Origin of the sequence: Vibrio sp. 1F253 (assembly GCF_041439295.1) — a bacterium.
Lineage (GTDB): Bacteria > Pseudomonadota > Gammaproteobacteria > Enterobacterales > Vibrionaceae > Vibrio > Vibrio tasmaniensis_A.
The window spans coordinates 1-57,671 of record NZ_JBGONU010000025.1; the positions used below are offsets into that span (position 1 = coordinate 1).

Sequence of the window (57,671 nt, forward strand, 5' to 3'; positions counted from 1 at the left end):
TTGAAAAGCGAAATGTCGCTTAGCTAAGTGTCCAGTCTGACTGGAGCAGATCAATGGGATGTGTGCCAGTGGCAATGGTCACGTTAGGCGCAATCATCACGTTGTCGCCGATGAATATGTCTGTGTCGTCGACCAGAGTTAGATTGAAGTTCACGTATACGTTGTTGCCTAGGTGCGTGTGACGCCCCCAGTTCGCATGTAATGGTGGTTCAATGTAGCAGCCCTCACCGACTTCGGCGAATAGCTGCTTCATGATTTGTTGTCGTTTATCGGGCGAGTGTGATTAAAATCGTATAGCACTTCTAAGCATTGAGTTTGCTCAGCAACCAAATCCACGTCGTCACAGTAGTAAACGTCTTGGCTGTGCATTTTAGCCTTTATATCCATGTTTGAACCTATTTGATCATTGCCTTACGTCGGCATAAATAAAGAAACAGATGGATAATTTGAAGTTTTCACTGGCCTTAATGCAAGTTGGATGAATTAACGCGGCCTAATGTTTTCAGCCACACGCCACAGCACACCACTTGGGTCAGTGATACAAAACTCAAGCATTCCCCATGGCTGTTCAACAACCTCGGAAACGGTAACTTCAAATTCCGACACTACATTAGAGTTTTGGATGTGTTGATACCAACTTTTTACGTCTTCAACCAGCAAGTGCATCATGTAATTGTGACAGTGCGCAGGTTCATAAAAGTTTTGCAGAAGGAAGGCACAACTGCCGTGTCGTAGATAGGCGATATCGTGAAACTCAGACATCACTTCGAAGCCGATTGACTGGTAAAAACGTTTAGATAAATCGAAGTCTCTCGCGGGTACAAAAGACTTAATTTCTGAGACTTTTAGGTTTTCCATCCTATATCCTTATAGTATTGATGTTCTGGTGCTGACACGCTTAACGCTTTAAGTGGTTACGGCGTTTATTCAGAGCTCTTATTCAGAGTCTTGCTGAAATGAGTCAACTTCGGCTTTAGTTAGATAACGCCACTGGCCTGCTTCAACATCCAAACGAACGTCACCAACCTGTTCACGGTGTAGGCCAACAACTCGATTCCCGACCGCAGCAAACATTCGTTTTACTTGATGAAACTTGCCTTCTGTAATGGTCAACAGCACTTCTTTACTGGTAATCACCTCGAGCTCTGCCGGACGCGTCGGTTTTTGTTCGCCCTGCAATTGAATGCCCGCTTTGAACTTATCAGCGACATCGTCTTTGATATCGCGTGACAATGTCACGCGATAGACTTTCTTACATGACTTGGTTGGCAACGTGATGTTGAATGACCAGCGCCCATCATCGGTAATCAAGACTAAGCCTGTAGTGTCGGCATCTAAGCGCCCTGCTATGTGCAGCTCTGATGCTTTGTCTATCTCGATGTAGTTAAACAATGAAGGATAAACTTCATCGATATTAGAGCAGATAGTACCCGCAGGCTTGTGCATTAAGAGGTATCGAAATTCACGCAACTTAAGCGGCGTGCCATTTAACAAGATGGTGTTGCTTTCATGAACCTGAGTCGATTCATCGGTGACTGTTTCACAGTTTACGTTCACCTCGCCATTATGGATGCGTTCAATCGCTTCAGGCTTGGTTAGGTCAGTGCTTTTACATAGATATTTATCAAGACGCATTAATCGTCAGCACCACATTTTGCGCATGGCTTATAAGTACGTTCGCCTTGAGCAATCACCACATAGTCTCGAACGCAATTATCACATAGCGCCAGCTTTGGGTAAGCCTCTTTTTGTTTCTTTGCGTTAATGTTGCCTTCGGTGGTATATACGGTTCTCATTTTGATGCCTTTGCTTGAATAACGTGAGAGACGCAAATTGTATCACTGTTTACATCTTTGGTTGGAGTGGTGGTGCATAGATAAGTTGATTTTAAGTGCCGCTATTCCATGTTCCCACCCCGTAACGGCTTAACCATGAACAACAAAGTCAACGTGCCACGCCTATCAGTGGTAAAATGATAAAAGCTCACCAACCGATGAAGTCGATAATGAAAGATTGTAATCAATGCGGAAAATGCTGTATCAAATACGGAGATGGCGACCTTGCCGCGACTCAAGAAGAGATCGATTTGTGGGAGCTGTTCAACCCAGACATCTTTGAATATGTTCGAGGAAGCGAGATTTGGTTTGACCCTGAATCTGGCGAACGTTTAACTCGCTGCCCTTTTCTGGAACTGGTTCCGACGAAAGACACCAAGGCTCAAGCCAAGTACACATGTAGCATTTACTTAGACCGTCCAGAAGATTGCAGACACTACCCAAGCCTAATCAATGAGATGGTACGAGATGAGTGTGAAATGATTGAGGTGGTGGATTTACAAGACACGAAGAAAGCTCAAAGGAAACTCGACTTGTTGATGAAAGACAGCCGCCCTTCAAGCTATTCGTAAACGATGATCTTTTGAAGATCAATCTTCAGCATTAGCTGATAGCCGCTAAAACCTTAAGCCAAATACTGGTTCGCTTCTGCGCAACCAGTGCTGCCAATGAACATACCGCTCTGTCGTTGCCATCAACAAACTTAAGTTCTTCGATTTCGGCATCTGGAGACAGTTCACCCGTATAATCAGCAAGATAGCAAGTCAATTTCACTGATACGCCTTCCGCTTTGCCATCAGCTTGGCCTGAAAACGTCTCGACGTATTTGATGGAATCAGGCACTAAATCAACTGAGATCTCTTCTTTGATTTCGCGAACCAGTGCTTGCTCATCACTTTCGCCAGCTTCACGCTTACCACCCGGTAGATAGAACAGTTCTTTGCCTTTTGATCTCACCATCAACAGCTTGCCGTCTTTGATGAATATCCAAGCCAGCTTATCAATTACCTTATGCATGTCGTTAGACCTTATTTCTGTTTTAGTTCTCGTTATTACTGAATCTAGCCACACCATTAGTCGCGACCAAACACAGCCTGGGTATGTTACACGCTGCAATGAATATACTCTATTGAATCGAATAGGAAATATCATCGCCAAACCGAAAAATGACAGCGTTCGAGACAATGCTCGTCAACTGTCATTGGCAATGTTTACTGATTGTTCGTTAGCTGTTCGCGAATATTATCAATCGACCAACCACTTAAGCGCAGAGTCGTGGTCTTCGAATGACTTAATCTCACCAGACACAAACCAACTCCCTACTTTTGAAGCGAATTCTTGCCAGCTTTTATCACCATAAATCGCAATTTTGTCTATCTTCGAATTGAGCTCTAATCCCAGTTTGAAATCATCCCAAGCAGCACGTAACTCCCAACCCGTTAAGGTAGAGATATCGACCAGCATCTTGAGTTTAGATGAATCGAGTTCTTCTAGCGTGGTATTCAGAATTGGCATCATTGCTTGATAGTCATCGTGTGTGAGTTTGCCTTTCGCTTTAAACACAACGATGGTTTCACCGCTAACACGTTCAATTCCAACCGATATTCCGTGACGTTCGATACTCATAGCCTAGCCCTCATAGTGGAAACTAGACTTAGCTTAGAGGATTAGACAGCAAAGAGATGAGACGTTGGCGTCAAAACGGACAAGCATCCGAACGAGTTTTAGTTACTGACATTTTAACGGCGCTTAATCGCAACGACCGAGTAAGTGTGCCAATGCTTCACCCTACCCAGCGACGTGAGTGCTTGTTCGTCTCGCTCATGGAATCGTACTATCTCAAAGTCGTTGAATAAGCTGAGTACTTTGGCTTTCGTTAACGGCGTTGTTGGGGTTCGATAGCCATGTGCCCAACTGTCATCGACGCCCATGAAATCACCTGCAAATACGCCACCTACTTCAAGACAGTTTTCAATATTGTGCCAAACCCCGTCAAAACGCGTTGGGTCAGCAAAAAACAGACTCGAATTGGCAATCACTACGCCAGATTTCGGGTAATCATAGTGTTCAAATCCACTTTCAGATATCTCGACCAAAGATTTGCGACCAAAACGATCCCGACATAGTGCAATCGAATCAGGATTAACGTCGAAGCCATACACTTGATACGCTTGCTGTTCTAAAAAGGCGATGTCACTACCTGTTCCACAACCACAATCAATCGCAACATTTAAGCCTGACTCATTCAGTTTAATTGCGTACTCAGTTCTCTTTAAATGAGGTTTGCTTAGTGCCTTTTGGTAATACTGACGCCAGATCTCAGAGTGATCATCCATGGTACTTCTCCAACAGTTCGCTTAGGGATTGAACTTGCATGACATTCGGATGCCCTGACTTAAGATCAGCGCCCTCCGTGTTCAACCACACCGCTTTCAAACCCGCTTCAAGTGCTGGGTAAATGTCTTTGTCTAAGGTGTCACCCACCATGGTGATATCTTGTGGTGCTACACCGAGTTTGGAAATGATGGCAGGATAAAAGTCCGAATCGAACTTAGAAAAGCCAATGCTCGCCTTACAAAAGTAACCCAATATATATTGAGAAAGGCCAACACGCTCAAAGGCTCGAATGATGTCGTCTTTACTGGAATCACCAGCGTTGGTGGCAACATAAACTTGTTGAGTTTTCGATAGATCAGCAAGTAATGCGCGAGCACCACTCACTTCTTGTACGGTTTCCCAGTCACACATCTTCCCTTGTGCGTCTGGGAAATCGACCATCAGCGTATTGCCCCAGTCGAATAAGACTATTTCTGTTAATTCGATTAGCTTTGTCATCTTGCCTCCTGCATTAGTCATCGCACCTTTATAGGCCATCTCTTTGATAGGACAGAATGTTGTCGAAAGCGATATCGAAGTAGAGTTCGTAGCTATTTTGTTCAACATAGCCCAAATGCGGTGTCGCAGTGACATTTGCTAAGGACAATAGCGGTTCGATGTCTGTAGTTACTGGCTCACAATCGAACACATCAATAGCGGCTGTTTTGGTCGGTATCTCACGTAGTTCATGATAGAGAGCCATCGGTTCGACTAACTCGGCACGGCTGATGTTCACAAACAGTGAGTTCGGCTTCATCAAGCTAAGGTCGCGTGCCGTAACACATCCTCTGGTGACATCATTCAAACGCAAATGCAAAGAAAGCACATCAACTTCTCGAAAGAAGTCTTGTTTAGTTGTTGCTGCTTCTAATCCATCCGCTTGTGCTTGATCACGTGAAGCTTGGCTGCCCCACACTACGACAGACATCCCAAATACTTGGGCATATTGTGCAATGCATTTTCCGATTTTTCCGTAACCCCAAATACCAAGCTTCAAGCCCTTCAAAGTTCGACCTAACCCTAACGAGCCTGAATCTTGCCACTGGTTTTGCTTAAGGTTTGACGCGTAAGTAGGAATGTGGCGCGATGCAGCCATAATCAACGCCCAGCATAATTCAGAGGGTGCGACTGGCGAGCCTCGGCCTTCTAACACGGTAACACCAAATCGTTCGCACATTTGCGGGTCGATATGGTTACTTACTTTGCCCGTCTGGCTAATCAGCTTGAGGTTTGGGAGCTGCGATAACAAAGATTCGGTGATCTCGGTTCTTTCACGAATGAGCACAATGGCTTCAAACGAGACTAACTTAATGGCGAGCTCTTGCTCTGAATAAGTCTGGGTAAATACCGTGACATCGTGTTGTTCGAGTTTGTTGAAGCAATCGAGGTCTTTAACGACGTTCTGGTAGTCATCCAATATCGCTATTTTCACATCACTCTCCTTGTGAATGTTAATCTTCTGGCGTTAGTCAAAAGTAGCCTAAGTGCCATGCCTAACGAATCAACACATCACTCGCTGGGACTTCACTATTGATGAACCACTTTGAAACGCTCAAGTACCAACATCATGTCTTCACTTGGGTTTATATTGAGTTCTTCACATTCGCGAGAGAAGAAGTTCCAGTGAGCTTCTCGCCACCATTCGAGTGTTTTATCGCCCTCGCCTTCTGCAGCAGCAAACTCCGCCGTCACTTCGTTGTATTTGCACAATGACACCGAGGTAATCTCTACAATGCAGACTGGTTTGCCATCCCAATCAGTGACGACCTGCAAATGGCCCACGACAGGCATCGTTTCTCCTTCATGGCTGTACCAATATTCAAGGCTACAAGATGCTTGCTTCTCACCTTTGAGTATCAACTGTGCGCAGAGGTTGGCGTTGTATTCGTCGGCGCAGTAATAGTCAGCACTAAAGGAGGTGTATTGCGAGGCAACGTCTGTTGGTAATGTGTTGAGGTATCTCTCGAGATAAGCTTTGCTTCGTTCTTCCATGATTTTTCCAAATTCAATATAAGCTTCAGCCGATAACTACTTATAGATTAAGCATCTGACTGCATTGGGAGTAACCTATCAAGTCGCGTTATTGCTGTAAACCGAGTGAATATCAAAATGTGGGCTGAGAAAGAAGAATATGCATGGGAATGTTTGTGAATAGATACCAACTAAAACAGAAGCAGGATATACCTGCCTCTGTTGTTTATTAGTATGACGTTGTCCAGTTAATGAACTATTGAAGCCACTCAAGATCCACATTGCAAGACGATTACACGCTCAGTTTTCGCCCACTATCCATACCCACCAGCATTCTTTCGAAGTCACAACACATAACCAATCGTGATGTTAAATCTATTGTTCAGTTTATTTATCCAACATCGATGTTTACGTATCGTACAACCTCAAGCAATGCAGCAGCCCTACAGCGTTAAGTTCGTTAGGCCAGCGACTAGTGGGATTGGTTAGCCACACATTGCCTTTACGAAATTAAATAACGATAGGAAATATCATGAACAAATCACTTATCGCACTCGTTCTTACTGCTGTTTTAGCAGGTTGTTCATCTGGCGGTGGTTCTGAACCGGCACAACCTCAATTTGATGGTGATTACGGTTTCGAAAATATTGACCCAGGTTTTGGAAACGGCGACTCTGATAGTGATGTCGACAATGGGTTTGATAATATCGACCCTGGATACGGCAAAGACGATTCAAAAAATATTGCTGATATCATTGAACAAGCTGATCTAGGCTTCGTCTACATCCCAGATATCGGTGATGTACCATTTTTTAATAAAGACACAGATGAAGCTCATATAAGCGCCGTAAAACAACGTTCTGATGATAACGAAACGCTATACAGCATCTACGTGGATGATAAGCGTGTTGGTGAAATCATCATTCGTGATAACTATGTCAAAGTTAACTCTGGAGACAAGATGATCTCAGGTGAGCAGAAGTCTTATCTTGATACTGAACATACCTTTTGGACTATTCGAGGTACGAACGGCAATGTAGTTGGTGACTTTAAGCGTCTCGACGATGGTGTTTGGGTGTTCCGTGAAGAAATGAACCGTGAAACATTTGTGGTTAAGTATCACGACGGTCAGTGGAACTTCATCCCTGTCGCAGACATTAAAAACAAGGTTAAAGACAACTTGCCGTCGCAAGCACAAGCCACCAAAGTGCGAGCAAAAATGCAGGTTAATAAGCTACGTACTTTGAAGTAATACTTATCACCAATCCCATATCAAAAAGGCATCCTCAAATCCAAGAGGATGCCGATCAAGCATCAACCAAGAATACATAACTAAAAAGCTCAAGGAAGATCCGGACTAGGTTACGAATTTACTGGCATTCAGTACTTTGAATTCGCCGATATTTTGTATACATAAGCGAGAGATCCAATGACCATCAAAAAGTTCCCCCTTCTGACATTAGCCGCTGTCTTGCTGTTCACTATGTCTAACGCACAAGCCAATGAACAAAACCAAGAAGAAACTGCGATAACATTTGGCCTATCAGCTGAACGAGGGTGGAGAGATTGGTCTGCTTCTTACATCAAATATCGTGGTCCGGGAAGCATCGGTTATGGCATCGAGTTTACTCGCTCGGCTTATAACGAAGATGAAGAATCATACGAATACAAACAACGCGACAACGAATATCAGTTTCACGCCCCTATTGGTATCACCGAAAACTTGTACATCACCCCAGGTTACGGGATCAAGCGTACCCACACGGACGTCACTTTAGATAGCCGCGAGTTCTCTGATAGCTCAACCAAACAAGTCGGTGGCTTAGATGCAACCTATATTATGGACAGTGGCTTTGTTGTAACCGCAGGTTTTGATAAAGCAGAAGGTGAAGACGTCGAGTTTTCGATTGGTGCAGGTATCGCATGGTAAAGTCGACTTAAGGTATCATACGCAAACAAAAAGGACCTAGATTTCTCTAGACCCTTCTATATAAACAGCGTTTTGTACTCGACATTATCGAGTTACACGAAGTGATTAATCTTCGATGTAGAAAGCTTCTACTGTGCCTTTAAGAGTAATAAGCATTGGCTGGCCAAAACGGTCTAGCGCTTTAGGAGAAGGGATCTTAACCCAACCTTCGCTGATGCAGTATTCTTCAACATCAGTACGCTCTTTACCATTTAGACGAATGCCGATTGGGTATTCGAAACACTCAGCCACGTGGTGTGGGCTGCGTGGGTTACCTGCAAGATGATCTGGTAAAGCTGGTCTTGAATTAGTATCGCTCATGTTCATTACCTGTATGTACGTAAATAAAAAAAGTGCGTCATTCTAGTCAATATAGGCTTGGTGCTCAACAACTGGTGCAATAAATCGTAGAGATCGTTTTAATCAACAGCGAGTTGTTTGATTTAAAGGCGATATAGGCATGAGTTTCAACGAAAATTTAACAGAGTTATGCATTGTTAATAAGAAGAAAAATGATGAACTTAATAAAAGCACCCAGCCCACAAGCTGAGTGCTTATTGGTAAGTCTTACCAGTCGTACGTTACACTTGCAATGACGTTACGACGATCACCGTAGAAACAATAGTAATCACACGTCGCAACGTACTCTTTGTCTGCTAAGTTTTTCGCTGCAACTTGGAACTTATAGTCTTCAATACGATAGCTCAATGTTGCGTCAAACAATGTGTAAGAAGACACTTTGTTCGTCTCAGTGTTGTCGGCGTAAGAATCACCAACATAACGAGCACCTGCACCAATAGTTAAGCCATCTAATGGACCATTTAGGAAACGATAGTTTGCCCAAGCAGAAGCCAGTTGCTCAGCAATTTGTGACGGCGTATTTCCTACATTGCTGCTTGTAGCATCTTCTGTTATTTCTGAATCGATGAATGAAACGTTACCAATCAAAGTTAATGCTTCAGTCACGTTTGCAACGGCTTCTAATTCAAGGCCCCGGTTACGAACTTCACCAATTTGCGTTAGCTGACCGGCAACCTGACGCGCTAAGTTTTCTTTCGATACTTCAAACGCAGCAATGTTGAAGTAACCGTCAAAACTACGCGGTTGATATTTCAAACCCACTTCATATTGCTCGCCACGTTCCGGTTTCGCAGGATTACCATTTTGGTCAAGCTGAATAATGGGGTTAAACGACTGAGCATAGCTCGCATAAGGTGTAAAACCACTATCCATCAAGTAAGCAACACCGAAGTTGGTTGTCCACTCTTCGCTATCGACCTTAGTTTTGGCGCCAGTAGTCGTGTTATGTGTCTTGTTTTGGGAATCGTCGTAACGAACACCGATTTGTACTGCCCACTTATCCGCAATCATCATTTGGTCTTGTAAATAGAGGCCTAATTGATTATTTTTCGTTTTAGTGGTTTGACGATCTGATTCATCAAGTGGCGCAAACGTTGTTGGATTCAACAAAGCTACATTTGTGCTATATGAAGGATTGAACACGTTAAAAATAGGGCTAGGAATATTTCCCACACCGGGTACAGGTAGAAGACGGTTTCCGTCACCAATAATTGGATCAGCCGCGTAATCTTTACTATCAATATCGATGCTTTGGTAATCAATACCAGTCAACAAGGTGTGTTCTACCGAACCCGTTGTAAATTTATGGATCAAACGATTATCGATATTAAACGCATCGGATGTCCCCTCTTCCGTCGATGCTTGTCGGATAATAGAAGAACGGGTTGGATCGTAAGGTGCTAGAGCTGTGTCACCAATATACCGCGAGTAATACATTTGACGTAGGTTTATGTCCATTTGGCTGTAACGAACGTTTTGCATGAAATAAGTACGATCATTAAAGTGATGTTCAAATTCATAACCTATCGAGATTTGTTCACGCTCAAACGCCTCCCAATCTGTATTTCCCAATGCCCGGCTATCACTGATTTTTCCATTTGGATTTGACGTTAGCGTCCCTTCCATCGGTAAGAATTGTAGGTATGGGTCAGAGTCATCCTTTTGGTAACTAGTTAGCACCGTAATTTTAGTATCGTCTGTAAATTTGTAAGCCAGAGAAGGAGCGATAAAAATGCGTTCAGCTTCTACACCATCGACACGGCTACCATTTTTACGACCAAGCGCTTGCAGGCGAAACGCCATTTTATCGTTAACTTCAGAGTTCACATCTAAGCTAATTTGCTTTCGATCATCAGTACCGTATTCGATAGCAAACTTACCCGAGCCACCATCAAACTGTGGACGCTTACTGATTACGTTAATAACACCACCCGGAGGAGTTTGGCCGTATAGCGCTGATCCTGGACCACGCAAGATTTCTACTCGCTCCAAGCCAAACGGGTCGATTTGCCAACTGTAAAAACCAGATGAATACAAACGCGTTCCGTCTTGATACAAGCCACTGTTAGCTTGCTTAAAGCCTCGGATAACAAACCAATCTTGCTTGTTGTCTTCACCGAAGTAGTTCGCTTGAATACTTGGCGTGTACTGTAATGCATCGGCAATACTGATCGATGCTCGATCGTCCATCTGTTCGCGAGTCACAATCGAAATTGCACGTGGTGTCTCACCTATCGCAACATCTGTTTTTGTTGCTGTTCGACTGCTTAATCCTACGTAACTAAAATCAGGACCTACTGAGCTGTCTTCAAGTTGCTGTCCAATAACAACAACGGTTTCATCCTCTTTTGCCTGAACCAATCCTGACGATATAACTAAAGCGACCGCAAGTGCTGTTGGGGTGCGCATAAAGTGCCGATTCATATATTTCTCCTTCAATACGGCTATGAACCAATTGCAAAAAAGAACAAATGATTTTTACTTTTAAATCATTTGTTCTTGAACCTAACTAGGCTCTTAAAAACTCAAGCGACAACACTTTCTAGTGCTTGGTGCGCTTGAGCCAAATTCCCTTTACTCAACTCAATAAGATTGCCGGTATCCATTTTTAGAATACGTTCAACTTCTTCGTTGAAATAACCAACTAGTTATTATTGTGATTATCATTATTACTAAAAGAGTAAAATAATCCCGTATAAACCCAACGCAGCAACCTGATTACTATGTTTTACTCTTGAGCCTATTCTCTAGAAACTCATTCGGCTAATACTCGTTAATGAGCTATTGCTAATGGCTGTAAGTAACTAAGCTATAGCTTTCTCAAACCCCACATCAGATACATGCCACCGATAATCGAAGCCACCAAGCCTGCCGGGATCTCTTGCGGGTACAGCCACTGTCTACCAAGCCAATCAGAGAACAACATCAGTGCCATACCAATTAACGAAGAACAGATCAGGTGCTCTTTCGCACGGCTATAACCAAACAGTCTCGCCATATGTGGAGCCATCAAACCAATAAAGCTTAATGGACCCACCACCAGTGTTGCGCTCACGGTTAAACATGCCACCAGTACCAACAATAGAATTCGAGATCTTGATACATTGATACCAAGAGATTGCGCACTCGCCTGCCCTAATGGCAACACATCCAACCATCGCGTACAGAGAAAGCCTAACGAGATAAATACAACCGAAGATATCAGTAACGGAATGAGTGTTGCTTCGGTGACGTAATACGTTGAACCAGCCAACCAAGCCAGAACTTGATAACTTCGAGGGTCGCCACCTGCCAATACAAAACTCTGCACCGCGTTCATCAGTGCCGTTATCGCAACGCCTGTTAGTAGTACTCTTTCCGGTTGGAAGCCCGACTTTTGGTTAAGCACAACAATGATGCCCAAAGTACAGACCGCGCCAATAAAGCCACCGACATAAAGCCCAACCACGCTGCTTCCAAAGCCCGCAAAGATTGCGATAATCAAACCTAATGCCGTACCAGAACTGATACCAATCACTTCTGGGCTGGCCATTGGGTTGCCACTCAAACGCTGAACGATCGTACCAGCGACTGCCAACATGCTGCCCGCTAATGCCGCTGCCGTTAACCTAGGCAAACGCCATTCGAGCATTGCCCAGTCTTGAGTTTGAAATAACCAACGCCAACCTTCAGTTTGTACAGAGAACAAACTAAACACGACCAGCGACATCGCAATAAACAAGCTGGCCAATACCACTGAATGCTTGTTTAAGCGAGAAGCTACTTCCTTATTACGCGTTAATACAGTTTGTGTTTGTGACTGACTTTTCATTGATAACTTAGGCAGCAACCACAACAACAGTGGAGCACCTAACGCAGCCGTTGCAGCCCTGTCGGGACAAACATAGACATAATGCCCGGCAACTGTTGAATAAGCAGATCGGTAAGGCTTAACAACAAGCCACCTAACAGCATAGATACCAATAACTTAGGCACTAAACGGTGCACACCCATCAAGCGTGCTAACGCTGGTGCGGCTAAACCGACAAAACCGATAACACCCACAGCACTCACGACCCAAGCCGTTAGCAACACCGCTAAACCGAGACAAGCGACTCTCAATTCCGGTAACGAAACACCTAAACTCTTAGCGCCCTGCTCTGATAATTGGAGCAAACTCAATGGTTTTACGAACAGAAACGCCATGAGAGTCGCAATCACTAAGCGTGTAGCCAAGTACTGAACATCTTCCCATCCGGTTTGAACCAATGAACCAGAACCCCAAATCATTAAGCCACTCAGTTTGTCTTGGTTCATCATTAACAAGACTGTACTCACAGCGCCAAAATAGAGGTTCACGACCAAGCCAGACACAATCACGACGGTTGGAGACAAAGCACGTCGCCATGACAACGTAAACACCAAACCAATCGTAGTTACGCCACCAACAAGCGCCACTAGCGAATAAGACCACTCTAATAACCATGGTGCGTAAAGCGTCGCTAGCATCAGAGCAAAGCTTGAGCCACTCGCGACACCTAACGTAGACGGTGAAGCCAAAGGGTTTCTGAGCACCTGTTGCATCAAGACACCCGCCACTGCCAACGCTGCGCCAGATAACAACGTCGTGAATAACCTCGGCCACCAAGCCAAATGCAGTTTCACTGAATCAGGTGAAATGAAATCAGCGGCCCACAAGCTAGAAAGTCGGCTCAATCCGAACTGAGAGACAAATAGGTGTTGGCCTATTAACACCAGTGTAGAAACCAATAAAAGAGTCATAACACCTAACGAGAGAACTCTCATAGCACGTCTCCTTGGTTCAATTCAGAGACAATGAAGCGCGCAAAGCGTGTTGCAGAAGGTATCGCACCGAAGCTCCACACCGCTGGAACTTGTAACGCGGGGTAGCCCGACTCTTTCACAATGTATTGCCAAAACTGATTTACTTTAAGGCTCTCTTTAGTTCCTGCTGGCATTGGCGAAATAATCACGATTTGTCCTTTAACGCCAATAAGTTGATCGACACCAACCAAACTGTAACCCCAAGCGTTGGTTTGCTCTTTCCATGCTGATTCAAGGCCAATCTTGTTTACTGAGGCTTTGTATAGGCTGTTATCCCCAAAGACGCGAACGTGATTAGTGTCCATGAATTGCACCATCAACATTGCAGGAGCACTGTTGGGTAGCAGAGATCCTAAACGATCCATTTCAGTGTTCGCTTTCTGAATCAAAACTTCAGCTTGAGGTTGTTTCTCAGAGACTTCTGCTAGCTTTCGAGTAACCGTTTCTAGCGCTGACCAATCAACATCACCACTTCGGTACAAACCAATGGTCGTAACAGGGGCAATTTTGCTAAGTTGAGTCTCCAACGTTGAAAACATTGGAGAGAGTAATATCTTGTCGGGTTTGAGCTCATGAATACGTTCAAGGTTTGGTTGCGTTCGTAAGCCAACATCCGCAACAGTTGGGGGAATTTGAGGAGACTTTACCCACGAGTTGTAATCGGGTATTTGCGCGACAGCAATAGGTGTAACGCCCAACGCCAAAAGCGTTTCAGTGTGAGTCCAATCGATGGAAACTAATCGAGGTCGATCGCCATCATTCAACCCAGATGTATCTTGATTGGCTACCGCAAGTGGAGAAAATACCAGTACGCTCGATATGACGACTATTGAAATAAGATTACGAGTGACGTGCGAGCGATGTAATATTGATTGGAAAGACTGTTTAAGCATCATGCTGGCTCCAAATCACCAGGCATCGCGACTGGGTAACCCGCAGAGTGTTGAGTAATGTGCATAGGCACACCATAGATATCTTTCAAGGTCGATTCTTTGAACACCTCATCAACCTCACCTTCGACTAATAGCTCGCCACTATGTAAGGCAATAATGTGGTCGCAGAAACGTGCAGCCATATTGATGTCGTGTATCACAATGATCACGCCAATTTCCAATGTTTCACTCAGGCGCTTAATCAATGTCAGCATTTCAATCTGATGACCAATATCGAGCGCTGCTAAAGGCTCATCCAGCAAAAGGTATTTGGTGCGTTGAGCCAACAGCATCGCAAGCCACACACGCTGGCGTTCACCACCCGATAAAGTATCCACCAAACGATCAGCGTATTGCGTTGTGTCGGTAAGTTGCATCGCCTCTTCAACGTATTGCTTATCTTTACTTGAAAGTCGACCTAATAGGCCGTGCCAAGGGTAGCGACCAAAACTCACCAGGTCTTTGCCGGATAAACTGTCGGTTGCAGGTAAATGTTGAGGTAAGTAAGAAATTTGTTGTGCGAAGTCCTTATCAGACCATTTAGCGACTGGTTTATCTTTCAGGAAAATATCGCCTGAAGTGGCGTGCTGTTGCTTCGCTAGCAACTTTAATAAGGTCGATTTCCCTGAGCCGTTATGCCCAACCAAAGCGTAGATTTTTCCTTGTTCAAACGACACATCAAATGTCTTGAGCAATTGCTTATCCCCTACGCTAAAACCGAGTCCCTTTGCTTCGAGCATATCTTCAACCTTAAAACACATCATTCACTAAAGAATTAATGAAATACGAACATATTCATAAAATCATTAACAGACACGCTTTTATACACTTGCAAAAACGCTAACGCAAACGATTTTCATTTAGATTAAACTGAATGTCGTACCAATTTATCCCTATATTTTAAAGAGTTAGAAGATTAATTTAGAGAAGGCAATCTGACGTTGATTCAAGATCTTGTCGCAACGAAGTTTAAGCATTTATGAAAATGCGCTCATAAATAGATAGATGAGAAAGGCAGAGAGTTTCGTGTCTGTTAGGCTGTTTCCGAATATTCAGCCTAAAACGAAACGCTCATGACGTGATGATTGGGTTCGGTTTCAATCTCGACGATTGACCAACCAAGAGAAAGGTACAAAGGCGCAATATTGGTGTAGGCGTACAAGTTAGACGTTGAATCCTTCGAGGATTGAGATTGATAGTAAACTGGCATTTGTTCAACAGCTCGATTAATCAATTCACTTGCAATACCTTGGCCACGCCATTGAGCATCAACATAAACAGCATTAATCCAAACCACATCTCTTACTTGATGAGGTTCCTGAAAATGGGAATATGCCAAGCCACCAATGACCGCATTATCGCGAAGCACTATTATTACTGGAGGGAGTTGTACGCAGTCTTTATAGGTATCTTTAAACTTAAAATCCGACCATTCACTTTGAAACAAGCGCTCTAATTCACTCCAATATGGCGAACTTTCATCGCAATTTCTAAAGATTACTTTCTGCATGTTTCCGTCCTTTGAAAGGGAGTAATTTGGCCATCCTAGCCTTGGTTTATATCAGTGTAGGTAAAGTTACTCTTCTTCGTCGTAATGGTCTGCAGGGTCTTGATTGACCTCTTCGCCACACCCTAAGCATACGGCTTGCAAATCTGTTGGCATGACAATAATCAAACCACAAGGCGGGCATAAATCGCCTTGTTGAAACATCCTGCTATTCCTTCTACTTCATGGCTATTGCTTAGGGTACTTTTGCTTACTCGCTTCTAACCAGTCATGGATGACTTGGCGAGCCGACTCCGATGGCGGTGCATTTCGTTTCCCACAAATCTGGTCAATCTCAAACGGAAAGGCTTTGCTTGGAACACGACGTAGGCCAATGGTTAAGCGTTGAGGCTTGAGCATTCGAAACACCACATAGCGATCACTCATGATTCGATTGTGATAGACGCCAATACAATGTTTTTGTTCCACGCCCTCTTGTTCAAGGTCGTAGTAATCAGTAAGCGGATGAATATTGTCATTACCGAGTAAAGGAACTGGATAAGGGATGTCCATGTCCATAGGCCGATTTCCTTCTAGACGGCGTAACTGACGCTGTTCTGTCCACCTATCATGCAGTTGCTCAAACATAGCAAAGGAATTTTGACTGGTGATGGCGCGTAATGGATCGTCCATCTCCAAATCTTGACCCAGTAAAATCGCGTCTTGGAACATGGCCATCTTTGAAGGCGCATTGAGCCTTCCCTCTTCAACCATAGCAATACCTAATCGGCTGCCGGTTAAAAATGGATGAACCTGATCCAAACGCAGCGCTGTATAGCCTACTTTTGAGTAATGCTTAAACTTAAGGACTCGTCTTTGCAGCGGTTCGAGAATTCGAACAATGTGGTCAAGCTCGTCTCCAACGTTATAGTTAAGCTCTAGCTTATCGATAAATTTAAGGGTCGCTTTACTGCTGTCTAAGCCCAATTTGGCTAAGATTTTCTTTTGTCCTAGGCGACTCAGTTCCAATGCTTTCTTGTTATCGACACTGTATTTCATGCAGATTAACGCCAAGATAACCGGTCTTAACTCAAGCAGTTGTGCCGCTTCATAAGTGTTCGCAGCCAACCACAACATCTGGTATTGATACTCTGGGAAATCATCGGTGATCTCACGATAACGAGCTGGCAATGAATCTAACCAACGACCATTCACATCAAACTGCTCAACGAGGTTGAGGCTTAAACCAATACCACCATCGAGCGGTCGTCTACCATCTTCAAATACGTGAAAACCGACAAGTTTTTGAGACCAATCGCGGATCTCAATATCGTAGTCAAAGCCTAATGTTCGAGTTGGGATGGTGAGTAATGCTGTCATTAATACCTCTTGGTTATTGACGAGTTGGACTATCGAGCTTATCTAATAGCAAAAAGCGTAAAGATCGAACTCACTTCACTATAACAACCTTTTGTAAATTTCTTATCAATCAAAGCGATATAAATACGATAGTGCTTAGAAGAACATTGAATGATGATTTTATGCAATATGAAATCTCTTCGATATCATTTGTGCTAACAAAAACTATGCTTGTTATATAACTGATAACACGAGGCTTTAATTATGGAATACCGACATATTCTGGTCGCTGTTGAAATGTCCGACGACACTAAGATTCTGATTGATCGAGCGACCTTCTTCGCAAACAAACTAGAGGCTGGCATTTCGTTTGTTTATATCGACGGCACGCATGGAGAGATTTACCCTGAACTCGTTGATATTCAGGGAAATGAAGGCGATCTACCCATCAATGAAGATTCCGTTAAACATTTGAAAGAGTTTGAGGCCTACGCTAAACACCCAATCAAGCACATATTCGTGGGAACGGGAGATTTGAATGATAAGCTCAAAAATACCATCGAGGTAAATGGCGTTGACCTACTGCTATGTGGTCATCACCATGATTTTTGGCATAAAATTATTTCCCATTCGAAACAGATCATCGACACATCTCCAGTGGACATTCTAATCGTTCCAATGGATTAGATACTACCGTTCGAACTTTAAAACTTCCTGCATTGCCAGCCTCTATCGGTATTATTGGTTGGCTTACATCCCCTCTTATTTACCCCAATCCAACTGTCACCCACTTGCTAATTTCATTTGTGATCTTGTCGGCTTATCAACTCGTAAGCGTCTAATAATTAAAAAATTACGAGTGTAAGTAATGAAAAAGATTGGTCTCTATCTTTTTACAAACGACTTAAGAATCAACGACAATCAATTGCTCCATTGCGCTGCGCAGAGCGTCGATAAACTCATTTTTGTGATTGTCGAACCCACTTTGGTTCGTTTCTCTGCTGATTTCGCGAAAGAACAAAGTTATGGCGCGCATCGCCAGACCTTTGTTTCACAATCGATAACTCACCTAGAATCGAATTTAGTTAAGTTTGGTCAGCAACTTGTCGTGATTCACAGTAATCATTTAGAACCAGACGCAGCCGAGCAAACACTCAGCCAAATCATTGCTACACAACACGTCACCCATTTTTTCACCAATGCACATTGCGGTTACGATGAGCGACGATTGATTGATTCAGTTCACCGTCGTCACCCTGACTTAATAACATGCTTGCCACATCACTCCACCTTGTTTGACTCACATGAGCTGCCGTTTGAATTATCAAAAGTCCCGAGCTCGTTTACCAAATTTAGAAAGCTAGTCGAACACTTGGACGTTAATAGCGGTGAGACGGTTATTTCACGTTTACCGCAAGCAGTGACACTTGCAGCAACACCAGTATTGGCAATCCCACTATTCAGTTCAGTAAATTCAGAAAGAGCAGCAACAAACGATTATTTGGGTGGCGAAGACGCAGGACTAGCACATCTAGATAACTACTTCTCACATGATTACGCCCTTAACTACAAGCAGACTCGAAACGCATTTGACGGCATCGAAAACTCGACCAAGTTTTCGCCGTGGTTGGCACTCGGCTGCGTTTCGCCTAAAACGATTTATAGCCATTTGAAGCAGTTCGAAGCCGATCATGGCAGTAACGATTCAACCTATTGGATCTACTTTGAGTTGTTGTGGCGCGAATATTTCTATTGGAAGTGTTTGTCATTGGGTTCGTCGTTGTTCGGTGAAACCTCAAACCATAAACTCGACTCTTCAAACTCCTCAGCGACGTTGAACCTGAATTTAGCCAAATGGAAAAGTGGCAATACCAACTACCCGATTGTCGATGCGTGTATGCGCCAACTTAATGAAACAGGCTACATGTCTAATCGAGGAAGACAGCTAGCCGCTAGCTGTTTGATCTATGAACTAGGGACCGATTGGCGACACGGTGCAGCCTATTTTGAGAGCCAACTTATCGACTATGACATGGCATCAAACAGGGGGAATTGGGCTTACATAGCCGGAGCGCTGAGACCTCAGGTAAGCACTCAAACCAACAAGCAAAAGAATACCAACCAAGCACAACCCAAATCACGGCAATTTGATTTAGGTAAGCAAACGCATATGTACGATCCAGACCATACGTTTATCAACAAGTGGAATGCGAGCAGCAAAGAACCTGTCTTAACTAACAATCAGGATGTGTTATGAATTTCAAAACCGTGCGCCTTGTCTTAGGCGACCAACTCAATATCCAGCACTCTTGGTTTCAACAGGTTGATGACGACGTCATTTATATCATTGCCGAACTCAAGCAAGAGACTGACTACGTTGCATCGCACATCCAAAAGGTGGCCGCTTTTTTCTCTGCGATGGGCTACTTTGCCGACGAGCTCCAACAACAAGGTCATCAGGTACTCCACCTTACTCTCGATGACACGACTCAATTTGAAAATCTCGATGCTCTATTGCAACACTACGTCCACGAGTTTGCTGCTGAAAAGTTTGAATACCAACGGCCAGACGAATATCGACTACTCCAACAATTGGCAAAGCTGAAGTTAACCGGAGTAACCAAAGGCTGTAGCGATTCCGAGCACTTCCTGTTTCCGTTTGACGAGATTGAAACCCAGTTTCCTAAAAACAAACACATCATGATGGAACATTTCTATCGCCGAATGAGAAAGCGCTTCGACATTTTGCTAGAAGACGGAAAGCCCGTTGGTGGAAAATGGAATTACGATGCGAGCAATCGAAAGAAACTCAAGAAAAAAGACATTGAAAGCCTGCCTCAACCTCTGATGTTTGCCAACGACATTTCCGCGATTTTAGAACGCATCGAGCGTCATCAAGTTCAAACCATTGGTGAAGTTGGCGACCAATTATTATGGCCAGTTAACCGCGCACAAAGCTTGTCTCTGCTCGCTCATTTCTGCCAAGTCTGCTTACCGTTATTTGGGCAGTTTCAAGATGCGATGACGACAGAACACGATTCAAAATGGAGCTTGTATCATAGCCGCCTCTCCTTTTCGTTGAACAGTAAACTGCTAAGTCCCCAAGAAGTGATTGATGCTGCGTTATCAGCTTATCAAGCTCCTTCTAAGCCAAATGCACCCACTATCGATATTGCACAAATCGAAGGGTTTGTGCGACAAATTCTAGGTTGGAGAGAGTACATACGCGCCGTCTATTGGGCAAACATGCCTGCGTACGCCAATAAAAACCATTATTCAGCAACCAATAAGCTGCCCCATTATTTTTGGGACGGACAAACCGAGATGAACTGCATGAAGCATGCGATTGACCAGTCTCTTGAATTTGCTTACGCGCACCACATCCAAAGGTTAATGATCACTGGCAACTTCTGTTTAATCACGGGTATAGACCCTCACCAAGTAGACAGTTGGTACCTTGGTATTTACGTTGACGCAATTGAGTGGGTCGAAATGCCAAATACGCGAGGTATGACACTTTTTGCGGATGGCGGGATCGTCGGAACCAAACCATACTCTGCCAGCGGTTCTTACATCAACCGTATGAGTGACTACTGCAAAGGCTGTCACTACAAGATAAAAGAGCGCAGTGGCGAGAGTTCTTGCCCATTCAACAGCTTGTATTGGCGCTTCATGAACAAACATCGCGAGGCCTTAAATCGCAACCCACGCATGGGGATGCTTTATCGCTCTTGGGACAATATGGATGAGCAAGACCAACAAGCGATACTCGACACCGCAGAACAACGACTGACTAACTTGGAGAACTTATAATGGTGGAACAACTCAGATTACACATATTGGTCATTGGTGGCAGCGGCGGTATTGGTTTCGCCGTGGTTAAGCACCTATTGTCTGAGCTGTCTCGCTTTGACTTTCTCGATGTCCATGTCGACGCGACTTATCATTCACAACGACCAGAATTGGAAGATAACCGTTTGAATTGGCACCAAGTCGATGCCACCAACGAAGCTGATATTAAGCGCTTAAGTTCTGAGTTTGACCAACTTGATTGGTTAATTAACTGCGTGGGTATGCTCCACACTCCAGACCTGGGTCCAGAAAAGAATTTGTCCTCTATCGACCCAGAGTTCTTTTTTAAAAACATCTCGGTAAACACCCTACCTAGCTTATTACTGGCCAAACATTTCACGCCGATCCTCAAATCCAGTGATAATCCAAAATTTGCAGTGGTATCGGCCAAAGTCGGCAGCATTTCAGACAACCGATTAGGTGGATGGTATAGCTATCGCTCTTCCAAAGCCGCACTCAACATGTTCATCAAAACCATGTCGATTGAATGGCAACGTACATTGAAGAAAGGCACAGTGTTAGCGCTCCACCCTGGTACAACCGACACCGCTCTATCTAAGCCCTTTCAGGCCAATGTGCCTCAAGGTAAGTTGTTTGAGTCTAGTTATGTAGCTCACCAGTTAGTGGACATCATTCGAACCGCTACGCCGGATAAAAGCGGTCACTTCTACGCGTATGATGGCGAGCAATTGACTTGGTAATGAGTAGTACCACTCGCAGTAAATAATACCAATCGTAGTAACTAACAGGTCACCCTAGCTGCGTAAACGCTCGATAACTTCGTTAGAGTTTTTTGGTGAGTAGTAAAAAATAGAAAACCCAACAAAGCTATGACTCTGTTGGGTTTAGTAGTTAACTCGATGCTGTCGGATGAAACTAAAGCTGTTGGTTGAAACTAAAGCTGTTGGTTGAAACTAAAGATGTCGTTTCAACGAAGGGCACTCTGAGGATTCAGCTAAGGATCAAAACTGATCATTATTTTTACTATTACCGCTACTCAGCCCAATTGAACTTACTGTCGTCCACACCTTCTTTTTCTTCTTTAACACGCTCGCGTCGGTGTTGTTCTTCAATTCGCGCAGCGTCTATCTCTTGCATAATGGCTTCGATGTCTGCCAAATCGTCAGTTTCCGTAAACTCGCCCGTCAGTTTGCTATCTGGCTTTAAGTCGCCTTTCTCGTACAGCGCCCACATTTCCTTGGCATACTCGGTTTTCGCCAATTCGGGAGCAAACTGAGCGTAGTAGTCACGGATATTATTGATGTCACGAGCCAACAGCCACTCAGCATTGTTGTTCGCCGAAGCATCAACCGCTTGTGGTAAATCGATAATCACCGGGCCGTACTCATCCACCAATACGTTGAACTCAGACAAGTCACCATGGATCAAACCGACACACAGCATTTTAACTACGTAGGTCATCATCACAGCGTGGTCTTCGATCGCCTGCTCTGCAGACATCACGACATCGTTCAAACGTGGCGCAACGTAACCATCATCGTCAGTGACCAGTTCCATAAGCAGTACGCCATCAAAGCAACCATAAGGGACAGGCACACGAACACCCGCTTCTGCCAGTTTATATAAGGCATCCACTTCAGCACTTTGCCAAACCTTTTCTTGTTGTTCACGACCAAAGCCTGAGCCTTTTTCCATCGCTCGAGCGCGGCGGCTATTTCGGACTTTTCGGCCTTCACGATACGCGGTCGCTTTTTTGAAGCTGCGTTGGCTAATTTCCTTATATACCTTGGCACAACGGATCGTATCGCCGCAGCGCACAATGTACACCGATGCTTCTTTGCCACTCATGAGTTGGCTTGTCACCTCGTCGACTAAACCATCGTCAACTAAAGGCTGTATTCTTTTAGGTATCTTCATGCCGTCTTTATACATGAGTTACCTGACAGATAAAATATTAACTCGTTAAATGAGTGGTTATTCTCAATAGATTCTTAAATGAAGGGAGATTATGTGGGTTTTGTCTTATGGCGACGACAACGTTCAGAGCAATAAATCACCTCTTCCCAACAGCGTTGCCATTTCTTACGCCATGAGAATGGTTTGAGGCAAACGGGACATGTCTTGGTGGGTAGATGTGGTTTCTTGTGCATGACCGCTTCCTTGTCGATAAATCCATTAACCTATTCGTTGAGGAGAGATTCCCTATTACGCTCGTCCCTCACTTAGGGAATGACGGCGGTTATTCTAATCGTTCCTGACTCTAGTGAGTGACTACGGTGTTGTTACTAACAGCCCCCGACTCCGCCACCCTCGAGAAGGAGGAACGACTGAGTCGGGGATCTGCTTATCCAAACAGATTCGGCTTTATCTGAACTGACTCTGCTCAAATTCGACTAAGCCCGCTTAATCAGGTTAAGCAATAACCTTGTATTGCTTCTCCATCTCACTCACACCTAAGCCAGAGTGTTTTGTTACTTTAAGCTGAACAGGCACTCGCTCTTTCAATGCTTCAACGTGACTGATGACGCCAACCATCTTGCCTGATGCGTTCAAGTTATCCAGCGCGTTTAGAGCAATGTCCAATGTGTCACTATCGAGCGTGCCGAAACCTTCATCTAAGAACAGAGAGTCAATACTGGTTTTGTAGCTCACAAGATCAGAAAGCGCTAATGCCAGCGCCAAGCTCACCAAAAAGCTTTCGCCACCTGATAACGTTTTGGTATCACGCATAACATCGCCCTGCCATGTATCAAGCACTTGCAGCTCTAAACCATCATCGGCTTTACGTTTTAGCTCGTAACGACCATGCAAACGCTGTAGCTGCTTGTTCGCCAAGTACACCAAGTTTTCCAGTGTTAGACCTTGAGCAAACTTACGGAACTTGTCGCCGTTCTTAGAACCGATAAGTGAATTCAGACGTGAAATATCATCAAAGTCGACCTGTTGCTCGTCTATTTGCTTAAACAGATCTTGCTGATTACTGCGGTTCTGGCTATCCGTTTCAAGATTGGCAGAAATCGCGCCGATCTTTGTCGCATGGCTTTGTTGTGCGTTTTGGCATTCAGTAGTCGCTTCTTCAACTTGCTGTTGGTCTTGCTCTTGCCATGCTTTAGCATTTGCGTGGTTTTGTAGCTCCACTTGCGTCGCTTTGGCGGTGTTCAACCTAGCTTGTGCACTGACAATCGCTTCGTCCAAAGACTTCTTCAGGCTTTGAAGTTGAGTTCTAACCTCTTCATCCAACAACGCCGCTTCAAAATTTACCTCATCTTCGAATGGGCTCGTTTTCAGTGCTTCTAACCAAGCATTCGACGCTTGTGTGTAACTTGACTGCTTGCTAGTCAACTCTTCAGAGAAGCTAATGTGTTTGGTTTGCTCAGTTCGATGTTCCAGCTCGCAGCGGTTAAGCACCAACTGCGCGGCATCAAATGCATTTACCGCTTCGGTGACTTTTTGCTTCATCGCATTGCTGGTGGCTTGAATGTCTTTGTCACCAAACAACTCTGTTCTTTCAGCCGTTACACGAGTCAGTTCTAACACTAGAGACTCACTCTGTTGCGTCAGTGTCGCGAGCTCTTTCTCAACACTGCTTAGCTTGTCATCTAAAGTTTTCAATTCGGCATTTTGAGTAATCAGTTGTTTCTCAATATCGGCCTTTTGCTGTTTAGTTTGCTGCCACATGCTTGATGCTTGTGATTTAGCAGTAAACCAATCATCGATATGTTCAAGTTCAGGCGCTTCGATAGCCGTTTGAACAATGCTCTCTTTCAGAGCGTTCCATTGCTGTTCTTTTGCTAGAGCTATCTGAGCCACTTGTCCGTTCGTGCTGTGATTTTGCTTATTCAGATCCGCTAAGCGTTGCTCGGCCAACTCGAGATTAGACTGCGCCTTGTCAACCATAACACTTGCAGACAAGCGTTGTTTATCAGCTTCAGCATAGTGTGCTTTCGCATCAGCCAACGCCTTGAGTTGCTGTGAGCTCTGACTTAGTTGAAGTTCACACTGCTGAGCAAAGGTCGCGACTATAGCTTCATTGCCTAAATCGTTAATCGTTAGCAGCGCCAGTTCAGGAGCCGTGCCAACGAAATCCGATAAGCTCTGTTGAAGCTTGCCGACAACGCCTTGCCAATTCAATTGAGCCTGCTGAATATCCGCTTGTGCACGTTGGATGTCATCGTTAAGCGCCGCAATCATTGGGGCCAGAGAATCTAATTGCTGACGATGCTCTTGGCCTTCTTTTTTGATGGCCGTTAACTCTAGGTTTTCCGTTTCTTTTTGAGCAACCAAATTTGCAATATCTTGCGACTGCTCAATCGAATGGTCTGTTGAACCACACAGTGGGCACTCAGTTCCAGATTCCAAAGCCGCACGGTATTTCGCCAATTCGCCTTCTTGATCAATCAATCGCGTTAATCGTTCAAGAGACGTCTCTTTCTCTTTATATCGCTCGACTAACACTTCACGTTCTTTCGAAAGCTTGTCGACCAATTGGATGTTGGTCTGATGTGCCTGAGTTTTAGCGTGCAGCTGTTGCTGGGCATTTAGGAAGCCACGGTTGATCTCAAGTAATGAGTGCGTATTGCGATTCCAGTACTCCAACAGATCTTTTTGCGCATTCAATACTTGTTCGCTGGTGTTGCTTTGCAATGCTTCCCACTGTTGCTTTGCACTACTCTCTAACACAACCAATTCACTTAAAGTTTTGTCTTGCGTTGCTTTAGCGTCTTGCGCAGATTTGATGATCGTTAGCTGAGTATCAACCGCAGACAAAGTTTGCTTCGCTGAGTTTAACTGTTCTGCATGCTGACGCTCTAGAGTACGAACTTGCTCTACCTTTGCTTGCCACTGACCTAAGTATTTTTCCAGATGTTGGTCAGCTTGATGTGTATTTAAGTACTCAGTGCTGAGTTGATCTTGTTGCTTCAGTGCATCTGTTTTTTGGACCAAAACGACTTGTTGATTACGCTGCTGCGTATGTTGCTCGTTTAGCGTATTCGTTGCATTAACGGCCGCAGTTTGCTTATCTTTGAGTACGGCAATTTGGTTATCTAGCGGACGCACCAGATCGATGATCTTCTCTTGTTCTTGTTGCTCGGTTTTAACCTGTTCGACAATTGCACTGCTTTGAGTCAGTTTAGTTTGCGCGTCTTGCTTCTCTGCATCACGAACGGCAAGTAACTTAGTGCAGTTATCTAAATGAGCTTGAGTAGTGTTCACCTCTAGTTCGCAACGCTTTAAATCTTTGTGCATTGGGCGCAGCTTTTCAGCCGGTTCACTGTATGCCAAACGCTCTAGTGATGGTTGGTTACGGCCTAGTTTATCTTGAGCTGTTTTAAGATCGTGCTCACTGGTCGCGATAGTTTGCTCAGCTTTAGTCACGTCTTTCCACCAGCTAAGATGCGCTTGCCACTCTTTTAATTGCTCGGCTAAACGCTTCTGCTCGGCTTCTAGCGTTTCTCGTTCTGCGGTTAGCTCTTTGATTTGCTCTTCAGACAGTAAGCTCACACCTTCTGCTTTCGCTTTAAGGTGATTAAGCGACTCTTCACTCGACTTGAAATGATCGTAGATGCGCTCAGAGATCAGGCTATAGACTTCTGTACCCGTCAGCTCTTCAAGTAGCTCGGCACGGTCGTTAGCATTGGCATTTAAGAACGCCGCAAACTCACCCTGAGACAACATGATCGATTTAGTGAAGCGTGAGAAATCGAGACCGGTTACCTGCTCCACTAACTTGGTCTTCTTGGTCAGCATGGTCTCTAAGACTTTGTCGGTGTCCGCATCCGCAAATTCGCACGTTGGTGTTTGTAATGCGCCATCGTGTTTTCCACGCGCTCGCTTTTGGTGGAAGTTAGAGCGATACGTTTTGCCCTGCACTTCAAACTCCAGCTCAGCAAAACACTCACCCGTGCCACGCGTCATTAATTCATTGTTGCCCTTAGCGACGCTCTTTAAACGCGGCGTGCGGTGGAACAATGCCAAACAAATCGCGTCAAGAATGGTGGTTTTACCCGCCCCTGTTGGGCCAGTAATCGCAAACAAGCCATTTTCCGCAAACGGTGATTGGGTAAAATCGAGCTTCCAACGTCCTTTCAAAGAGTTCAGGTTTTCAAATTCTAGGCTTAAAATCTTCATACTGGTTACTCTTCTACTTTGTTTGGCGCTTGAGCGCTCTCAGACACTTCAACCATCACTTGTTTAAACTTCACCGTCATGCGCTCTAAACGCGCTTTTTCAGAATCGGTTTCAAATTCTTCTAAGGCAATACGCTTCGTAAACACGTCCATCGGGCTCAATTCTGACAGCGTTTCTGCCGACTCTTGCTCTAATGCTTGATTGCGACGCTCTCTTGCTCTGCGCAATTGAAGCACTTCCACATTCAAACCTTCGGTTAGTGTGCGCATACGCTCTTGAAGATCCGACAAGTAATCTTGCGCTTGCACTTCTATCGATAACCACACGCTTTGGTCGCTATCTAAGCCTATATATTGATTCAGTTGAGATTCGATCTCGCTCAAGTCGCCTTTGATTTCAGCTAGGGGTTGGAACGTTGGAACTGGCAATTGAGAAATGGTGCGCTCGCCTTCAACAAACTCAACCACACATACCTGCTTTTGAGATTTAAGTTCATCAAAGCTTAATGGTATTGGTGAGCCGCAGTAACGAATGTATTCACGCTTTGCCACCACTTGTGGACGGTGGATATGACCAAGTGCAATATAGTCTGCGTCTGGGAAGCCATCAGCGGCAAAACCATCAAGGTTGCCGACATAGATGTCGCGTACAGAATCCGATTGTTGAACACCCATCGCCGTTAAATGACCAGTAGCGATAATCGGCATGTGCTCTCTGTTTTCAAACGTCGCACGTTTTTCTATAGCGGCATCATAAACACTTTGGTAGTGCTGTTTAATCGCTTCGCCGAGTTGTTTTTGGCGTTCAACACCGGTGACACCCGCCTGGCTGGTCAACACATCGCGAGGGCGAATAAAAGGAATGGCACAAACCAGCGCTTCTACATCGCCGTTCTTGCCTTTTAGTTCAACAACCTGAGTCGCATGATCTTCATTGGTATTAGGAATCACGTCTGCGCCCATGTATTTGAGCAGCTGTTGTGTCTCTTTTAGCACAGACACCGAATCGTGATTTCCACCTAACAACACCAATTGACAGCCGATCTTGTTCGAGTCGACCACGAACTTGTTATACATCTCACGAGCGTAACTCGGCGGTGTGCTGGTATCGAAAATGTCGCCAGCAACAATGATCGCGTCGATGTCGTGCTCTGTAACTTGCTCAAGTAACCATTGTAAAAACCGTTCATGTTCATTCTTACGGCTTTTATTGTAGAAGTTTTGGCCAAGATGCCAATCGGACGTGTGAAGAATCTTCATTGCTGCTCACTGGAAGTCTGTAATCCCTTTAATTTATCAAAATACCGATCAACTACCAAATGAGTTAGCATTATTTACCGTTTATAAGCTTGTGAAAACCAACTAATTTCAGGCTTTGGATCAACTATGCCCATAGCGTGACCAATCATTATTTTTGACATAAAAAAACCGCTCAACGTTAGAGCGGTTTTAGTTGTCTCTGGCCTAAACTATACGCCGTAAATTACTTAATCTTTATTTAGCGAGATTCAGCGAGACTAGCCAAGTAGTTATTCGTTAAATAAAATCCGCTGAACTTGTCAATAAAGTCCGCTGGAACGGTTTTATCGGTCAATCCAGATTCAATCAGAGCCGCTTGCCAACTCTGTACTTTCGGGAAGCTTTCTAGCATCTCGAAGCCTGAACGCTCTTTAATTACAAATGCTCGGTGTAACAGTGGTAACCAAGCGATGTCGACGTTAGAGATGTAGTCCCCTTTAAAGAACTCAGTATCACCCAGTTTTTTCTCTGCCTTTAGGAACGCCTTTTGTAAATTGGCTAAGCGTGTTTCAAATGTCTCTTTGTCTTTACTCGCCATGGTGCCGCACTGTGGCATGTAATGTTTGCTCGCTTGATAAGACCAAGCACGGTCGAGTGCTTTCTGCTCGGGTGAAACCTCTTCAATAGGCGTATATTTATCGTCTAGATATTCAACAATTGCATCAGATTCAAAAAGGACGGTGTCGTTCTCTGTAATTAATACAGGTACCTGCCCGTTCGGTGAGATATCCAAAAACCACTGTGGTTTGTTATTCAGTTCAATGTACTCAATTTCAAACGGGACGTTTTTCATTACTAGTGAACCCATTACACGTTGAACAAATGGGCAGTTTTTAAAGCTAATCAATTTAGTCATTTTTGGCTCCGAATCGGGTTAATAATTTCTTGTTACACCCCTAAGACGAACCCAAAATTCAAAAGACGAAGAATAATTCGTTATTTCACGAAATAATTTAATTTGTTGTTATCAGGGCGTTTAAAACCAACAAAGAAATGCGAAATCTTTGCAAAGAATAGTTAATAGCTAGGGAGGCGAGACGGAGGGATACAGTACTAATTACTAATTACTAATTAACGAGCTAACAAGCTAACAAGCTAACAAGCCGTACTTTCCCCCACCAGCATTCAACTGATGAGGAGAAGTTAACGAAAGCAGAGCAAAACTAAACAACCAAAGATAGTGCAATAGATGCCATGATCACTCCTACAACAAACTCCAACATCTTCCATGATTTCGGGTTCTTAAACATTGGAGCTAAGAATCGTGCACCATAGCCAAGTAAAAAAAAGAACACGAATGAAGCCGATACTGCACCTGCACCAAACAACATTTGATTTGGTTGATATTGTGTAGAGATAGAACCCAGCAATACCACAGTATCCAGATACACATGCGGATTAAGCCAAGTAAACGCTAAGCACATGGTAACTGCTTTGGTTAAAGAGTTTTTGGTTTCGACACCGGCTTCTAAGGCATGATTTTCGGTAAATGCTGAGCGAAAGCTCAAGAATGAGTAAACCCCTAAAAAGATAGCCCCACCGTAACGAGCAAACTGCTCAATTTGTGGAAACTGATCAACGATTGCACCAAAGCCCATCACACCAAAGCTGATCAGTAATGCATCTGAAATCGCGCAGACAGCACAAATAGCAAACACATGCTGATTCTTTAAGCCCTGTTTAAGAACGAACGCATTTTGAGAACCGATCGCGAGAATAAGCGAAAGCCCGAGAGTAAAACCTGCAAAATAAGTCGGCATCAAAGGTTAGCCTCTTAACGTAACTCAATACTCATGAAATGACTGTGCGGGTCTAACACATAATTAGCAAAAGGTTCACAGTAACCAAAGCCAAATTTTTGATACAAATTACGCGCTGGCTTAAAGTAGTCTTCCGATCCCGTTTCTAGGCTAATACGTCGATATTGGCGAGCGGTTGCCGTATCCAAAACGTGCTGCAATAGCTTGCTTGCGACACCGGACTTTCTTGCAAACTGCGAGGTTCTCATTGACTTCAGTTCAGCGTGTTGTGTATCAAGCTCTTTAATGGCGACACACCCAAGCAGTTGGCTGTCTTTCCAAGCACTGAAAAAAGTAATCTCTGGCGACTTGAGCCCATCTAGATCCAGTGCATGAACGCTTTCGACTGGCGATGTCGCATACATATCAGCTAAATGCTCTTCGAGTAGCTCAATAACCTCTCCACCCGACAAATCATCAATTTTTATTTCCATAACTCTTTAATTATCCTTAATAATTTTTTTATCCGTTTTAGATACAGTAAAATTACGCTACCCTCAAAAAGTTGCGTACGGCACACTTTAATCACATAATCTCGTGACGCTTGCCGTGTTAGGTATCTGATAGCTTTGTCGATATACAGCAGTCACAATTTATTTACGACACCACCATTTATTTAAAGCACCTGTTTTTGGTGAGAGGATATGTAGTCAGATCTATATGAGCATCCAACTAGATTTAACCACAGCCACCCCTAGGCAGAATTTCGACTCTGCACAGGGCTATATTACGCTGCAAGACCACCGTGTCATCGATGTCGACGAAAACATTGCAAAAATCTTCGGTTACAGTTGCCGTGAAGCACTTCTCAACAACGTCGATTTTGTCTACTCATTAATACCCAAAGATTATCACGGCTCTGTCCGTGAACGTTACCTTTCTGCGATTAAAGGCCAACTGGGAAAGGGAAAGCTCTATAAAGATATTCCGGTGAATAACCGCCTTCTCTCGCTGTTTGGCCTTGCTCAAGCGGTCAGAGTCAACGACCGCCCCGCTCTTCGTGTAATGATCATAGATATTACCTCAGTTGTTGCTTCAGAGCGTAAACATCAAGAAAAAGATCGTATGTACCGGACTTTACTCAATAGTTCGAAACAGGGTGTGCTCGTCCACCAAAATTTCAAGCCTCTAATGGTTAATCAAGCCTGGGTTGAAATGCAGGGTGCCAAATCGATAGAAGCAGTGCTCGCCATGGACTCAATCATTTCAATTATTCCGCCGGACAGTCGTATCAATGCCATGAGACGCAGCCAGAGTATTCTTGCCGGTGATACACCAAGCTTCAGTTCTGTGGTTGAAAACCAATGCTTTGACGGGAGTAAAAAACACTTCAACATCTACGACAACATCATTAATTGGGAAGGCGAGAAAGCGATTCAAGTGGTGATAGAAGACGTTTCCGACAAGGTGATATAGAACAAGAGCTACTGCACCGCGCACTTCACGACGAGCTAACACAAGTGTTCAGCCGCAGTGCCATTTACGATTGGTTAAAAAAGCCGTTAAAAGAACAAACTGAGATGTCTTGTTTACTATTGGATATTGATGACTTCAAAAAGATTAATGACCAATTTGGACACAGTGTTGGTGACGATGTGATTCGTACTCTCGCGAATACCATCAAGAAGCACGTCAAAGCCTTGAACGGCGTGGTTGGCCGTTGGGGAGGTGAAGAGTTTATCGTCTTCTTTCCAAAAAACCGAACGACTCATGGAACCATTCTCAACACGGCATACTCACAAGCAAAAATTGTTGGTCAACGTATTTGCGAAGAATTTCGAACCCATCAATTCTTGGGATTTAATCGCACCAAGTTTCAATCAAGCGTCAGTATTGGCATTACCGACAGCTGCATCGTTCGTACCAACAACTCCCTAGATACGTTGATTCGAGTTACAGACGACGCGCTCTATCGTGCTAAATCCAACGGAAAAAATAGAGTCTCAGTAAACCACGAAGGTGCATGTATAGAGTGTGGCTCGTGAAACAATTGCTAAGCATCAAGAAAAGGTCATTTAAGCTTATAAGTTGACCCAAGATTTTCTTGTTATTTTTAAGTTCTAGTTTACTATGCGCCACCCCAATTTTTTCAGCAAATGCTGCAGGCAAACATGTCCGCCAACGCACTCTATACCGACCTATCCGGTTACTATGATTTAATGTGTGTCGATATTGACTACCAAGCGCAGAGTGACTGCGTTCGTAGGTTACATCAGATTTTTGGAAATGAAGGAAAAACACACCTCGACCTTGGATGTGGCACTGGACCACACGTTCGCCATTTTATTGATTACGGCTATCAAAGTAGTGGCCTTGATCTGAATAAACCAATGCTCAACATTGCTCAAGTTCGTTGCCCTGAAGCTAACTTTTCAGTACAAAACATGAGTAACTTTGAGGTCTCAGAACCGCTCGATCTTATCACTTGTTTCTTGTATTCCATCCATTACAACGACGGTATTGAGAGACTAAAAGAGTGCATTGCAAGCGTGCACCGAGCTTTGAAACACGAAGGTGTCTTCTGCTTCAACGTGGTTGATAAAGAGAAGATAAGCAATGACTTGTTTGTTCGACATACAGCCAACAAAGAACATGATGACTTTACCTTTCGCTCAGGTTGGTACTACTCCGGCGAAGGTAGTAAGCAAATGTTAAAGCTAAGTATCGAAAAAACGACTGCGGGTGAAACTCAAGTATGGAATGACGTACACCCTATGGTGGCATTCTCGTTTAAGGAATTGATCGAGATATTGAAGCCCTACTTTGAGGTTCATATTTTTGAGCACGATTATGACAAGCTGCTGCCTTGGGATACCAAATCAGGTAATGCTTTGGTCACTTGTGTAAAAATCTAGGTAAGCCAATTCCAAACGAATTAAACCGATACAAGCACACAAAAAAGAACCCACACTCGCCGTTCTCTTTATAGAGTATCGAGCCAATGTGGGTTCTTCGTTTCTATATGTATCTTCCTACCAAATCAAACACAGATTGATTAGAAGTCCGCTGTCATCCCTACGTAGTAAGTACGTGGATCTTCAACATAACCCATACTCTCTAGCTCTTGTGATACAGCTTCATCAGTCAAGTTAGTAATGCCTGCACGTACTCTAACTGAATCATTAATGTTGTATACGCCACCAATGTTTAAAGTAGTGTATGCATCTTGAGTCAAATCAGTTTCGATATTACGCTCTCCACGGTAACGCGCACTAATAAAGGCATTCAGATCGAAAGTTGGGCTCCAGTTCAGTTTAACTAAGCCTGAATGCTTGTAACGCTCAAGCAGTTCTTCACCCGTTGACTTATCTTCTGTGTCTAAGAACGTGTAGTTACCAGACACGCCCCACTCATCGGTAATCTGGAATTGACCCGTAAGTTCGGCACCTTGAACCACCGCCTCAGATACATTGGTATAAGTACGCTTCCCTTTCACATAGCCAGTAGAACTAGAACTGTCTGCGCATCCTTTACCCGATTCAAACACTCCGCCGTTCTCGCAGTACGTTTCATCGCGATCAATAAGGTCATTGATTTCGTTGCGGAACAAGGCACCTTCAACATTCCAACGTGGTTGGTTGTATATTGCTGCAATTTCATAGTTCAAGCTCGTTTCAGGCTTCAAGTTTTCGTTGCCATATAAATCGCACGCTCCCTTACAGCTATTAACTGTGTAGTCGGCTTGGTTTTGAGTCAGCGAAGGTGCTTTGAAAGCCTTACCTACACCACCTTTGATGATGAGGTCATTAGTCGTTTGGTGAACTAAATACACACGCGGGCTGAATTCTTCACCGTACAATTCGTGCTTATCTAAACGTCCACCAATGGTTGCGGTGAGTTGTTCAGTCATCAACCACTGGTCTTGAACAAACAAAGCACCTTGATACGCTTCTGATGTACCGTTGATCAAGTTTTCTTTGTTGGTTAATTCGCTCAACTGGTAGTCCATACCAAAAGTTACGGTGTGACTATCACCAAGATAAGTCGTTGCTGACGCTTCTACTATTTGAGTTAGCTCTTCTACATCGCTACTGTAATTGTTACCTAGATCAGCGGCATCGTTGTCTGTCACGTTTTCACGAGAGTAACGAACTTGTGTGTCACCCCAGTTCCAAAAACCGCTGTGTGTAATCGCTTGACTGTTACGTACAACATTACTATCCACTAGGTTCGAACCTGTAGCGTGTTCTGCTAAACCATCACGTTTATCGTCACTATAGCCAAGGTCCAAATCAATCGTCTGATTGTCTGTCATATTCCATGTCAGGTTGGCAAGCAAACTTAAAGTGTCGCGTTCCTCTAGAGCGGTAATATTCTCACGACCATTACCTGTATATGGTTGCCATGCGTCACGCGAGGTTTGATTTAAAGAAAAACGCGCAAATAACTCATCATCAATCAATGCACCGGACGTGGTAAAACCAACAGAATATTCTTCCCCACCATTGCCGTCTAATGGAGACGAAGTGTCCATGTTAATCGTTGAGCTCCAATCATTTTCTGGAGCTTTGGTGATGATGTTGATTGTGCCACCCATACCATCTGAACCGTAAAGTGCAGACATTGGGCCGCGGATAATTTCAACACGTTCGATTGACTCAGCTGGAATAGTCGAGAGATCGAAATCGTTACCACGAATGATGGCACTTGCAGAGCTTAAGCGACGGCCATTCCCCATGATAAGCGTATAGTCTGAATCCATACCACGAATAGAGATCATCTGACGGCCAGCACGTGTGCTATCAAAATCAGATTCCACACTCGTTGATTCTGCAACGATGTCAGCCAAAGTGATTCCAGGGCTGTCTTCGATGTCTTGAGCGGTGATAACCGACATTGAAGCTGGCACTTGTTTTAGAGCCATTTCAGTACGAGTTGCCGTAACAACCATTTGCTCATCTGTCGCTTGCGCTTCTTTTTGCGCTAACACGTTAGCCGATAGTGAGGTGCAAATAACAGCTACTGCGACCGAAAGGGGTTTACGAATCATAAGAGGTTTGCGAACTATAAGGTGCTTGCGAACTAAAAGAGGCTTGCGAATCAACAGAGATTTCTCAGACATGATATTTATTCTTATATGTAATTAGTAATGATAATGGTTTGCATTAAACAGTCAGTTATCACTCCAATCAACGAAAATTTCATGCTGAAAATTCATTATGATTATTCATTTATCAAATAATGCAGACAAAATATATTCAATTCATTAGCATTGAGCCCGTAACATTCATGTGCCAGATAACTTAGGAGTATGTCTCTTTAAATAGTTCACGAATCCAACGGCACATAGGGTCATTGTGGAAACGTTTATGCCAGTAGAGATATACGTCTTCTGATGGGCTCCTGATCGCTTTGGGTACGCGTTTACAAACGAGGTTTCTCTGTTTTGCTGCTTGTTGAGCGAAAGGTGTCGGCAGGTGAAAGATGATATCGGTCGCTTCAGCCATATCTGGAGCGACGTTAAAGTTAGACAGTTGAATCGGTATCGATAGCTGACGCTGCTTATCGATCAAGCCCAAATCTTTGAAACGACTTTCAATCGAGAGCTTCTTATCCCCTTGCAGTGAGATCTGGCCGAGTTGGCTACTCAATAAATCATCAACGGTGATCTCTTTATCCGCCAGAGGGTGGTCTTTGCTCATCAATAACCGATAGTCGCGACTGATTACGAACATTCGATACAAGTTTTGTTCAGAACTTAATGGTTCATGCGTCGACAATACAAAGTGCGCATCACCTGATAACAGAGGTTCAAAGTGTCGTTTAGGAATCGAGTCGATATCGACAACCATATTCGGCGCTTGCTTGCGGATTTGTGCCACCACTTTTGGTAACAAATGCGAGACTTGCGGAACCAAGCCAAAGAACCGAACGGTACTATTGCTCGTCTGCGGTTCAAATACGTCTCCATGTACCAATTTCTCAAGGCGTGTGAGCACAGAGTTGAGGTCTTGCTTAATGACTTCTGCTTTCGGAGTTAACTCATACCCATAGGCTGCGCGGACTAACAAGTCATCGTTGAATACCGTTCGTAGTTTTTGTAGTGAACGACTCACCGTCGGTTGGCTCATGCCTAGCGCCAAGGCTGTGTTTGATACGTGCTTCTCTTCAAGAAGGTGTTTAAGAATAACGAGTAGGTTAAGGTCGACCTGGGCAAGATTCATTATAAGGATATTCAAAATACTGAAGATTCAATATGCGTATAGTGCTATTTCCCCAGAATTAATACAATTGATAATCACTCTTACTTTGATGTCATACAATGTGAAGTGCCGAATTTGATGCTAACTAAGTTTTTGAAAGGCTTATTTGGGTGACTTTAGACACAAAAAAAGAAGCCAAATGGCCTCTCTTTACCCTATTCACTCTCGCTACTATTTTCGTTAGCGCTCAACACTCGGCGAATAATAAGCGTCCAACAGTGAAATGAAATTCCCTCTATCAAGTTCGCTAAGTTGATTAATGCCAGCCGCTGCTTTTCTTCCTCCGCCAGTTACAAAGCTAGAGCAAATTTCATCTGCGCCTGTTCTATTGGATAGTGGTGCTCTTAGGCTAACAGTATAAGATTCGCCATCTTGGTTTTTCGTTAATACTGCTTGCGCTCGGTTTGGATCTTGATTCACGATCTCATTGCCAAATACACCGCTGATACGTCTTGCCCAAGTCTCACCGGGCAGTTCAAACACACGTGCGACTTTACTTTCATAAACAGGGGCAAGGTTTGATAGTTGCTGGCGGTCATTTTGGTAAGCAGCTCGTAGTCGATAAAACACCGAGTCTGTGTCATCAAAAAGATCAAACGGATTCGGATATTGATAAAGGGTTTGGTAGAGCTCAACTGGCGTGAAGTGCAAATCGCTCAGTGATGTACCGTAGCCGTTGTAATTAACCAAGGTACCTAGCTCTTCTAAGAACTCAATTTGTGATTGTTCGAATCCATTTTCATCAGCTAACTGTGCGGCCACTACTTTTAAATTATCACCAAAGGCCGCCGCGATTGCCCAAGCTACGTGTGCACCATTTAGCTTCCGGTTAATCAATAAACTCGTGCAACTCTCTGCCGAGGTGTCTATCAGAGTGTCTAAATGCTCAGAGGTTGGCACGTCCCCTGTTCGATGGTGATCGCAGTAAAACACATCGATGTTGGCATCTAACAGTGAGTGCAATGCTGGCAGGTTCTTCTCCATCGACACATCAAGAACGGTAACGGAAGAGACATCATTTGGAGTGCCCGGATCTATGATTTGACTGGCAACTTGAGAAACCAACTTAATATCACGCTTTACACCGGTGACGAGCACGCTTTTTCTCGGTTCACTTAATCGCAGTTGTAACAACGCGATGATGCCGTCTGCGTCTCCATTGAATACGTCGTAGTGCATGCTATTCCTCTTCCGTAAGATTTAACGTTTATTTGAAACGCGCCAAAGATATGGCTCACGTCAATGCGTTCGTTCATCGTTAGTCTGTCATTATTTTAGTTTTATTCCACAGATACTTAAGTCTATTTTGTAATGCCTTATTCTTATTTCTATCGATTCAGGCACTTGCCTATCCTTCAGGTATAAAAAAGGCGCGAATAATTCACGCCTTTGTTTTCTATGAACTCACGTCTTTGGTTTCAAATGATTCACATATTTGGTTTATAACTTGCTCTAGAAATCTTATGACGTCTTGAACTGCGCTACCGCTTGATCCATATCGTTCGCTTGCTCGGCTACTTTATCGACTTCGACCAAGCAATGCTGCGCCGAAGCGTTGTTATCATTCGAGATGGTATTCAACTCAGTAATTGAGTCACTCACTTGTGTCATTACGGCACCCTGCTCTTCAATCGCTGAAGCAATACGTTCTGAGTTGCCTTGAATGCTTTCCATATCACTCAAAATCAGTTGCAAGCTTGCATCCAGTTCTTCTGAATCTTTAAGTGTCAGCTGGCCTTGTTGGTTACACTCGCCAATCTCTGTCATAGAAGCATTCATTTGGCTCTGGATTGCAGTGACTACACTGGTGATTTCAGTGGTTGATTGGTGCGTTCTGCTTGCTAACGCTCGGACTTCATCCGCAACAACGGCAAAGCCACGACCTTGCTCACCAGCACGAGCGGCTTCAATGGCTGCGTTCAGTGCCAATAAATTAGTCTGTTCCGCAATACCTTGGATAATGTTAACGGCACTACCAATTTGATCGACATGGTGATTCAAAGAACTAATCGAATCTTGGCTACTTGAAAGGCGTTCAGACAACTGGGTAATGTTATTGATGGTATCAACCACCACTTCACGACCTTTATCGGCATTCACTTTCGCTTGATGAACGCCTTCAGCGGCAACCGATGTACTTTCTGATATTTCCCCAATAGTCAGTACCATCTCTTGCACTGAAGTTGTCATTGTTGAGGTGTGATTTGCTTGAACTTCAAACTGTTTGATGACCGATTCAAGCTCGTCATGCATGCTCGACGTACTTTGTGTCAACTGATGCGACTTAGATTGAGACGTTGCTATCAACCCTTCAAGCTGATCTAGCAGTTGATTGAAGTATTCGCCTAGCTTACCGAGTTCGTCTTTGCCATTCTCCGTCGCACGAATAGACACGTCGTTCGAGTCGACAATATTACGGATCACAGTAAGTAGAGATTCAATCTTACCGATGATTGAACGTACGATTAACCAGCTGAATAGAATGATCGCCACTAACAGTGTGACGCAAAGGGTGTTGTTGATCAGCGATAGTTTATCCATCTCTTGCTGTGCCTGTTGATCTAACACGGCCGAGAATTCTTTGAATTGAGTCTCGATAACGTGCGAACCTGTGCGCGCTTGCCCTAGTAACCCTTCGTTATGTTTTAACCCTATCACTCGTTTCTGATCTACGACTTGACGAGCTGCTTCTATCAAAGCAGCTGAGCCACCCGCATTAGAAGTAATAGACAGAACACTTGGGTCGAACTCACCCTTCTCGATCAGATCATTGAAGAGATACAGCTCAATTTTTTGTTCAGCACTCGCGGTGGCACTGATGTTATCGAGTACAGCATGAAATTCCCCTAACAAGCCTTTGTCTCGTGCTAGTCCATACACTTGGCTGGCTTTAACAAGGTTAACAAAGCTTGTGTGGTACGTTTCGATATCTTCACGCAAATGCGTACTGTTGGCCAAACCCAGATCATTCAGCACAGCATTAAGCCCAGATTCAGACGCTAAGAATTTTTTGTAATTTACGTCGAACTTGTCGAGGTATTTCAGATCACTGCGAAGTAAGAAATCTTTCTCGTTACGACGAAGGTTGAGCAGTCGCACTTCAAGTTCTTTGGTAATTTGTTTGGCTTCGCTCATTTTAGCGGTGGTGTCCGCAAATTGAGAGGTGGTAAACAACAATGAAATCATGCCGAAGATGGAGAACACCCCCAACGAATAGAGCTTTTTCTTTATATTCATATACATGGCTCGTCTTTACTAAATTAACTATAAGTATCTAATTGATCGCATCAAAGCATGGATATACGGCTAGTGCGATCGAGTTATTGTTATGATTTTTTATCAGTAATGGGGTTGAGTTTTTGCAGCGGCCCTGCCCGCCAGTAGTGACATCATCAATACATTCAAACAAAGAAGACCCAACCCATTAACGACAGATCAATCAATAACACATTTTCGCTACATGTACATTAATAGAATTATAAAACTGAGAGACAGATATTTGACGGGGTATAAATAGCTGAACGCCTTACTATTAAGGCTTTGAATTAAAACAGCTTGGGCAATTATTGATCTGACGGCTGTGAATGACATTTTTTTGGCTCATCAGCGGAGCAAGAACGAAGAGCAATATTGGGAGGTTTTGACTTGTTTTTGAAACGGTGAGTCCATCGATTAGTGATTGTATAGTCGAGAGAAAACGGCGAAAAAATGGACCTACTCAATTCGAGTCAGGTCCATTTTTAGATTTCTTAATCAATTGCTTTGCAGCTAATAAGTTAGGGTTCGAACTTAAGGCTGACTAAAACGCTTTTACCATCTTAGATAGGCACTTTAGTAATACCGCTTTCTCATCTTCTTCGATGTCTTGCGTTAATTCATTAACTAGGTTCAAGTGAAGCTGATTGTGGTGAACGTGAATCTTCTGTCCTTCATCAGTTAATGCAACCACGATTGCACGACGGTCCGTTGGGTGTTCATGGCGTTCAATCAATTCGGCTTTAACCAGCTTTTCGATTTGAACGGTCAATGTACCCGTGGTGATGCCCAGCTTTTCAGCGAGCTCTTTCATTCTTAACGCGCCATGCATACCAAGTACTTCAATAGTGTGTACTTGAGCCAGGGAGTAACCCGTCTCTTTGACTACAGACTGTTCCCACGAAGACATTTTATCGTAGAACTCAGTCAGTATTTGGTTAAGCTGTTCTATATTTCGCATGGTCGTTTGAATGCACTTCAAGAGTAAGATGATTAATCTTATCAAACTTGGAGAGCATTTGTTTATATTCAGACACGGTTTTATCACTGTTTGATTCAAGAGTAATTGCTGCTGAATAGTGATGCCCACTCACCTTCCACATATGGAAATCGGTGACCGACGCATAAGGCGTTAAGGTTTCGGTCACTGAGTCGCGATAATCTTGGTGGATATTCTCATCAAGCAGGATTGGACTGGTTTGTTTCATAAGGTTCATCGTCCACTTAGCAATCACAAATGCGCCAACCATTCCCATTGCTGCATCTAACCAGTTCCAACCGTAAAACTTACCAAACAGCAGCGCAACAATGGCCAACAGTGAAGTCAACGTATCCGCCAACACATGCATGTAGGCTGCGCGTAGGTTATGGTCATGATGGTGCTCACCATGCTTATGATTATGGTCGCTGTCGTGATCATGGCTATGTGAATGACCGTGATTCTTACTATGATTGTTACTATGATCGTGGCCATGCTCGTGTCCGTGATCATGATGGTGATCGCCGAGTAAAAACATACTCACCACATTCACAGTTAAACCAATACAGGCAACGATGATCGCTTCATTGAACTGAATCGCTTGTGGGTTAAATAAACGATGCACTGATTCCACCAGCATCAATAATGACACAATACCCAATGCAATCGCGCTGGTGTAGCCCCCTAACACGCTGACTTTGCCAGTACCAAACGAGAAACGTTCACTCTCGGTATGTTTCTTCGCATATCGGTATGCAAATAAGGTGATACCAAACGCTGCAGCATGCGTTCCCATGTGCCAACCATCGGCAAGCAATGCCATTGAACCATAAATGGTACCCGCAACGATTTCGACAACCATGGTAACGACGGTCAATAACAGGACATAGAACGTGCGTTTCTCACCTTGACTGTTATGTGAAGAAAAGTTGTGTTGGTGACGTGTTGGAAAACTCAAAATGGCGTCCTTAGCTGATGTTTGCGGTTAGATGATCGTTGTTAATAAAAGCCCTTTGATTGACAAGTAATTAGACAATCAAAGCAATTGGTTGAAATTTAGTTTGATCATCAAACTTTGTCAACGGCGAATTTGATTTTCGAAATGGGACGAAAATGAATAAGGCTCACTTAATCAAGAAATAAACTCTGGGCAGGTCTCTGATTTTGAGTAAAACACTAGCCCTAATCACGGCTCCACTATTCCTCTAAGTAACTAGAATTCATACCCAGTAGTCCTCTGAGTTAATACAAAATTGGTATTTTCTTTCTAAACAAATAGAAACTAAAGAAAGGACATTACCTTGACTAAATTAACCAAAACCGTGTTAGCAATGAGCGCACTCAGCGTTGCTCAAGGCGTCGCTGCGGCAGACCAACCGAACATTCTTGCTATCTGGGCAGATGATCTTGGTTACTACAACACTAGTGCATACAACCGTGGAATGATGGGCTACGAAACGCCTAACATCGACCGTATTGCTAACGAGGGTGCTATTTTTACGGATATGTACGCACAACAATCTTGTACGGCTGGCCGTGCTTCGTTCGTGACTGGGCAACACCCTTTCCGTACCGGCCTACTTACCATCGGTATGCCAGGTTCTTCGCATGGTATTCCTGACTGGGCTCCTACCATTGGTGATGCTCTTAAAGAAGAAGGCTACGCGACTGCGCAATTCGGTAAAAATCACTTAGGCGATCAAGACAAACACCTTCCTACAAACCATGGTTTTGATGAGTTCTTTGGTAACCTTTACCACTTAAACGCGGAAGAAGAGCCTGAAACCTACTTTTACCCAAAAGACCCAGAATTCAGAAAGAACTACGGGCCTCGCGGCGTTATCAAAGCAACCTCTGATGGCAAAATCGAAGATACGGGTCCACTGACTCGTGCTCGTATGGAAAACATCGATGAGGACTTTACCGAAACGGCTATCACGTTCATGGAGAAATCTGTAAAAGAAGATAAGCCGTTCTTTATCTGGTACAACTCGACTCGTATGCACGTTTGGACTCGTCTGAACGAGCATTACAGCGGCATTTCAGGTCAAGGCATCTACGCTGATGGTATGGCTCAATTAGACGACAACGTCGGCGCGTTGCTTGATACTCTTGAACGCTTAGAAGTTGCAGACAACACGATTGTTATCCTTTCTACCGATAACGGTGCAGAAAAGTTTACATGGCCTGACGGCGGTACATCTCCTTTCCACGGTGAGAAAGGCACAACTTACGAAGGCGGCATGCGTGTTCCACAAATCGTGAAATGGCCTGGTGTAATCGAACCTGGCTCTGCGGTTAATGCGCTAATGTCTCAAGAAGACTGGTTACCGACACTAGCGGCAGCTGCCGGTAATGACTCTATCGTTGAAGACCTTAAAGAAGGTGTTTCTCTAAATAATACAGATTGGCGTGTTCACTTAGATGGCTCGAACTTTATGCCATATTTTGAAGGAGAGGCTGAAAAGTCACCCCGTGAAACTATCTTCTACTTCTCTGCAAACGGTGACTTCAATGCGCTTCGTTGGAACGATTGGAAAGCAAGCTTCGCTATGATGGAAGGCACAATGCAATCGGCTATCCGTCAAGCTCCTGCTTGGGCTTCAATTACAAACCTACGTATGGACCCGTTTGAAACCGCAGCGAAAGAATCTGGCATGTACACTCGTTGGATGGTAGACAACATGTGGTTATTCGTACCAATGTCTCAAGAAGTGATTAAGTTCATGGGCTCTCTAAACGATTACCCAATGCAACAAGGCCAAGGCTTCAGTGCCGCAGAGATCAATTACAACACGCTAAAAATGCAAAAGTTAATTCAGCAGATGCAAGCACAAAACGCGAAATAGCGGAGTAAGGGTTAAACAGCGGAGCAACAGCTAGATAACCCGGTTACTAACCACTAAAGATAACTGACTAATTAAAGCCCCACTGGGGCTTTTTTTGTGAGGCATCAACAATCTTTTTTCTAAACCATGAATGCGCCATATCTGCATTACGACTCTTGTGCCACACCAGATATTCAGTACCAAGATCCGATTCAAACGGTAAAGGCGACAGCTTAAAATCATCCAGCAAGCCATACCTTTCAAGTATCGATTTCTGACTAATACAAAGCCAATCCGTCCCTCTTACCATATCAAGCATTTCAAATGGGCCAGGCGCCTTTCGTGCAACCTTTCTACTTTTCGCATACTTACTGGTTTTGGTTAACGGCGATTCTTTGGTATCCCACATACTATGAAGAACATGCTTCTCTTCAAGGTATTCTTCCAACGTAATCTCGTTCCCTAATCTAGGGTGGTTTTTATCATAAGCAACCACCATAGGTTCGTTAGAGAGCTGAATACATTCCATTGCCGGATCGTTGATAGGCGTATGGACTATACACAAATCATATCGGTGTTGGCGAAGGTCTAGAATGATGTCTGCGGTATAGTAAGGGTCAATATGAAGACCGATATCTGGCGTCTCCGCATAGAGGATATCGGATACACGCTTCATCAATGAATAAGTTGCCCCACTAATACAAGCGACATTAAACGACCTTTCAATTTTTGTTGGGTCGAACTTTCGCTTACTCGGGAAAGTCGATTCAAAGGCGTCGTAGGCCTGTTTTATCTGAGGGTAGATGTCATAACAAAAACTGCTCGGTCTATAACCTTCCTTTGTTTTCACAAACAACGGATCATCATAGGTTTCTTTTAGTCGGTTAAGCGCCTTACTAATTGCGGGTTGAGTAACGCCAAAACGTTTCGCGGTATTCGAGATAGAGAGCTCTTCCATCATGACAACAAAATACGGGATCAGACTAAAATCAGTGTTTTTCATGTTCTATTTACCAAACTAGCGTACTAAATTAACTTTCATATCATTGAATTGTACCGTATCAACCAAGCACTTCATTAGCGACCCTTTTATTTTGGGAAGTCACCTACGAATTAACATGCTAGAAACGATGATTAACAGAACACAAAAAGCCCAGACTTGGCAGGCTCAGGTAACTCAAAGTCAGTGATGGCGTTTATTTGTTTTGTAACAGAGTAATCTCATCATTCACCCAGCCTAATAACTGCTTGGTCGCTTTAGACAAGACTTGGTTCTGCCTCACGATATAGCCAAGGCTGGTGCTAGAGAAATTGGTCAATGGCGTAACCTTTGAATTCAAATGCTGCTTAGTGGATATCGCAAACTCAGGAATGATGGCCACTCCAAACCCAGCTTCTGCCCAGTCGATTTGAGCATCGACACTCCCTACTTCCATGACTCTATGATTGGGTAGATTAAGGCTTGGTAAACCTTCATCAATGAAGTCACGGGTTCTCGTATCGTGGCCAAGTAGAATCAAGGTGAGTTCTGTCTCTATATCGTCATCTTTAACCTCGTTTCCTGTCTTGCTATCAGAGTATTGCATGTCGAAGCCATCGCCTAACGCACACCATGAAAGCTCTTGAAGCTTTGTGAAATACAACGACTCATTGTGTTGTTCTTTGGCAATAACGAAGCCAAGATCCGCCTGAGCATTCTTAACTAAACTCGATGCTTGAGATGACGTGGTATTCAACAACGTAAGGTCGATTCCCGGATACTGCGCTTTGAACTTCTGGAACTGACGAATCAGCAAGAATCGAGAGATGATGTCGCTCACGGCAATAGTTAACGTCCCTATTTTGAGATCGTTAATCGCATTGAGATCGGCCTGACAAATCTGAAGTTCGAGTAACGTTCTTTGACTTGTCTCTAGTAACCTTTCACCTGCTTGAGTCAGTTGAAACGGACTTCGCTCTATCAACTTGATGCGTGTTTGTTGTTCCAGTTGTTTTAGGTGCAAACTCACATTAGGTTGTGTCATATGCAGTGCGTTGGCTGCTTTTCCGAAATGCTTATATTCCGCTAGCGTCACAAACGTCTTCAACAAATTAATATCGAGCATCATATCCCTCCCAGGTTTTTTACATGATATATGAAATCCTTATCAAGATAATAAAGATAATTAATTTCTCTTATCCACTTTGTAGGCCTAACATGATTTCTCAATCAGTCAGGAGAAAAATTATGCCATCTATTGTTGTTGTAGGCGCAAACTGGGGCGACGAAGGCAAAGGCCGTATCGTTGATTTTTTAGCAGACCAAGCTTCTGCTAGCATTCGCTTTCAAGGCGGAAACAATGCCGGCCATACCGTAGTAAACGACTTCGGTACATTCAAACTGCATCAACTGCCTAGTGGTATATTTAATCCTGATTGTACGGCGGTTCTTGGCCCTGGCATGGTGATCAGCCCAGCTGCGTTAACTGAAGAAATTGCTGAAGTACAAGCGGCTGGTATCAAAGTTAAAATGGCAATTTCAGACCGTGCGACACTTTGTCTGCCTTTACACGCGCTGGAAGATACGCTTGAAGAAGAGCGTTTAGGCGATGGCGCTTATGGTTCAACACGTCAAGGTATTGCACCAGCGTACGGCGATCGTGTGATGAAGAAAGGCATTCTTGTCGGTTGGTTGAATCAACCTGAAATTTTAGAGCAACGCATTCAATTTTTACTTGATTGGAAGATGCCTCAACTTAAAGCGCTATACCCTAAATGTGACTTCACTCAGACTGCTTCTGAAATGACGGAATGGCTACTTGAAGTGACTAAAGCTTGGCGCCCATTCATTTGCAACGTAACTGAGCCGCTTAAAGCACTGCAATCGCAAGACGCGAACTTACTGTTCGAAGCTCAGTTAGGTGCAGGTCGCGACCTTGTTTACGGTGAATATCCTTGGACGACATCTTCAAATGTAACCGCTGCATACGCAGGCATCGGTAGTGGTTTACCTGCCCTTCGCCCTGAGCGCGTTATTGCTGTGGCTAAATCGTTCAGCTCATCTGTAGGTACTGGTACGCTAGTGACTGCAATGGAAGAGCAAGATAGCTTCCGCGAAAGCTCTAACGAATACGGCGCAACAACAGGCCGCCCACGTGATATGGGTTACTTCGATGCGGTAGCAACTCGCAACGGTGTTGACCTGCAAGCTGCAACGGAAATCGCACTGACTAAGATTGATTGCCTGTCTGGTTTGTCTGAACTTAAGATCTGTACCGCTTACTCTGGTGAGCACACTGAAAACCCGATTTGGCCACAAACGGCTGAACTAAAGCCTGTATATGAAGATATGGCTGGCTGGGATGAAGACATCACTGGCTGCCGCACGTTTGAGAGCCTTCCTCAAGCAGCACAAGATTACGTTACGCGTATCGAAGAGTTGATGGGCGTGCCAATCGTAATGGTATCGGTAGGTCCAGAGCGCGAACAAATGATCATTCGAGGTTAGAGCTCTACTCAAGTCTTTCAGCTAAAGCGGTTGTTTAGCTGAAAGACGACAGGCACAAAAAAGCCCACACTAGGTGGGCTTTTTTGCTTGTTCATAAAGAACGAATTTGGTGCCCGCTACTGGACTCGAACCAGTGACACCTTGCATGTCATGCAAGTACTCTAACCAACTGAGCTAAGCGGGCAATGCTTTGAAGCTTAACTAACCTCTTTATTAAGTGGCTAACGCTTCAGAACGAGATGGATAATAGCGAGTGATTTGGATGCGTGCAAGGATAAATTTGCACAAAACTGTTCGTTTGCTTTTAAAAACAACAATCAGAATAAATTTTAAACACAAAGCAGATCAATGGCTTGAACTAGATCACATTTAAGTTCAACTTCGATGATTACCTACACCAGCATGCTTCGTGTCTTTTATCCCTTTACTGAGCACTTCGGCGCAAGGTATTAGTTAGAATCTTCGTCCATGTCGAACACGACGTTGTAGTTCTCGGTATAAGTACAGTTAGGTTGACGACTACAAGTAAAGAAACGTCGGCCTTTATAATCGCCATGGCTTGCGAGTTTGATGAGCATAGGGCTGCTACATTTCTTACAGAATCGAACTTCTTTAGATGGCTCAATCAAATCGATGTGTGCTGCCAGTAACCTCTTCAAACGGCTCACTTGATAACTGTGCTTAATTGAAGCGCCAATAAGTGGAAGGCCAGCCGATTTACAAACGTGCATCAATAGCTTCTCGCGATCAACCTTTCCTTTATTCAGCTCTTTTCCATTGTCCAATTCGATGATTACGCGTGGCTCTAACGTTCGCGGGTCGCACACTACAAAGTCAAAATAACTGCGTGAGATTTTGTTGTTCGCAATAAACCAATTCTTTTTATTGTTCGCCTTAGCGGGGACAACAATGTTAGACATGCTCACTTTAGCAAATACTTCCCCATGGTTACCCACTGCGGATTTGAGTGCGTTATAGAAGGTCGCTTGTTGCGCCGACATTAACGAACCTTTCTTTTGATAAGCATGATCTTTGGTGTCATCATTTTTTACTAGATAGTTTTGAATAAAGTAAAAGAACACAACCAGAACAATTACAACGATAAAAATATTAGTCATTTTCCAACACAATCACATTTGTATAGGGATTAAGGAGTGGTTAGCGTATGTAGAAAAGCGTCACGTGGCAAGCAAAAGAAGCAGAGCTGCGAATTGGAATCATGACCTTTGAACGCTTTAATCGTCAGAGGCGGTCTCTTTATCGGCTTCGACAGTTCAAGACGCACACCTCCTATTTAATAATCAAATCATCAATTACACATTAAATTGATTTAGATCAAATCGCACCAACTTGTGACCAATTAGCATGAAAAACGTTAGGCAAATGTTAACAAGGAAATTACTATGGAACTCAAACAAGACCCAAGATGTTATACCGATGTGTGTGTCGATGGTAAGTGGTTCCATTATGACCACTGTGGCACTCAAGCTTATATGCTAAAAGGTGGCGCTTCAGCAGTCATTGAACTCGCTCGTGAACCAGCAACAGAGAGTGAATTAGTTGAAATGTTAGAAAGTATCGCTAAGTAATACTCTTAATAGATAATATAAAAACTAAGCGAATAGGAGTTGATAACACCCTTACTCGCTTAGTTGCTTAGTTGAATGGTTGCTTTAGGTTCTTTTACTTGATTAAATTTAAACGCTTCTGCCTAAGGGGAATGATTCAGATGAGGCTGCCAAGTATTTAAATTACAGGTTCATTTAAGCTGTATTTTTCGCACTAAGCTGTATTTTTCGCTAAGCAATGACCACCTGGTTGCGCCCTGATTGTTTTGCTTGATATAAAGCGTCATCTGCTGATTTCAAATGCTGTTTGTAGGTACTGCTATTTAATTCTTGATACGTTAAATGAATGGTCGCACCAATTGATGTAGTTAACGCTAACGGACCGGAATACGTTTCTATCGTTTGATCAGCGATTGTTTGCCTTATCATTTCCAACTGTTCGTCTGGGTCTTGAGTGCCAGCAAGCAGTAAAACGAATTCTTCCCCACCCCATCGAGCCAACACATCGTTTGTTGATAGCGCTCGCTCTATACGCTTAGCAACCTCTACCAAAACTTGGTCCCCAATATCATGTCCGTATGTATCATTGACTCGTTTAAATTGATCTAAGTCCAAAATAGCAAGCGTATACCCGAACGGCGACAAACGGTATGGCATTGGCTGAGTTAACAATTGTTCCAGGTAGCGTCTATTGAATAAACCTGTCAACTCACATCTCGTCGATTGCGTAACCAACTCTTTGTTGGTCTTATGCATAGTGCATAACCTTACCAGAAGTACAGCAAAGCTTATGATGACCATAACACCGAGTACGACAACAATGCGGTCTTTTAAGCTCTGTTTATCTAGCGTCATCTCTGCGAGCTCTTTTTCTGCATTAAGCAGTTCATTCTCTTTCGCTAATGAAGCCGTAGCAAAGTCTTGTTCTAATAAAAAGATATCACTCTGACGCTTTTCAAATAACAGCGCTTTGTTGCCCTTGTAATAAAGCTTGAAATACCGAAGTCCAATTTCACTGTTGCCTTTAGATTCATAGTATTCTGCAAGCGCTTTGAAACCAAGCACCTTCCAACTACGGCTGCCAACAATATCAAACATCGTAGACGAACGTTTTAGATCAAAGAAAACAAAGTTATCTTGGTTCAAACCGATATTTGCTAAAGCTCTGTTTAAGTAACACTGACCCAGTTGGAGTGTGTACTTTGCAACACCCGGGTAACCAATACATTGGTTTGTTACTTTCCTTGCTAACTCAAAGTTTTTTTCTGCTAGCAGTACTTCACTCTGAGCTTTTAGAAGAAGGATTTTGTACCTTTCACTTACGCTATCATCATTAAATTTGGTGGCACTTTTATAAGCCTCTCGACCTTTTACTAAGTCGCCACTGCGTAGATAAGCAAATGATTCATTAACATATAACACACCGATGGTTGAACCATCGCGTAGTCCACTTTTGATATAGAGTTTTTTGGCCTGTTCGATAAGTTTGAGTGCTTTCGGCCAATCTTCCAGATAGATATAAAGCAATGCCATATTCGACATCAACTTACTGTTATAGATATGCCGTGGGTATTTCTTGCCAAGATTTAAGCCCTTATGAAAAAAATACTGAGCTTCGGAAAATTTATTTTGGATGTTTTTGATCGACCCCACAGTGTTGTAGGCTTTTATCAACAGTTCTTCATACTGGATTGATTCAGCGATACTTATTGCTGCTTTAACTTGAGATTCAGCCTCTACTAATTCACCTTGACTCATCTGCTCAATCGCTAGTTCAACTAAAGATTGCGCCTTTAACCACCCCATATCTTCACGCTGTGCTAATGCCTTGATCTGTCGTGTGTATTCAGACACAGCCTGTTTATCGAGATCATGCTGTGCGAGATTCGATAAAATCATTAGTTCATAACCACGATAGATGGCTTTATGTTGCGTAGGGCTCGTTGCTTTTAAGGTTTCAAGCTTTTGGGAGGCAAGCTTTTGGGAGGCAAGCTTTGGATCACCGCGAGACACATTAAGGATTTCAATGAGTTCAGCGCCATATTGAGTCGCTGATAACTCTTTTTCGGGACTGTACGCGCCTGGGGTTTCTGGTCGAATAGTCTGTAAATCGTCGTCATAAGTTGGATAGAGTAAATACAATCCTAGTACAACACTGATCAGTACGACGAGAAAAAATGAGCCTAACACTCTGTTGTTATTCATTTATAAGTGCCATTACTGATTGCATACCAATTTAATCGACGGTTACCTTAAGCGGTTTCACATTGTACCCGACACATATGGATATTTAAATCCTGCACATGGGTCGATCCGCGTAGTATTTTTCTCATAAATTAGAATAATCAGATAATTTTCTTGATTTAACTCAGGCAATGATTCTGTAAAAAGGCGTTATAGTTATTTTCCTGTTCCAGCCTCCGTGACTTCTTTAGAAACAACGGAGCAAAATGAGAATTAACAATGACCCAAATTAATGAACAACGTCTCGTAGAACATTTCTGCGATCTAGTGAAAATTGATAGTGAATCTCGTAACGAAAAAGCGATTGCTGAAGCTTTGGCTGAGCAACTCGGTGAACTGGGTTTTGAAGTTCACAAACTGGCGGTTCCTGAAGAAGTGTCTAACGGTTTCAACATCTACGCTCGTCTAGATGGCACTCTTCCAGGTAGCACAGTGTTCAGCTGCCACATGGACACAGTAACGCCAGGTATCGGCATTGAGCCAATCATCGAAGACGGTATCATCCGTTCAAAAGGCAACACAATTCTCGGTGGCGACGACAAGTCTGGTATCGCAGCTATCATGGAAGCGGTTCGTTGCATCAAAGCTGAAGGCCAAGAGCACAAAACTATCGAGATTGCGTTTACTGTATTCGAAGAAGGCGGTCTGTTCGGCTCTTTGAACTTCGATATGTCTTACATTCAGTCTGAGCACGCTATCGTACTAGATACAGGCGGCCCAATTGGCACTATCGTCAATGCAGCACCTGGCCAACAGAAGATTGTTGCTAACATCAAAGGTCGCCCTGCTCACGCGGGTTTAGCGCCAGAAGAAGGCATCAGTGCCATTCAAGTTGCAGCAGACGCGATCACTAAGATGAATCTACTTCGTATCGATGAAGAAACTACGGCAAACGTCGGTATTGTTGAAGGTGGTCAAGCGACTAACATCGTAATGCCAGAGCTTAAAGTCGTGGCTGAAGCTCGCTCTCTAAACGGAGAAAAGCTAACAGCTCAAGTTGAGCACATGATCTCTACATTCCAAGAGAGTGCAAAACAGTTCGGTGCTGAAGTAGAAATCGAGTCGACTCGTGCTTACGATGCATTCGTTATCGCAGACGATCACCCACACATTCTTTCTATCAAATCCGCATTCGAGAAGCTTGGCGTAACAGCGAACACTAAACGCACTGGCGGCGGTAGCGATGCAAACAACTTCAACGCGAAAGGCCTAACAACAGTTAACCTTTCTACTGGTATGGCGAAAGTTCACACCACTGAAGAGTACATTGCAGTGAAAGACATGGTCGCAATCACTGAGTTTGTTGTGGCTTACGTGACTCAATAGTCTTACTGGTTAACTAGCCGGCCTTATTTGTTAACAAGCCTATCTTAGTCGTTGACGAAATAGAAAATGCCATCTAGTTAACGTCAAAAAGCCGAGTTCACATGTAACGTGTGACTCGGCTTTTTTGTTGTATTAATTTAGACAGAAGTTCTAATCTAAAACCCCCTACGCTTCCAAAACTGCCCTTCATCTTTCGCTACAAGGTCGAATGTCTTATCAGCAATGATGTTGCCTTTTAGCTCGACCGTCATACGCCATTTACCTAGTTTGTTGGATATAGGAGCCCAGATAGTATCGCCTAAGTAAAAATCCCAGTCATTGTTGCCGACATGCTCTTCACCATCGAACGGTTCGAGCACTTCACCCGTGTCGGTGGTGATGTTCGGGTGATAGATGCAGTAACGGATTTTTTCACCTTTGGCTTTTTTGATATTCAAGATATAGCCAAATTCCACGTCGATTTCAGCATCAACGGTAGTGGTGAACTCTTGGATTTTTGGAAGATCTTTAGATTTGGAATCCCACGTTGTATAGATGCCATAAGATGTCATGTCGACCACAACAGAGCGCTTTGCCATTTCAATCGTTACCTTGGAGTTGTTCTATTAATTAATTCTATTTGCCACTCACCCAAGCTGGATAAGCACGAGGCTATTCTTGCCAATCTTTTGCCATACGCTTAATCACTGACGGTTCGATGTCGTGAATGCTGCCATATTGCTCTCGGCACACTTCTATAACCAAATCCGCTTCGTATTTAAGTGCGAGTTGGCGGTAAGCCTTCATTTCCCACTGCTTAATAAAGGTATTCGACACTACAACGTCTAACCCTTGCTTCAAGCCGTCTTCTGCAGTGTTCTGACACCACTCATGCGCTTGCTGCAACTGCCTTGGGTCAAAATTATAGTCGCCTTGCTCATTCACGTAATACATATCCGCTTCGACATGCAATGCATCGTAGGTTTTTGCTTTTGTTGACTTGCCGGAACCGGGCAACCCTCGAATGAGTATTAACTTCATCTGTCACTTTACAGGCTAATTTTAAAACATGAGTTTATCTTAAATAGTGACGAGTTTCTCTGATAACTGCCGTTGCTCAACATCCGAAAACCGAGTCCTTATACTCGACTCAGATAATCACTGAATACAATGCGACTCCCCTCGACGTCGGTGAATGACTTCTGAAAGCAAACACAAATAATTTACAACTATCCATTTTGTATATCGACAAGCGTATCAAACTACTATAGATTTAGATGTATAGACGTCTACATATCTAGCTTAGGGAGAAAGCTTTGCCTATTCGCATTCCAGACCAATTGCCAGCATCTGATGTTCTTCGTGAAGAAAACATCTTTATTATGCCGTTATCAAGAGCATCGACACAGGAAATTCGTCCACTTCGAGTCTTGATCCTCAACCTAATGCCAAAGAAGATTGAAACTGAAACTCAATTCTTGCGCCTACTATCCAACAGCCCATTGCAAGTCGATGTAGAGCTGTTGCGTATTGATGACCGACCAAGTAAAAACACGCCGACAGAACACCTTGATAACTTCTACCGTCAATTTGAAATGGTCAAAGGGAGAAACTTTGATGGATTGATCATCACAGGTGCGCCACTTGGCTTGGTTCAATTTGAAGACGTTATCTACTGGGATCATCTAAAAACCATCATGGAATGGGCAAACAAGCATGTGACCTCAACCTTGTATGTGTGTTGGGCAGCTCAAGCTGGCTTAAAGCTCTTGTATGATTTGCCAAAACGAACTCGTAAAGATAAGCTTTCTGGAGTTTACAACCACGAGATACATAACCCGTACCACCCAATCTTACGTGGCTTCGACGATACCTTCTTGGCACCGCACTCTCGCTATGCTGATTTCTCTCAGGAATACTTAGCCGAGCATACCGACCTTGATGTTCTTGCGACTTCTGATGTGGCGGGCGTATATCTAGCGGCAACCAAAGATAAGCGAAACGTGTTTGTAACCGGTCACCCTGAATACGATGCGCATACACTTCACAACGAATACATTCGTGATTTGGGTGAAGGCATGGAGCCTGTGATACCAATCAACTACTACCCGAACAACAATCCAGACAACAAGCCTGTAGCAAGTTGGCGTAGTCATGGACACTTATTGTTTTCAAACTGGCTTAACTACTGCGTTTACCAACAAACACCTTACGATCTGGATCACTTCAGCGAAGACAACTTCACCAAGGACGACTAAGTTCTTTCTTTCGATTCACAAGCACATAAAGCCGTGCTCCATAGGTTGTTGATAAAACACCAAATGGGAGACGGCTTTTTTTATGGTGTTTGAGTCGCATTCCATAATCGACATAACACTTAAGTGTGTTCGATTTCATATCATAGGTTTGTGTTCAAAAGGAGCTGCACATGCCTAACAAGTCGCTATTACCAAAATCCACTCTGTTCTCTCAACTCACGCTACTCGCCTCTCTTTCTTTGGTAGGTTGTGTTTCTGTAACCGAAGGTCCACCAAAAATGGCAAGTGATCCAATTGCGATGTCTCAATCACGTATTGAATTGGGTTTGGGTTACATGGGACAAGGTAATATGGTCAAGGCACGTGAAAATCTAGAGCTCGCTATCAAACACGCTCCTAGCTATTACCGCGCCCAACTTTCGATGGCACATTATTACGAGCAAGTTGGCGAAGTAGATGAAGCAAGAACCACTTACCGCAAAGCACTCAGTCTAGATTCAAGAAACGGCAATGTATTGAATAACTACGGTACGTTCTTGTGTAAACAAGGCGAATACGAGCAAGCTGATAAATATTTCAATCGCGCTATTGACCAACCCTACTACTACCTTGTCTCTGCAAGTTATGAGAATGCGGCATTCTGCGCGTTTAAGGCTGGTAATACCGACCAAGCAAAATACTACTTCACACGAGCGATTGACCACGATCCAAATCGCGTAAAATCGATACTACAGCTATCAACAATTGAAGTGAGTGACGCCGATTACAACGACGCTAGGCTTCGTTTATTCAAATTCCACCAGCGTTATGGCTACCAAATTCCATCGCTTAAAATCTTGGTCGATCTCGAAAACAAAGCAGGTAACAGTGCTCTAGAGAAGAAATATCAGAGTAAGTTAGATGAGTTACTTTCTGCTTAGCGCATATGAAAAACACAAAAAACGGGCTTGTTGCGTTAACAACAAGCCCGTACGTAATTTCAACTTAATGTCTTAACACAGTGCTGCCGCTATTTTAGCGCGATCCACTCTTGTCTTTGCTCGTCGTCCATAAAGGTCCATGCGATAAAGCGACTCACCTTCTGGCCTTGCGACATCTCAACCACTTTTACTTGTTTAGCTCTTAGCTTACCCAGCTCTGAACGAACCATATCGACGTTATCTTTCTTAGAAATCAATGTCGTAAACCACAATACTTGAGTAGCAAAAAGTTGGCTCTCTCTCGCCATTTTCATAATGAAAGCAGCTTCGCCACCAGGACACCAAAGTTCAGATTTTTGGCCACCAAAGTTTAAAGTTGGTTTCTCTTGCTTAATCGATTTGTCTTGCTTGGCTGGCTTCTTATTCGTTTCTGGCTTGAACGACTGACCGGCTTTCTTAGCACGGTTTGCCGCTAGGTTATCCAGTTTACGTTGTGATCCCTTTTCCGCCTCTTCTAGAGAACTATGGAATGGAGGGTTACAAATAGTGACATCGTAACGTTCATTATCCTTAATCACGCCTTTAAAGATAGATTCAGAGTCCGCTTGTAGGCGAGCTCGGATCTTACCTTTTAGATTAGGGTTACTTTCAGCAATGAAGTTCGCTGTTTTGATGGAGACTGAATCGACATCCGTACCCGTACAGCGCCATTTATACTCTGTCGCGCCAATGATTGGGTAAATACAGTTTGCACCAACACCGATATCTAATGCTTTCACAGAGGCGTGGTTATAAGGCTCACCTTGTCCATCGCTGTTTAGGATGTCTGCCACTCTGTGGATATAATCTGCACGGCCAGGAATTGGTGGGCACAAGTAGCCAGCAGGAATATCCCAATGCTTAACGCCATAGTGATGCGCCAGTAAAGCCTTGTTAAGTAGCTTAACAGCCAATGGATCAGAGAAATTAACGGTGTCTTCGCCCACCGGGTTCTTGATCAGGTGTTCTTTTAGCTCTGGCAACGCTGCAACCAATAACTCAAAGTCGTATCGACCTGTGTGTTGGTTTCTTGGGTGTAATCCACCTTGAGGCTTCGCTGCCGAACGTCTTTTCTGTGCTGCATTCTTGTTAAATGCAGTTTTATTGAAAGACGCCTTATTCGATGGCCCTTTATTCGCGCCCGGCTTACCTTTGCTATCTTTTGCAAAAGGTCGCTTTGCTTTGTTGTTACTAGCGCCTTTTGAAACTGTACTCTTTCGGTTTTTATCCGATGTGTTCTTTGAAGAAATACGCTTGTCGCTGCTTGGTTTACCTGCACTTGGCTTAACATCACCTTGCTTGCGGTTACCTTGCGTACTGTTACCTTCGTTAGCTTGGTTATCTTTTGTTTTTGCTGCGGAGGTACTGTTTTTCGACAGGCTTAGCGTCGTTCTATTTTGTGATTGGCTCATTGGGCTACTTCTTTAAATCTAAATACATCATGAATAAACGGGCATCTAACTCAAGTTGATGATATTCCGGTTCCATGTGACAGCATAGTTGGTAAAAGGCTTTGTCGTGCTCTTTCTCTTTGATGTGCGCCAGTTCGTGTACCACCAACATTCTCAGCAAAGGTTCTGGCGCATTTTTAAAAACACTGGCGATACGAATCTCATTCTTCGATTTGATCTTTCCACCGTGATTCTTCGCGACGTAAGAGTGCAGACCTAATGCATTATTAATTAGGTGTATCTTGCCGTCATAAATCACTTTACTGATCGGTGGTGTTTTTTTTCATATAACGATTTTTAATCTCAATCGCATAGTCAAACAGGGCTTTCTCACTTTTTATTTCATGATTCTTTGGGTAGCGAGCTTCGAACCACGGCACCAACTTTCCCGATTCAACTAGTTGAGTTACCGGGTCGAGAATGTGCTTCGGGTAGCCTTGGATATAGCGTAAAGAAGGATGCATGCTGAAAGACCGTACAAGTTACACCACGACAATACGTTGTGGTCTTGAAAATTGAGCCGCATAGTGTAACTGATCACACTTTTCTAATCACCTAGGATTCGTTACACTTTAGCGAGATTCACCAAGAGCTAGACTCAAAAAGAGATTATAAAAATGAAACGTGTTGTATTGTACGTCGCAGACAAATGCCCGCACTGTAAAGATGCACAGCGCTATTTGGATTCAAAGAAAATTGTTTACCGCCTAACGAATGCAAAGATGCAGCGTGGCCGTAAAGAGTTGCAAGCGATGGGGGCTCGCTCTATCCCCGTACTTAAAATCGGCGACCAGGTGATGGTCGGCTGGAATCAGAAGAACTTCGATAAGATGTATAACTCAAAGAGTAACTAAGTGCTCTAAGCCAGTAATACTTCTATAAAATAAAGCCCGAATGTCCAATCTAGGATACTCGGGCTTTGTTGTTCTATACCATTCTAAATCACACGTAGCGCTTAACGAAATCAATAAAGGTTCGGTCTG

General features: G+C 43.7%; 52 protein-coding genes, 1 tRNA gene and 4 pseudogenes (1 of these 57 running past the window's edge). 16 read left to right on the plus strand and 41 right to left on the minus strand.

Features of this window, described 5'->3' with window-relative positions:
- Positions 1-49 precede the first annotated feature (49 nt).
- The 4 genes and pseudogenes from ACED28_RS13465 to ACED28_RS13480 form a co-directional block, all read right to left on the minus strand.
- Positions 50-387: pseudogene (locus ACED28_RS13465) on the minus strand (maltose acetyltransferase domain-containing protein); the annotation flags it as partial.
- 96 nt (positions 388-483) lie between these two features.
- Entirely contained in the window at positions 484-858 is a 375-nt protein-coding gene (locus ACED28_RS13470) for a VOC family protein (protein WP_048611985.1), read from the minus strand.
- 78 nt (positions 859-936) lie between these two features.
- Complete coding sequence (locus ACED28_RS13475) at positions 937-1,635, minus strand: pseudouridine synthase (RefSeq protein ID WP_371710043.1); 699 nt, start codon at positions 1,633-1,635, stop codon at positions 937-939.
- Positions 1,635-1,796: a hypothetical protein gene (locus ACED28_RS13480; protein ID WP_371710044.1), complete on the minus strand. Its 162-nt coding sequence runs from the start codon at positions 1,794-1,796 to the stop codon at positions 1,635-1,637. Before ACED28_RS13480 ends, ACED28_RS13475 begins: the two co-directional genes overlap by 1 nt.
- A 209-nt stretch (positions 1,797-2,005) precedes the next feature.
- Here ACED28_RS13480 and ACED28_RS13485 point away from each other — a divergent pair, with 209 nt between their 5' ends.
- Positions 2,006-2,407 carry a YkgJ family cysteine cluster protein gene (locus tag ACED28_RS13485; RefSeq protein WP_017065706.1) on the plus strand — a complete coding sequence of 134 codons (402 nt, stop codon included), beginning with the start codon at positions 2,006-2,008 and terminating at the stop codon, positions 2,405-2,407.
- A 31-nt stretch (positions 2,408-2,438) separates the two neighbouring features.
- On the opposite strand, the gene ACED28_RS13490 is transcribed toward ACED28_RS13485, so the two are convergent.
- From ACED28_RS13490 to ACED28_RS13515, 6 genes are all read right to left on the minus strand, one after another.
- Complete coding sequence (locus ACED28_RS13490) at positions 2,439-2,852, minus strand: NUDIX domain-containing protein (RefSeq protein WP_371710045.1); 414 nt, start codon at positions 2,850-2,852, stop codon at positions 2,439-2,441.
- Positions 2,853-3,080: 228 nt separating this feature from the next.
- Positions 3,081-3,461 carry an STAS/SEC14 domain-containing protein gene (locus ACED28_RS13495; protein WP_017057365.1) on the minus strand — a complete coding sequence of 127 codons (381 nt, stop codon included), beginning with the start codon at positions 3,459-3,461 and terminating at the stop codon, positions 3,081-3,083.
- 113 nt (positions 3,462-3,574) lie between these two features.
- Positions 3,575-4,171: a class I SAM-dependent methyltransferase gene (locus tag ACED28_RS13500; protein WP_371710046.1), complete on the minus strand. Its 597-nt coding sequence runs from the start codon at positions 4,169-4,171 to the stop codon at positions 3,575-3,577.
- Entirely contained in the window at positions 4,164-4,670 is a 507-nt protein-coding gene (locus tag ACED28_RS13505) for an HAD family hydrolase (RefSeq protein ID WP_371710047.1), read from the minus strand. Before ACED28_RS13505 ends, ACED28_RS13500 begins: the two co-directional genes overlap by 8 nt.
- Positions 4,671-4,698: 28 nt before the next feature.
- Complete coding sequence (locus tag ACED28_RS13510) at positions 4,699-5,643, minus strand: D-2-hydroxyacid dehydrogenase family protein (protein WP_371710048.1); 945 nt, start codon at positions 5,641-5,643, stop codon at positions 4,699-4,701.
- A gap of 95 nt (positions 5,644-5,738) precedes the next feature.
- Positions 5,739-6,203, minus strand: coding sequence for an ASCH domain-containing protein (locus ACED28_RS13515; protein ID WP_371710049.1), 465 nt, complete (start codon positions 6,201-6,203; stop codon positions 5,739-5,741).
- 511 nt (positions 6,204-6,714) lie between these two features.
- Between ACED28_RS13515 and ACED28_RS13520 the strand changes: the two genes are divergently transcribed.
- Together ACED28_RS13520 and ACED28_RS13525 are read left to right on the plus strand one after the other, a co-directional pair.
- Complete coding sequence (locus tag ACED28_RS13520) at positions 6,715-7,434, plus strand: membrane lipoprotein lipid attachment site-containing protein (protein ID WP_371710050.1); 720 nt, start codon at positions 6,715-6,717, stop codon at positions 7,432-7,434.
- A gap of 177 nt (positions 7,435-7,611) precedes the next feature.
- The gene (locus ACED28_RS13525) at positions 7,612-8,112 is read left to right on the plus strand and encodes a hypothetical protein (protein ID WP_012604047.1); all 501 of its coding nucleotides are present in this window, start codon (positions 7,612-7,614) and stop codon (positions 8,110-8,112) included.
- 105 nt (positions 8,113-8,217) lie between these two features.
- Here ACED28_RS13525 and ACED28_RS13530 read toward each other — a convergent pair whose 3' ends face one another.
- From ACED28_RS13530 to ACED28_RS13565, 8 genes and pseudogenes are all read right to left on the minus strand, one after another.
- On the minus strand, positions 8,218-8,472 hold the full coding sequence (locus ACED28_RS13530; RefSeq protein WP_029223190.1) for a DUF3297 family protein: 255 nt from the start codon (positions 8,470-8,472) through the stop codon (positions 8,218-8,220).
- Between the two features lie 246 nt (positions 8,473-8,718).
- A complete protein-coding gene (locus tag ACED28_RS13535; protein ID WP_371710078.1) occupies positions 8,719-10,920 on the minus strand; it encodes a TonB-dependent siderophore receptor in 2,202 nt (733 codons plus the stop codon).
- Positions 10,921-11,320: 400 nt separating this feature from the next.
- Positions 11,321-13,296: pseudogene (fhuB, locus tag ACED28_RS13540) on the minus strand (Fe(3+)-hydroxamate ABC transporter permease FhuB).
- On the minus strand, positions 13,293-14,231 hold the full coding sequence (locus ACED28_RS13545) for an ABC transporter substrate-binding protein (RefSeq protein ID WP_371710051.1): 939 nt from the start codon (positions 14,229-14,231) through the stop codon (positions 13,293-13,295). The pseudogene fhuB and the gene ACED28_RS13545 overlap by 4 nt, the downstream one beginning before the upstream one ends.
- Entirely contained in the window at positions 14,228-15,007 is a 780-nt protein-coding gene (locus tag ACED28_RS13550; RefSeq protein WP_029225360.1) for an ABC transporter ATP-binding protein, read from the minus strand. Before ACED28_RS13550 ends, ACED28_RS13545 begins: the two co-directional genes overlap by 4 nt.
- 317 nt (positions 15,008-15,324) lie before the next feature.
- Complete coding sequence (locus ACED28_RS13555; protein WP_371710052.1) at positions 15,325-15,777, minus strand: GNAT family N-acetyltransferase; 453 nt, start codon at positions 15,775-15,777, stop codon at positions 15,325-15,327.
- Between the two features lie 66 nt (positions 15,778-15,843).
- Positions 15,844-15,978 (minus strand): hypothetical protein, encoded by a 135-nt coding sequence (locus ACED28_RS13560; protein WP_371710053.1) that lies wholly within the window; start codon positions 15,976-15,978, stop codon positions 15,844-15,846.
- A gap of 24 nt (positions 15,979-16,002) precedes the next feature.
- Positions 16,003-17,133 (minus strand): PcfJ domain-containing protein, encoded by a 1,131-nt coding sequence (locus tag ACED28_RS13565; protein WP_371710054.1) that lies wholly within the window; start codon positions 17,131-17,133, stop codon positions 16,003-16,005.
- A 243-nt stretch (positions 17,134-17,376) separates the two neighbouring features.
- Between ACED28_RS13565 and ACED28_RS13570 the strand changes: the two genes are divergently transcribed.
- The 4 genes from ACED28_RS13570 to ACED28_RS13585 all read left to right on the plus strand — a co-directional run bounded on the left by ACED28_RS13570 (position 17,377) and on the right by ACED28_RS13585 (position 21,665).
- Entirely contained in the window at positions 17,377-17,799 is a 423-nt protein-coding gene (locus ACED28_RS13570) for a universal stress protein (protein ID WP_012604051.1), read from the plus strand.
- Positions 17,800-17,980: 181 nt separating this feature from the next.
- Positions 17,981-19,369: a DASH family cryptochrome gene (locus ACED28_RS13575; protein ID WP_371710055.1), complete on the plus strand. Its 1,389-nt coding sequence runs from the start codon at positions 17,981-17,983 to the stop codon at positions 19,367-19,369.
- Complete coding sequence (locus ACED28_RS13580; RefSeq protein ID WP_371710056.1) at positions 19,366-20,925, plus strand: cryptochrome/photolyase family protein; 1,560 nt, start codon at positions 19,366-19,368, stop codon at positions 20,923-20,925. Before ACED28_RS13575 ends, ACED28_RS13580 begins: the two co-directional genes overlap by 4 nt.
- Positions 20,925-21,665: an SDR family oxidoreductase gene (locus ACED28_RS13585; RefSeq protein ID WP_371710057.1), complete on the plus strand. Its 741-nt coding sequence runs from the start codon at positions 20,925-20,927 to the stop codon at positions 21,663-21,665. Before ACED28_RS13580 ends, ACED28_RS13585 begins: the two co-directional genes overlap by 1 nt.
- 292 nt (positions 21,666-21,957) lie before the next feature.
- Here ACED28_RS13585 and ACED28_RS13590 read toward each other — a convergent pair whose 3' ends face one another.
- The 7 genes from ACED28_RS13590 to ACED28_RS13620 form a co-directional block, all read right to left on the minus strand.
- Complete coding sequence (locus ACED28_RS13590) at positions 21,958-22,842, minus strand: PA4780 family RIO1-like protein kinase (RefSeq protein WP_371710079.1); 885 nt, start codon at positions 22,840-22,842, stop codon at positions 21,958-21,960.
- An 89-nt stretch (positions 22,843-22,931) separates the two neighbouring features.
- Positions 22,932-23,075 carry a DUF2256 domain-containing protein gene (locus ACED28_RS13595; RefSeq protein WP_076671818.1) on the minus strand — a complete coding sequence of 48 codons (144 nt, stop codon included), beginning with the start codon at positions 23,073-23,075 and terminating at the stop codon, positions 22,932-22,934.
- A gap of 262 nt (positions 23,076-23,337) precedes the next feature.
- The gene (locus ACED28_RS13600; protein WP_371710058.1) at positions 23,338-27,054 is read right to left on the minus strand and encodes an AAA family ATPase; all 3,717 of its coding nucleotides are present in this window, start codon (positions 27,052-27,054) and stop codon (positions 23,338-23,340) included.
- A gap of 5 nt (positions 27,055-27,059) precedes the next feature.
- Complete coding sequence (gene sbcD / locus ACED28_RS13605; RefSeq protein WP_371703225.1) at positions 27,060-28,313, minus strand: exonuclease subunit SbcD; 1,254 nt, start codon at positions 28,311-28,313, stop codon at positions 27,060-27,062.
- Positions 28,314-28,551: 238 nt separating this feature from the next.
- Positions 28,552-29,208 carry a glutathione S-transferase family protein gene (locus ACED28_RS13610; RefSeq protein WP_371710059.1) on the minus strand — a complete coding sequence of 219 codons (657 nt, stop codon included), beginning with the start codon at positions 29,206-29,208 and terminating at the stop codon, positions 28,552-28,554.
- 307 nt (positions 29,209-29,515) lie between these two features.
- Positions 29,516-30,112 carry a LysE/ArgO family amino acid transporter gene (locus ACED28_RS13615; RefSeq protein ID WP_041472819.1) on the minus strand — a complete coding sequence of 199 codons (597 nt, stop codon included), beginning with the start codon at positions 30,110-30,112 and terminating at the stop codon, positions 29,516-29,518.
- 14 nt (positions 30,113-30,126) lie between these two features.
- Positions 30,127-30,585, minus strand: a complete 459-nt coding sequence (locus ACED28_RS13620) for a GNAT family N-acetyltransferase (RefSeq protein WP_012604063.1) — start codon at positions 30,583-30,585, stop codon at positions 30,127-30,129.
- 226 nt (positions 30,586-30,811) lie between these two features.
- On the opposite strand from ACED28_RS13620, the pseudogene ACED28_RS13625 reads away from it, so the two are divergent.
- Positions 30,812-32,136: pseudogene (locus tag ACED28_RS13625) on the plus strand (diguanylate cyclase).
- A 126-nt stretch (positions 32,137-32,262) separates the two neighbouring features.
- The gene (locus ACED28_RS13630) at positions 32,263-33,006 is read left to right on the plus strand and encodes a class I SAM-dependent methyltransferase (RefSeq protein WP_371710060.1); all 744 of its coding nucleotides are present in this window, start codon (positions 32,263-32,265) and stop codon (positions 33,004-33,006) included.
- A gap of 140 nt (positions 33,007-33,146) precedes the next feature.
- On the opposite strand, the gene ACED28_RS13635 is transcribed toward ACED28_RS13630, so the two are convergent.
- The 6 genes from ACED28_RS13635 to dmeF form a co-directional block, all read right to left on the minus strand.
- Positions 33,147-35,141 carry a TonB-dependent receptor domain-containing protein gene (locus ACED28_RS13635; protein WP_371710080.1) on the minus strand — a complete coding sequence of 665 codons (1,995 nt, stop codon included), beginning with the start codon at positions 35,139-35,141 and terminating at the stop codon, positions 33,147-33,149.
- 253 nt (positions 35,142-35,394) lie between these two features.
- Positions 35,395-36,315 carry a LysR family transcriptional regulator gene (locus ACED28_RS13640; protein WP_371710061.1) on the minus strand — a complete coding sequence of 307 codons (921 nt, stop codon included), beginning with the start codon at positions 36,313-36,315 and terminating at the stop codon, positions 35,395-35,397.
- Positions 36,316-36,534: 219 nt separating this feature from the next.
- Positions 36,535-37,533 (minus strand): DHH family phosphoesterase, encoded by a 999-nt coding sequence (locus ACED28_RS13645; RefSeq protein ID WP_371710062.1) that lies wholly within the window; start codon positions 37,531-37,533, stop codon positions 36,535-36,537.
- A gap of 282 nt (positions 37,534-37,815) precedes the next feature.
- On the minus strand, positions 37,816-39,540 hold the full coding sequence (locus tag ACED28_RS13650; protein WP_371710082.1) for a methyl-accepting chemotaxis protein: 1,725 nt from the start codon (positions 39,538-39,540) through the stop codon (positions 37,816-37,818).
- Between the two features lie 613 nt (positions 39,541-40,153).
- Complete coding sequence (locus ACED28_RS13655) at positions 40,154-40,570, minus strand: MarR family winged helix-turn-helix transcriptional regulator (RefSeq protein WP_009846872.1); 417 nt, start codon at positions 40,568-40,570, stop codon at positions 40,154-40,156.
- Positions 40,548-41,546, minus strand: coding sequence for a CDF family Co(II)/Ni(II) efflux transporter DmeF (gene dmeF, locus ACED28_RS13660; protein WP_371710063.1), 999 nt, complete (start codon positions 41,544-41,546; stop codon positions 40,548-40,550). Before dmeF ends, ACED28_RS13655 begins: the two co-directional genes overlap by 23 nt.
- 373 nt (positions 41,547-41,919) lie before the next feature.
- Here dmeF and ACED28_RS13665 point away from each other — a divergent pair, with 373 nt between their 5' ends.
- On the plus strand, positions 41,920-43,437 hold the full coding sequence (locus ACED28_RS13665; RefSeq protein ID WP_240798050.1) for an arylsulfatase: 1,518 nt from the start codon (positions 41,920-41,922) through the stop codon (positions 43,435-43,437).
- A gap of 67 nt (positions 43,438-43,504) precedes the next feature.
- On the opposite strand, the gene ACED28_RS13670 is transcribed toward ACED28_RS13665, so the two are convergent.
- Positions 43,505-44,419 (minus strand): LysR family transcriptional regulator, encoded by a 915-nt coding sequence (locus ACED28_RS13670; protein ID WP_012604073.1) that lies wholly within the window; start codon positions 44,417-44,419, stop codon positions 43,505-43,507.
- A gap of 193 nt (positions 44,420-44,612) precedes the next feature.
- On the minus strand, positions 44,613-45,524 hold the full coding sequence (locus ACED28_RS13675; RefSeq protein WP_371710064.1) for a LysR family transcriptional regulator: 912 nt from the start codon (positions 45,522-45,524) through the stop codon (positions 44,613-44,615).
- Between the two features lie 119 nt (positions 45,525-45,643).
- On the opposite strand from ACED28_RS13675, the gene ACED28_RS13680 reads away from it, so the two are divergent.
- Positions 45,644-46,903: an adenylosuccinate synthase gene (locus ACED28_RS13680; RefSeq protein ID WP_135442889.1), complete on the plus strand. Its 1,260-nt coding sequence runs from the start codon at positions 45,644-45,646 to the stop codon at positions 46,901-46,903.
- A 107-nt stretch (positions 46,904-47,010) separates the two neighbouring features.
- Here the strand turns inward: ACED28_RS13680 and ACED28_RS13685 are convergent.
- Positions 47,011-47,087, minus strand: a tRNA-Val gene (locus ACED28_RS13685).
- A 265-nt stretch (positions 47,088-47,352) separates the two neighbouring features.
- Complete coding sequence (locus tag ACED28_RS13690; RefSeq protein ID WP_371710065.1) at positions 47,353-48,021, minus strand: DUF2726 domain-containing protein; 669 nt, start codon at positions 48,019-48,021, stop codon at positions 47,353-47,355.
- Between the two features lie 285 nt (positions 48,022-48,306).
- Here ACED28_RS13690 and ACED28_RS13695 point away from each other — a divergent pair, with 285 nt between their 5' ends.
- On the plus strand, positions 48,307-48,492 hold the full coding sequence (locus ACED28_RS13695) for a hypothetical protein (protein WP_009846910.1): 186 nt from the start codon (positions 48,307-48,309) through the stop codon (positions 48,490-48,492).
- Between the two features lie 210 nt (positions 48,493-48,702).
- Here ACED28_RS13695 and ACED28_RS13700 read toward each other — a convergent pair whose 3' ends face one another.
- Positions 48,703-50,676 (minus strand): diguanylate cyclase domain-containing protein, encoded by a 1,974-nt coding sequence (locus tag ACED28_RS13700; RefSeq protein WP_371710066.1) that lies wholly within the window; start codon positions 50,674-50,676, stop codon positions 48,703-48,705.
- A gap of 258 nt (positions 50,677-50,934) precedes the next feature.
- On the opposite strand from ACED28_RS13700, the gene ACED28_RS13705 reads away from it, so the two are divergent.
- Entirely contained in the window at positions 50,935-52,041 is a 1,107-nt protein-coding gene (locus ACED28_RS13705) for a M20/M25/M40 family metallo-hydrolase (RefSeq protein ID WP_017065539.1), read from the plus strand.
- Positions 52,042-52,196: 155 nt separating this feature from the next.
- Here the strand turns inward: ACED28_RS13705 and ACED28_RS13710 are convergent, their stop codons facing one another.
- Both ACED28_RS13710 and ACED28_RS13715 read right to left on the minus strand, forming a co-directional pair.
- The gene (locus ACED28_RS13710; RefSeq protein ID WP_102248849.1) at positions 52,197-52,619 is read right to left on the minus strand and encodes a DUF3859 domain-containing protein; all 423 of its coding nucleotides are present in this window, start codon (positions 52,617-52,619) and stop codon (positions 52,197-52,199) included.
- A 73-nt stretch (positions 52,620-52,692) separates the two neighbouring features.
- A complete protein-coding gene (locus ACED28_RS13715) occupies positions 52,693-53,061 on the minus strand; it encodes an ATP-binding protein (RefSeq protein ID WP_012604105.1) in 369 nt (122 codons plus the stop codon).
- 275 nt (positions 53,062-53,336) lie between these two features.
- Between ACED28_RS13715 and metA the strand changes: the two genes are divergently transcribed.
- Together metA and pilW are read left to right on the plus strand one after the other, a co-directional pair.
- Positions 53,337-54,278: a homoserine O-succinyltransferase gene (gene metA / locus ACED28_RS13720; protein WP_012604106.1), complete on the plus strand. Its 942-nt coding sequence runs from the start codon at positions 53,337-53,339 to the stop codon at positions 54,276-54,278.
- 170 nt (positions 54,279-54,448) lie between these two features.
- On the plus strand, positions 54,449-55,198 hold the full coding sequence (gene pilW / locus ACED28_RS13725) for a type IV pilus biogenesis/stability protein PilW (protein ID WP_371710067.1): 750 nt from the start codon (positions 54,449-54,451) through the stop codon (positions 55,196-55,198).
- 89 nt (positions 55,199-55,287) lie between these two features.
- Here pilW and rlmF read toward each other — a convergent pair whose 3' ends face one another.
- Entirely contained in the window at positions 55,288-56,649 is a 1,362-nt protein-coding gene (gene rlmF, locus ACED28_RS13730) for a 23S rRNA (adenine(1618)-N(6))-methyltransferase RlmF (protein WP_371710068.1), read from the minus strand.
- Positions 56,650-56,653: 4 nt separating this feature from the next.
- Positions 56,654-57,152, minus strand: a pseudogene (locus tag ACED28_RS13735) (YgjP-like metallopeptidase domain-containing protein).
- A gap of 153 nt (positions 57,153-57,305) precedes the next feature.
- Here ACED28_RS13735 and ACED28_RS13740 point away from each other — a divergent pair.
- Positions 57,306-57,542 (plus strand): glutaredoxin family protein, encoded by a 237-nt coding sequence (locus ACED28_RS13740; protein ID WP_371710069.1) that lies wholly within the window; start codon positions 57,306-57,308, stop codon positions 57,540-57,542.
- An 88-nt stretch (positions 57,543-57,630) separates the two neighbouring features.
- Here ACED28_RS13740 and ACED28_RS13745 read toward each other — a convergent pair whose 3' ends face one another.
- Positions 57,631-57,671, minus strand: the final stretch of a protein-coding gene (locus tag ACED28_RS13745) for a LysR family transcriptional regulator (protein ID WP_371710070.1). 832 nt of this gene lie beyond the right edge of the window; the window shows 41 of its 873 coding nt (coding positions 833-873); its start codon lies off the right edge, out of view — the gene reads right to left on this strand; its stop codon occupies positions 57,631-57,633.

Coding starts and splice junctions, on each gene's coding strand:
- ACED28_RS13470 (WP_048611985.1), bottom strand. CDS start 858: ATGGAAAACCTAAAAGTCTCAGAAATTAAGTCTTTTGTACCCGCGAGA.
- ACED28_RS13475 (WP_371710043.1), bottom strand. CDS start 1,635: ATGCGTCTTGATAAATATCTATGTAAAAGCACTGACCTAACCAAGCCT.
- ACED28_RS13480 (WP_371710044.1), bottom strand. CDS start 1,796: ATGAGAACCGTATATACCACCGAAGGCAACATTAACGCAAAGAAACAA.
- ACED28_RS13485 (WP_017065706.1), top strand. CDS start 2,006: ATGAAAGATTGTAATCAATGCGGAAAATGCTGTATCAAATACGGAGAT.
- ACED28_RS13490 (WP_371710045.1), bottom strand. CDS start 2,852: ATGCATAAGGTAATTGATAAGCTGGCTTGGATATTCATCAAAGACGGC.
- ACED28_RS13495 (WP_017057365.1), bottom strand. CDS start 3,461: ATGAGTATCGAACGTCACGGAATATCGGTTGGAATTGAACGTGTTAGC.
- ACED28_RS13500 (WP_371710046.1), bottom strand. CDS start 4,171: ATGGATGATCACTCTGAGATCTGGCGTCAGTATTACCAAAAGGCACTA.
- ACED28_RS13505 (WP_371710047.1), bottom strand. CDS start 4,670: ATGACAAAGCTAATCGAATTAACAGAAATAGTCTTATTCGACTGGGGC.
- ACED28_RS13515 (WP_371710049.1), bottom strand. CDS start 6,203: ATGGAAGAACGAAGCAAAGCTTATCTCGAGAGATACCTCAACACATTA.
- ACED28_RS13520 (WP_371710050.1), top strand. CDS start 6,715: ATGAACAAATCACTTATCGCACTCGTTCTTACTGCTGTTTTAGCAGGT.
- ACED28_RS13525 (WP_012604047.1), top strand. CDS start 7,612: ATGACCATCAAAAAGTTCCCCCTTCTGACATTAGCCGCTGTCTTGCTG.
- ACED28_RS13530 (WP_029223190.1), bottom strand. CDS start 8,472: ATGAGCGATACTAATTCAAGACCAGCTTTACCAGATCATCTTGCAGGT.
- ACED28_RS13535 (WP_371710078.1), bottom strand. CDS start 10,920: ATGCGCACCCCAACAGCACTTGCGGTCGCTTTAGTTATATCGTCAGGA.
- ACED28_RS13545 (WP_371710051.1), bottom strand. CDS start 14,231: ATGATGCTTAAACAGTCTTTCCAATCAATATTACATCGCTCGCACGTC.
- ACED28_RS13550 (WP_029225360.1), bottom strand. CDS start 15,007: ATGCTCGAAGCAAAGGGACTCGGTTTTAGCGTAGGGGATAAGCAATTG.
- ACED28_RS13555 (WP_371710052.1), bottom strand. CDS start 15,777: ATGCAGAAAGTAATCTTTAGAAATTGCGATGAAAGTTCGCCATATTGG.
- ACED28_RS13560 (WP_371710053.1), bottom strand. CDS start 15,978: ATGTTTCAACAAGGCGATTTATGCCCGCCTTGTGGTTTGATTATTGTC.
- ACED28_RS13565 (WP_371710054.1), bottom strand. CDS start 17,133: ATGACAGCATTACTCACCATCCCAACTCGAACATTAGGCTTTGACTAC.
- ACED28_RS13570 (WP_012604051.1), top strand. CDS start 17,377: ATGGAATACCGACATATTCTGGTCGCTGTTGAAATGTCCGACGACACT.
- ACED28_RS13575 (WP_371710055.1), top strand. CDS start 17,981: ATGAAAAAGATTGGTCTCTATCTTTTTACAAACGACTTAAGAATCAAC.
- ACED28_RS13580 (WP_371710056.1), top strand. CDS start 19,366: ATGAATTTCAAAACCGTGCGCCTTGTCTTAGGCGACCAACTCAATATC.
- ACED28_RS13585 (WP_371710057.1), top strand. CDS start 20,925: ATGGTGGAACAACTCAGATTACACATATTGGTCATTGGTGGCAGCGGC.
- ACED28_RS13590 (WP_371710079.1), bottom strand. CDS start 22,842: ATGAAGATACCTAAAAGAATACAGCCTTTAGTTGACGATGGTTTAGTC.
- ACED28_RS13595 (WP_076671818.1), bottom strand. CDS start 23,075: ATGCACAAGAAACCACATCTACCCACCAAGACATGTCCCGTTTGCCTC.
- ACED28_RS13600 (WP_371710058.1), bottom strand. CDS start 27,054: ATGAAGATTTTAAGCCTAGAATTTGAAAACCTGAACTCTTTGAAAGGA.
- sbcD (WP_371703225.1), bottom strand. CDS start 28,313: ATGAAGATTCTTCACACGTCCGATTGGCATCTTGGCCAAAACTTCTAC.
- ACED28_RS13610 (WP_371710059.1), bottom strand. CDS start 29,208: ATGACTAAATTGATTAGCTTTAAAAACTGCCCATTTGTTCAACGTGTA.
- ACED28_RS13615 (WP_041472819.1), bottom strand. CDS start 30,112: ATGCCGACTTATTTTGCAGGTTTTACTCTCGGGCTTTCGCTTATTCTC.
- ACED28_RS13620 (WP_012604063.1), bottom strand. CDS start 30,585: ATGGAAATAAAAATTGATGATTTGTCGGGTGGAGAGGTTATTGAGCTA.
- ACED28_RS13630 (WP_371710060.1), top strand. CDS start 32,263: ATGTCCGCCAACGCACTCTATACCGACCTATCCGGTTACTATGATTTA.
- ACED28_RS13635 (WP_371710080.1), bottom strand. CDS start 35,141: ATGATTCGTAAACCCCTTTCGGTCGCAGTAGCTGTTATTTGCACCTCA.
- ACED28_RS13640 (WP_371710061.1), bottom strand. CDS start 36,315: ATGAATCTTGCCCAGGTCGACCTTAACCTACTCGTTATTCTTAAACAC.
- ACED28_RS13645 (WP_371710062.1), bottom strand. CDS start 37,533: ATGCACTACGACGTATTCAATGGAGACGCAGACGGCATCATCGCGTTG.
- ACED28_RS13650 (WP_371710082.1), bottom strand. CDS start 39,540: ATGATTTCATTGTTGTTTACCACCTCTCAATTTGCGGACACCACCGCT.
- ACED28_RS13655 (WP_009846872.1), bottom strand. CDS start 40,570: ATGCGAAATATAGAACAGCTTAACCAAATACTGACTGAGTTCTACGAT.
- ACED28_RS13665 (WP_240798050.1), top strand. CDS start 41,920: ATGAGCGCACTCAGCGTTGCTCAAGGCGTCGCTGCGGCAGACCAACCG.
- ACED28_RS13670 (WP_012604073.1), bottom strand. CDS start 44,419: ATGAAAAACACTGATTTTAGTCTGATCCCGTATTTTGTTGTCATGATG.
- ACED28_RS13675 (WP_371710064.1), bottom strand. CDS start 45,524: ATGATGCTCGATATTAATTTGTTGAAGACGTTTGTGACGCTAGCGGAA.
- ACED28_RS13680 (WP_135442889.1), top strand. CDS start 45,644: ATGCCATCTATTGTTGTTGTAGGCGCAAACTGGGGCGACGAAGGCAAA.
- ACED28_RS13690 (WP_371710065.1), bottom strand. CDS start 48,021: ATGACTAATATTTTTATCGTTGTAATTGTTCTGGTTGTGTTCTTTTAC.
- ACED28_RS13695 (WP_009846910.1), top strand. CDS start 48,307: ATGGAACTCAAACAAGACCCAAGATGTTATACCGATGTGTGTGTCGAT.
- ACED28_RS13700 (WP_371710066.1), bottom strand. CDS start 50,676: ATGAATAACAACAGAGTGTTAGGCTCATTTTTTCTCGTCGTACTGATC.
- ACED28_RS13705 (WP_017065539.1), top strand. CDS start 50,935: ATGACCCAAATTAATGAACAACGTCTCGTAGAACATTTCTGCGATCTA.
- ACED28_RS13710 (WP_102248849.1), bottom strand. CDS start 52,619: ATGGCAAAGCGCTCTGTTGTGGTCGACATGACATCTTATGGCATCTAT.
- ACED28_RS13715 (WP_012604105.1), bottom strand. CDS start 53,061: ATGAAGTTAATACTCATTCGAGGGTTGCCCGGTTCCGGCAAGTCAACA.
- pilW (WP_371710067.1), top strand. CDS start 54,449: ATGCCTAACAAGTCGCTATTACCAAAATCCACTCTGTTCTCTCAACTC.
- rlmF (WP_371710068.1), bottom strand. CDS start 56,649: ATGAGCCAATCACAAAATAGAACGACGCTAAGCCTGTCGAAAAACAGT.
- ACED28_RS13740 (WP_371710069.1), top strand. CDS start 57,306: ATGAAACGTGTTGTATTGTACGTCGCAGACAAATGCCCGCACTGTAAA.